62 protein-coding genes and 2 tRNA genes (1 of these 64 running past the window's edge) are annotated in these 53,642 nt (G+C 57.9%); 31 read left to right on the forward strand and 33 right to left on the reverse strand.

The window, feature by feature from the left end; all coding sequences use genetic code 11:
• Positions 1–264: 264 nt before the first annotated feature.
• The 5 genes from ACTWLJ_RS00005 to dapA form a co-directional block, all read right to left on the reverse strand.
• Positions 265–354: transfer RNA gene (locus ACTWLJ_RS00005), tRNA-Ser, on the reverse strand.
• Between the two features lie 84 nt (positions 355–438).
• A complete protein-coding gene (gene purC, locus ACTWLJ_RS00010) occupies positions 439–1,152 on the reverse strand; it encodes a phosphoribosylaminoimidazolesuccinocarboxamide synthase (protein ID WP_445179416.1) in 714 nt (237 codons plus the stop codon).
• Positions 1,153–1,180: 28 nt separating this feature from the next.
• Positions 1,181–1,939, reverse strand: a complete 759-nt coding sequence (locus ACTWLJ_RS00015; RefSeq protein WP_445179417.1) for an MBL fold metallo-hydrolase — start codon at positions 1,937–1,939, stop codon at positions 1,181–1,183.
• 4 nt (positions 1,940–1,943) lie between these two features.
• Positions 1,944–3,059 carry an outer membrane protein assembly factor BamC gene (gene bamC / locus ACTWLJ_RS00020; protein WP_445179418.1) on the reverse strand — a complete coding sequence of 372 codons (1,116 nt, stop codon included), beginning with the start codon at positions 3,057–3,059 and terminating at the stop codon, positions 1,944–1,946.
• A 17-nt stretch (positions 3,060–3,076) separates the two neighbouring features.
• Positions 3,077–3,955, reverse strand: a complete 879-nt coding sequence (gene dapA / locus ACTWLJ_RS00025) for a 4-hydroxy-tetrahydrodipicolinate synthase (protein WP_445179419.1) — start codon at positions 3,953–3,955, stop codon at positions 3,077–3,079.
• Positions 3,956–4,283: 328 nt separating this feature from the next.
• Between dapA and ACTWLJ_RS00030 the strand changes: the two genes are divergently transcribed.
• Both ACTWLJ_RS00030 and ACTWLJ_RS00035 read left to right on the forward strand, forming a co-directional pair.
• A complete protein-coding gene (locus ACTWLJ_RS00030) occupies positions 4,284–4,844 on the forward strand; it encodes a glycine cleavage system protein R (RefSeq protein WP_445179420.1) in 561 nt (186 codons plus the stop codon).
• Between the two features lie 10 nt (positions 4,845–4,854).
• The gene (locus ACTWLJ_RS00035; protein WP_445179421.1) at positions 4,855–5,328 is read left to right on the forward strand and encodes a peroxiredoxin; all 474 of its coding nucleotides are present in this window, start codon (positions 4,855–4,857) and stop codon (positions 5,326–5,328) included.
• Between the two features lie 84 nt (positions 5,329–5,412).
• Here ACTWLJ_RS00035 and ACTWLJ_RS00040 read toward each other — a convergent pair whose 3' ends face one another.
• Together ACTWLJ_RS00040 and ACTWLJ_RS00045 are read right to left on the reverse strand one after the other, a co-directional pair.
• A complete protein-coding gene (locus ACTWLJ_RS00040) occupies positions 5,413–6,483 on the reverse strand; it encodes an AI-2E family transporter (protein WP_401215668.1) in 1,071 nt (356 codons plus the stop codon).
• A gap of 32 nt (positions 6,484–6,515) precedes the next feature.
• Positions 6,516–6,755 (reverse strand): sulfurtransferase TusA family protein, encoded by a 240-nt coding sequence (locus ACTWLJ_RS00045; RefSeq protein ID WP_401215670.1) that lies wholly within the window; start codon positions 6,753–6,755, stop codon positions 6,516–6,518.
• A 98-nt stretch (positions 6,756–6,853) separates the two neighbouring features.
• Here ACTWLJ_RS00045 and ACTWLJ_RS00050 point away from each other — a divergent pair, with 98 nt between their 5' ends.
• On the forward strand, positions 6,854–8,287 hold the full coding sequence (locus ACTWLJ_RS00050; protein ID WP_445179422.1) for a M48 family metalloprotease: 1,434 nt from the start codon (positions 6,854–6,856) through the stop codon (positions 8,285–8,287).
• 78 nt (positions 8,288–8,365) lie between these two features.
• Here ACTWLJ_RS00050 and ACTWLJ_RS00055 read toward each other — a convergent pair whose 3' ends face one another.
• The 4 genes from ACTWLJ_RS00055 to rpoE form a co-directional block, all read right to left on the reverse strand.
• A complete protein-coding gene (locus tag ACTWLJ_RS00055) occupies positions 8,366–9,787 on the reverse strand; it encodes a DegQ family serine endoprotease (RefSeq protein ID WP_445181434.1) in 1,422 nt (473 codons plus the stop codon).
• A 210-nt stretch (positions 9,788–9,997) separates the two neighbouring features.
• On the reverse strand, positions 9,998–10,960 hold the full coding sequence (locus tag ACTWLJ_RS00060) for a MucB/RseB C-terminal domain-containing protein (protein WP_445179423.1): 963 nt from the start codon (positions 10,958–10,960) through the stop codon (positions 9,998–10,000).
• An 8-nt stretch (positions 10,961–10,968) separates the two neighbouring features.
• On the reverse strand, positions 10,969–11,556 hold the full coding sequence (locus ACTWLJ_RS00065) for an RseA family anti-sigma factor (RefSeq protein ID WP_401215676.1): 588 nt from the start codon (positions 11,554–11,556) through the stop codon (positions 10,969–10,971).
• Positions 11,557–11,586: 30 nt separating this feature from the next.
• On the reverse strand, positions 11,587–12,168 hold the full coding sequence (gene rpoE, locus ACTWLJ_RS00070; protein ID WP_003172477.1) for an RNA polymerase sigma factor RpoE: 582 nt from the start codon (positions 12,166–12,168) through the stop codon (positions 11,587–11,589).
• A 558-nt stretch (positions 12,169–12,726) separates the two neighbouring features.
• On the opposite strand from rpoE, the gene nadB reads away from it, so the two are divergent.
• The gene (gene nadB, locus ACTWLJ_RS00075; RefSeq protein ID WP_401215678.1) at positions 12,727–14,343 is read left to right on the forward strand and encodes an L-aspartate oxidase; all 1,617 of its coding nucleotides are present in this window, start codon (positions 12,727–12,729) and stop codon (positions 14,341–14,343) included.
• On the opposite strand, the gene ACTWLJ_RS00080 is transcribed toward nadB, so the two are convergent.
• Positions 14,312–14,764: a protein YgfX gene (locus ACTWLJ_RS00080; RefSeq protein WP_445179424.1), complete on the reverse strand. Its 453-nt coding sequence runs from the start codon at positions 14,762–14,764 to the stop codon at positions 14,312–14,314. The genes nadB and ACTWLJ_RS00080 overlap by 32 nt on opposite strands.
• On the reverse strand, positions 14,748–15,002 hold the full coding sequence (locus tag ACTWLJ_RS00085) for an FAD assembly factor SdhE (protein WP_201148613.1): 255 nt from the start codon (positions 15,000–15,002) through the stop codon (positions 14,748–14,750). The genes ACTWLJ_RS00080 and ACTWLJ_RS00085 overlap by 17 nt, the downstream gene beginning before the upstream one ends.
• A 150-nt stretch (positions 15,003–15,152) precedes the next feature.
• Here ACTWLJ_RS00085 and ygfZ point away from each other — a divergent pair, with 150 nt between their 5' ends.
• Both ygfZ and ACTWLJ_RS00095 read left to right on the forward strand, forming a co-directional pair.
• Positions 15,153–16,094, forward strand: coding sequence for a CAF17-like 4Fe-4S cluster assembly/insertion protein YgfZ (ygfZ, locus tag ACTWLJ_RS00090; RefSeq protein WP_445179425.1), 942 nt, complete (start codon positions 15,153–15,155; stop codon positions 16,092–16,094).
• A gap of 36 nt (positions 16,095–16,130) precedes the next feature.
• Positions 16,131–16,952 carry an HDOD domain-containing protein gene (locus ACTWLJ_RS00095; protein WP_401215684.1) on the forward strand — a complete coding sequence of 274 codons (822 nt, stop codon included), beginning with the start codon at positions 16,131–16,133 and terminating at the stop codon, positions 16,950–16,952.
• Between the two features lie 109 nt (positions 16,953–17,061).
• On the opposite strand, the gene ACTWLJ_RS00100 is transcribed toward ACTWLJ_RS00095, so the two are convergent.
• Both ACTWLJ_RS00100 and ACTWLJ_RS00105 read right to left on the reverse strand, forming a co-directional pair.
• Complete coding sequence (locus ACTWLJ_RS00100; protein ID WP_445179426.1) at positions 17,062–18,447, reverse strand: sensor histidine kinase; 1,386 nt, start codon at positions 18,445–18,447, stop codon at positions 17,062–17,064.
• On the reverse strand, positions 18,440–19,111 hold the full coding sequence (locus tag ACTWLJ_RS00105; RefSeq protein WP_401215688.1) for a response regulator: 672 nt from the start codon (positions 19,109–19,111) through the stop codon (positions 18,440–18,442). Before ACTWLJ_RS00105 ends, ACTWLJ_RS00100 begins: the two co-directional genes overlap by 8 nt.
• Positions 19,112–19,348: 237 nt before the next feature.
• Between ACTWLJ_RS00105 and ACTWLJ_RS00110 the strand changes: the two genes are divergently transcribed.
• From ACTWLJ_RS00110 to ACTWLJ_RS00130, 5 genes are all read left to right on the forward strand, one after another.
• The gene (locus tag ACTWLJ_RS00110; protein WP_445179427.1) at positions 19,349–20,641 is read left to right on the forward strand and encodes an OprD family porin; all 1,293 of its coding nucleotides are present in this window, start codon (positions 19,349–19,351) and stop codon (positions 20,639–20,641) included.
• A gap of 75 nt (positions 20,642–20,716) precedes the next feature.
• The gene (locus ACTWLJ_RS00115) at positions 20,717–21,694 is read left to right on the forward strand and encodes a Bug family tripartite tricarboxylate transporter substrate binding protein (RefSeq protein WP_401215692.1); all 978 of its coding nucleotides are present in this window, start codon (positions 20,717–20,719) and stop codon (positions 21,692–21,694) included.
• Between the two features lie 58 nt (positions 21,695–21,752).
• Positions 21,753–22,211, forward strand: a complete 459-nt coding sequence (locus tag ACTWLJ_RS00120; RefSeq protein ID WP_401215694.1) for a tripartite tricarboxylate transporter TctB family protein — start codon at positions 21,753–21,755, stop codon at positions 22,209–22,211.
• A 1-nt stretch (position 22,212) separates the two neighbouring features.
• A complete protein-coding gene (locus ACTWLJ_RS00125; RefSeq protein ID WP_401215696.1) occupies positions 22,213–23,727 on the forward strand; it encodes a tripartite tricarboxylate transporter permease in 1,515 nt (504 codons plus the stop codon).
• Complete coding sequence (locus ACTWLJ_RS00130) at positions 23,720–24,754, forward strand: AbrB family transcriptional regulator (RefSeq protein ID WP_445179428.1); 1,035 nt, start codon at positions 23,720–23,722, stop codon at positions 24,752–24,754. The genes ACTWLJ_RS00125 and ACTWLJ_RS00130 overlap by 8 nt, the downstream gene beginning before the upstream one ends.
• Positions 24,755–24,889: 135 nt before the next feature.
• Here the strand turns inward: ACTWLJ_RS00130 and ung are convergent, their stop codons facing one another.
• The gene (ung, locus tag ACTWLJ_RS00135; RefSeq protein WP_401215700.1) at positions 24,890–25,582 is read right to left on the reverse strand and encodes a uracil-DNA glycosylase; all 693 of its coding nucleotides are present in this window, start codon (positions 25,580–25,582) and stop codon (positions 24,890–24,892) included.
• Positions 25,583–25,714: 132 nt separating this feature from the next.
• Between ung and ACTWLJ_RS00140 the strand changes: the two genes are divergently transcribed.
• On the forward strand, positions 25,715–26,827 hold the full coding sequence (locus ACTWLJ_RS00140) for an enoyl-CoA hydratase/isomerase family protein (RefSeq protein ID WP_445179429.1): 1,113 nt from the start codon (positions 25,715–25,717) through the stop codon (positions 26,825–26,827).
• 51 nt (positions 26,828–26,878) lie between these two features.
• Here ACTWLJ_RS00140 and ACTWLJ_RS00145 read toward each other — a convergent pair whose 3' ends face one another.
• Both ACTWLJ_RS00145 and ACTWLJ_RS00150 read right to left on the reverse strand, forming a co-directional pair.
• Complete coding sequence (locus tag ACTWLJ_RS00145) at positions 26,879–27,283, reverse strand: hypothetical protein (protein ID WP_445179430.1); 405 nt, start codon at positions 27,281–27,283, stop codon at positions 26,879–26,881.
• A gap of 178 nt (positions 27,284–27,461) precedes the next feature.
• Positions 27,462–27,725 carry a hypothetical protein gene (locus ACTWLJ_RS00150; RefSeq protein WP_445179431.1) on the reverse strand — a complete coding sequence of 88 codons (264 nt, stop codon included), beginning with the start codon at positions 27,723–27,725 and terminating at the stop codon, positions 27,462–27,464.
• A 210-nt stretch (positions 27,726–27,935) separates the two neighbouring features.
• Here ACTWLJ_RS00150 and ACTWLJ_RS00155 point away from each other — a divergent pair, with 210 nt between their 5' ends.
• The 7 genes from ACTWLJ_RS00155 (at position 27,936) to ACTWLJ_RS00185 (ending at position 32,994) form a co-directional block, all read left to right on the forward strand.
• The gene (locus ACTWLJ_RS00155) at positions 27,936–28,154 is read left to right on the forward strand and encodes a cysteine-rich CWC family protein (RefSeq protein WP_445179432.1); all 219 of its coding nucleotides are present in this window, start codon (positions 27,936–27,938) and stop codon (positions 28,152–28,154) included.
• A gap of 33 nt (positions 28,155–28,187) precedes the next feature.
• On the forward strand, positions 28,188–28,880 hold the full coding sequence (locus tag ACTWLJ_RS00160; protein ID WP_445179433.1) for a pseudouridine synthase: 693 nt from the start codon (positions 28,188–28,190) through the stop codon (positions 28,878–28,880).
• A gap of 316 nt (positions 28,881–29,196) precedes the next feature.
• Entirely contained in the window at positions 29,197–30,081 is an 885-nt protein-coding gene (locus ACTWLJ_RS00165) for an alpha/beta fold hydrolase (protein WP_445179434.1), read from the forward strand.
• A gap of 157 nt (positions 30,082–30,238) precedes the next feature.
• A tRNA-Gly gene (locus ACTWLJ_RS00170) sits at positions 30,239–30,312 on the forward strand.
• 244 nt (positions 30,313–30,556) lie between these two features.
• Entirely contained in the window at positions 30,557–30,874 is a 318-nt protein-coding gene (locus ACTWLJ_RS00175; protein ID WP_445179435.1) for a helix-turn-helix domain-containing protein, read from the forward strand.
• Positions 30,867–32,126 (forward strand): type II toxin-antitoxin system HipA family toxin, encoded by a 1,260-nt coding sequence (locus ACTWLJ_RS00180; protein ID WP_445179436.1) that lies wholly within the window; start codon positions 30,867–30,869, stop codon positions 32,124–32,126. Before ACTWLJ_RS00175 ends, ACTWLJ_RS00180 begins: the two co-directional genes overlap by 8 nt.
• A gap of 139 nt (positions 32,127–32,265) precedes the next feature.
• Positions 32,266–32,994 carry a class I SAM-dependent methyltransferase gene (locus ACTWLJ_RS00185; RefSeq protein ID WP_445179437.1) on the forward strand — a complete coding sequence of 243 codons (729 nt, stop codon included), beginning with the start codon at positions 32,266–32,268 and terminating at the stop codon, positions 32,992–32,994.
• 56 nt (positions 32,995–33,050) lie between these two features.
• Here ACTWLJ_RS00185 and tam read toward each other — a convergent pair whose 3' ends face one another.
• Positions 33,051–33,821 carry a trans-aconitate 2-methyltransferase gene (gene tam / locus ACTWLJ_RS00190; RefSeq protein ID WP_445179438.1) on the reverse strand — a complete coding sequence of 257 codons (771 nt, stop codon included), beginning with the start codon at positions 33,819–33,821 and terminating at the stop codon, positions 33,051–33,053.
• A gap of 373 nt (positions 33,822–34,194) precedes the next feature.
• Between tam and ACTWLJ_RS00195 the strand changes: the two genes are divergently transcribed.
• Positions 34,195–34,698 carry an inclusion body family protein gene (locus tag ACTWLJ_RS00195; protein WP_401215719.1) on the forward strand — a complete coding sequence of 168 codons (504 nt, stop codon included), beginning with the start codon at positions 34,195–34,197 and terminating at the stop codon, positions 34,696–34,698.
• 125 nt (positions 34,699–34,823) lie between these two features.
• Complete coding sequence (locus ACTWLJ_RS00200) at positions 34,824–35,360, forward strand: AidA/PixA family protein (RefSeq protein WP_445179439.1); 537 nt, start codon at positions 34,824–34,826, stop codon at positions 35,358–35,360.
• 46 nt (positions 35,361–35,406) lie between these two features.
• Here ACTWLJ_RS00200 and ACTWLJ_RS00205 read toward each other — a convergent pair whose 3' ends face one another.
• Complete coding sequence (locus ACTWLJ_RS00205) at positions 35,407–36,492, reverse strand: type I restriction endonuclease (RefSeq protein WP_445179440.1); 1,086 nt, start codon at positions 36,490–36,492, stop codon at positions 35,407–35,409.
• A 222-nt stretch (positions 36,493–36,714) separates the two neighbouring features.
• On the opposite strand from ACTWLJ_RS00205, the gene ACTWLJ_RS00210 reads away from it, so the two are divergent.
• Complete coding sequence (locus ACTWLJ_RS00210; RefSeq protein WP_401215723.1) at positions 36,715–37,125, forward strand: low affinity iron permease family protein; 411 nt, start codon at positions 36,715–36,717, stop codon at positions 37,123–37,125.
• A 92-nt stretch (positions 37,126–37,217) separates the two neighbouring features.
• On the opposite strand, the gene ACTWLJ_RS00215 is transcribed toward ACTWLJ_RS00210, so the two are convergent.
• From ACTWLJ_RS00215 to ACTWLJ_RS00245, 7 genes are all read right to left on the reverse strand, one after another.
• A complete protein-coding gene (locus tag ACTWLJ_RS00215; RefSeq protein WP_401215725.1) occupies positions 37,218–37,721 on the reverse strand; it encodes a DUF4142 domain-containing protein in 504 nt (167 codons plus the stop codon).
• A gap of 74 nt (positions 37,722–37,795) precedes the next feature.
• A complete protein-coding gene (locus ACTWLJ_RS00220) occupies positions 37,796–37,954 on the reverse strand; it encodes a KGG domain-containing protein (protein WP_401215727.1) in 159 nt (52 codons plus the stop codon).
• A gap of 117 nt (positions 37,955–38,071) precedes the next feature.
• Positions 38,072–39,421, reverse strand: coding sequence for a diguanylate cyclase domain-containing protein (locus ACTWLJ_RS00225; RefSeq protein WP_445179441.1), 1,350 nt, complete (start codon positions 39,419–39,421; stop codon positions 38,072–38,074).
• Positions 39,422–39,500: 79 nt separating this feature from the next.
• A complete protein-coding gene (locus ACTWLJ_RS00230; protein ID WP_445179442.1) occupies positions 39,501–40,139 on the reverse strand; it encodes a LysE family translocator in 639 nt (212 codons plus the stop codon).
• 60 nt (positions 40,140–40,199) lie between these two features.
• Positions 40,200–40,616: a fosfomycin resistance glutathione transferase gene (gene fos / locus ACTWLJ_RS00235; RefSeq protein WP_445179443.1), complete on the reverse strand. Its 417-nt coding sequence runs from the start codon at positions 40,614–40,616 to the stop codon at positions 40,200–40,202.
• Positions 40,617–40,620: 4 nt separating this feature from the next.
• Entirely contained in the window at positions 40,621–41,337 is a 717-nt protein-coding gene (locus ACTWLJ_RS00240; protein ID WP_445179444.1) for a hypothetical protein, read from the reverse strand.
• A gap of 39 nt (positions 41,338–41,376) precedes the next feature.
• Complete coding sequence (locus ACTWLJ_RS00245) at positions 41,377–42,111, reverse strand: hypothetical protein (RefSeq protein WP_445179445.1); 735 nt, start codon at positions 42,109–42,111, stop codon at positions 41,377–41,379.
• Between the two features lie 180 nt (positions 42,112–42,291).
• Between ACTWLJ_RS00245 and relB the strand changes: the two genes are divergently transcribed.
• The gene (gene relB / locus ACTWLJ_RS00250; RefSeq protein ID WP_401215739.1) at positions 42,292–42,531 is read left to right on the forward strand and encodes a type II toxin-antitoxin system RelB family antitoxin; all 240 of its coding nucleotides are present in this window, start codon (positions 42,292–42,294) and stop codon (positions 42,529–42,531) included.
• Complete coding sequence (locus tag ACTWLJ_RS00255) at positions 42,521–42,805, forward strand: type II toxin-antitoxin system RelE/ParE family toxin (protein ID WP_445179446.1); 285 nt, start codon at positions 42,521–42,523, stop codon at positions 42,803–42,805. Before relB ends, ACTWLJ_RS00255 begins: the two co-directional genes overlap by 11 nt.
• A 7-nt stretch (positions 42,806–42,812) precedes the next feature.
• On the opposite strand, the gene ACTWLJ_RS00260 is transcribed toward ACTWLJ_RS00255, so the two are convergent.
• Positions 42,813–43,736 (reverse strand): LysR family transcriptional regulator, encoded by a 924-nt coding sequence (locus tag ACTWLJ_RS00260; protein ID WP_445179447.1) that lies wholly within the window; start codon positions 43,734–43,736, stop codon positions 42,813–42,815.
• Between the two features lie 77 nt (positions 43,737–43,813).
• On the opposite strand from ACTWLJ_RS00260, the gene ACTWLJ_RS00265 reads away from it, so the two are divergent.
• The 3 genes from ACTWLJ_RS00265 (at position 43,814) to ACTWLJ_RS00275 (ending at position 46,890) form a co-directional block, all read left to right on the forward strand.
• Positions 43,814–44,302 (forward strand): DMT family transporter, encoded by a 489-nt coding sequence (locus ACTWLJ_RS00265; protein ID WP_445179448.1) that lies wholly within the window; start codon positions 43,814–43,816, stop codon positions 44,300–44,302.
• Between the two features lie 170 nt (positions 44,303–44,472).
• Positions 44,473–45,708, forward strand: coding sequence for an aminotransferase class I/II-fold pyridoxal phosphate-dependent enzyme (locus ACTWLJ_RS00270; RefSeq protein WP_445179449.1), 1,236 nt, complete (start codon positions 44,473–44,475; stop codon positions 45,706–45,708).
• 15 nt (positions 45,709–45,723) lie between these two features.
• Positions 45,724–46,890 carry an MFS transporter gene (locus ACTWLJ_RS00275; protein WP_445179450.1) on the forward strand — a complete coding sequence of 389 codons (1,167 nt, stop codon included), beginning with the start codon at positions 45,724–45,726 and terminating at the stop codon, positions 46,888–46,890.
• Here the strand turns inward: ACTWLJ_RS00275 and yiaY are convergent.
• Positions 46,887–48,035 carry an L-threonine dehydrogenase gene (gene yiaY / locus ACTWLJ_RS00280; RefSeq protein ID WP_445179451.1) on the reverse strand — a complete coding sequence of 383 codons (1,149 nt, stop codon included), beginning with the start codon at positions 48,033–48,035 and terminating at the stop codon, positions 46,887–46,889. The two genes, ACTWLJ_RS00275 and yiaY, sit on opposite strands and share 4 nt — an antisense overlap.
• 154 nt (positions 48,036–48,189) lie before the next feature.
• Here yiaY and ACTWLJ_RS00285 point away from each other — a divergent pair, with 154 nt between their 5' ends.
• Entirely contained in the window at positions 48,190–49,209 is a 1,020-nt protein-coding gene (locus ACTWLJ_RS00285; RefSeq protein WP_445179452.1) for a DUF4917 family protein, read from the forward strand.
• Between the two features lie 102 nt (positions 49,210–49,311).
• Here the strand turns inward: ACTWLJ_RS00285 and ACTWLJ_RS00290 are convergent, their stop codons facing one another.
• Entirely contained in the window at positions 49,312–49,854 is a 543-nt protein-coding gene (locus ACTWLJ_RS00290) for a helix-turn-helix domain-containing protein (RefSeq protein ID WP_445179453.1), read from the reverse strand.
• Positions 49,855–49,960: 106 nt separating this feature from the next.
• Between ACTWLJ_RS00290 and ACTWLJ_RS00295 the strand changes: the two genes are divergently transcribed.
• Positions 49,961–50,743: an aldolase gene (locus tag ACTWLJ_RS00295; RefSeq protein ID WP_445179454.1), complete on the forward strand. Its 783-nt coding sequence runs from the start codon at positions 49,961–49,963 to the stop codon at positions 50,741–50,743.
• 25 nt (positions 50,744–50,768) lie between these two features.
• Positions 50,769–51,650: a dihydrodipicolinate synthase family protein gene (locus ACTWLJ_RS00300; protein WP_445179455.1), complete on the forward strand. Its 882-nt coding sequence runs from the start codon at positions 50,769–50,771 to the stop codon at positions 51,648–51,650.
• A gap of 143 nt (positions 51,651–51,793) precedes the next feature.
• Here ACTWLJ_RS00300 and ACTWLJ_RS00305 read toward each other — a convergent pair whose 3' ends face one another.
• The 3 genes from ACTWLJ_RS00305 to ACTWLJ_RS00315 all read right to left on the reverse strand — a co-directional run bounded on the left by ACTWLJ_RS00305 (position 51,794) and on the right by ACTWLJ_RS00315 (position 53,230).
• The gene (locus tag ACTWLJ_RS00305) at positions 51,794–52,138 is read right to left on the reverse strand and encodes a YegP family protein (RefSeq protein ID WP_445179456.1); all 345 of its coding nucleotides are present in this window, start codon (positions 52,136–52,138) and stop codon (positions 51,794–51,796) included.
• Positions 52,139–52,329: 191 nt separating this feature from the next.
• Positions 52,330–52,635, reverse strand: a complete 306-nt coding sequence (locus ACTWLJ_RS00310) for a ribbon-helix-helix domain-containing protein (protein WP_445179457.1) — start codon at positions 52,633–52,635, stop codon at positions 52,330–52,332.
• 13 nt (positions 52,636–52,648) lie between these two features.
• On the reverse strand, positions 52,649–53,230 hold the full coding sequence (locus ACTWLJ_RS00315; RefSeq protein ID WP_445179458.1) for a DJ-1/PfpI family protein: 582 nt from the start codon (positions 53,228–53,230) through the stop codon (positions 52,649–52,651).
• A 271-nt stretch (positions 53,231–53,501) separates the two neighbouring features.
• On the opposite strand from ACTWLJ_RS00315, the gene ACTWLJ_RS00320 reads away from it, so the two are divergent.
• Positions 53,502–53,642 carry the 5' end (the start) of a DMT family transporter gene (locus ACTWLJ_RS00320; protein WP_445179459.1) on the forward strand. 750 nt of this gene lie beyond the right edge of the window, so the window shows 141 of its 891 coding nt (coding positions 1–141); its start codon is at positions 53,502–53,504; the stop codon falls past the right edge of the window.

Below are 53,642 nucleotides of genomic sequence, written 5' to 3' on the forward strand. Positions count from 1 at the left end.
TTCACATTTCTGTCATATCGGTCAAAAAAGCCCGAAAACACGAAGACACCCCTATATAAGCAGAAAGCCAACCAACTTCGCGCCCTCTATCTATAACCTCACGCCCCAACTGACCACGAACAGCGCCAGCCGACACCCCCTCTCCCTACCTATATAGAAGAAAGCGCCGCCCTAACCGCAAGCACACCAATCACACACGCAAGCCAGAAACGAAAAAGCCCCCGTAATCACTGCTGATTACGGGGGCTTAGTCTTGTTCAATAATGGCGGAGAGATAGGGATTCGAACCCTAGGTACCGGTGAAGGTACAACGGATTTCGAATCCGTCCCATTCGGCCACTCTGGCATCTCTCCAACGGCGCGCATCATAACAACACTTTTGCCGGAAGCGAACCCCCTTTTGCAATTTTTTTCCGTGCTATCAGATGCTTGCGTCGATTAAAGCGGTACACCCAGACGTTTGGCCACTTCTTCGTAGGCTTCGATGACGTCACCGAGGCCCTGGCGGAAGCGGTCTTTGTCCATTTTCTTCTTGGTGTCCTTGTCCCAAAGACGGCAGCCGTCCGGGCTGAACTCATCGCCCAGGACGATCGAGCCGTCGCTGAACACGCCGAACTCAAGCTTGAAGTCCACCAGCAGCAGGCCGGCGTCGTCGAACAGCTTGGTCAGCACTTCGTTGACCTTGAGCGACAGTTCCTTCATGCGGACCAGTTGCTCGGCAGTACCCCAACCGAATGCCACGACGTGGGATTCGTTGATGAACGGGTCGCCCTTGGCGTCGTCCTTCAGAAACAGCTCGAAGGTGTATGGATTGAGTTTGATGCCCTCTTCCACACCCAAACGCTTGACCAGGCTACCGGCGGCGTAGTTACGCACGACGCATTCGACCGGGATCATGTCGAGCTTTTTCACCAGCACTTCGTTGTCGGCCAGCAGTTTGTCGAATTGAGTCGGCACGCCGGCTGCTTCGAGTTTCTGCATGATGAAGGCGTTGAACTTGTTGTTCACCATGCCTTTGCGGTCGAGCTGTTCGATGCGCTTGCCGTCGAACGCCGAAGTGTCGTTGCGGAACAGCAGGATCAAACGGTCAGCGTCGTCGGTCTTGTAAACCGATTTGGCTTTGCCGCGGTAGAGTTCTTCACGTTTTTCCATGATGGGCTCCGCTTGCTAAGTAGGTGGGCTAGGCGATGTGGCGCCAGTCGAGCCCTGAATCTTGATCGGCCAGTTGTAGCCAGTCCGGGTCACACCCGAGGGTGTCGACAAAACATTGCCGGGCCAGCTGCGGCAGGTTGTTCTTGCTGCTCAGGTGGGCCAGAACCAGGTGTTGCAGACCTTGCCAGCCCAACTCGGACACCAGGAATGCCGCCTGATGGTTATTCAAATGTCCCAGCTCACCGCCCACCCGCTGCTTGAGAAAGTACGGGTAATGACCACGAGCCAGCATGTCGCGACAATGGTTGGACTCGATCATCAATGCATCGAGATCCCGATAACCGTCCAGCACCCGCTCGCAGTAGGAACCCAGGTCGGTCAACAGGCCGAAGCGCCGCTCACCATCACTGAATACATACTGGGTCGGCTCTTGCGCATCATGGGCCACGGCAATGACCCCGATGTTCAGTGCGCCGATCTGCAGTTGCTCGCCGCCAGCCAGAAAGCCTGCGGGTTCAATCGGTTTGCGCATCCCGCGCAGTGTGCCGCGACTGAGGTAGACCGGTAGATTGTAGCGCCGAGACAGCAAACCCACGCCATGCACGTGATCGGCATGTTCGTGGGTCACCAGTATCGCGCTCAATTGCGCCGGATTCACACCCAGGCGCAACAAGCGTTTTTCGGTCTCTCGCAGGGAGAAACCACAATCCACCAGCACATACGTATCAGCACTGGCGATCAGCGTGCCGTTCCCTTGGCTACCGCTGCCGAGAACGGCAAAACGCATGTGATCAGCCCAGATTGTCCTGAATCACGCTCAACACTTTGCGAGCCACATCGGCTGGCGCAACGGTGTTGATGTTTTTCTCGACGGTCACTTGAACGTTGTCACCGACCTTGCTCAGGCGAACCTGATAACGCTCGGCGCGGGCTTCAACTTCTTCCTTGCTCGGCGCACTGCCGAACAGGCTGCTGAAGAAGCCAGGCTTGTCGTCTTTCTTCTCGGCTTTTTCGGCCAGGTTGATGTAGTACAGACCCAGACTGCGGTTGATGTCTTCAACGCGCCACTGACCTTGCTCAAGTGCACGACCAACGCTCGACCAGGCACGATCCAGATCAGGACCAACGTTCAGCACCGGGTTACCGCTGCCGTCTTCGTTGAGGCTGACACGGCTTGGCGTATCGAAATCACGCGAAGCCAGCATCGACACAGAACCGCCCTTCTCGGAGATCCGGCTCATGCTCGCAAGCATGTCGTCGACCAGCGCCGCGTCGAGACCCGTGTTGACCGAACGATTGGTGAAGTCCACGTCAGCAGTGCTGCCGGCAGGACGCTCAGCGCTGACCACGTAAATCTCACTAGTGTTGCGCTGCACGCCCGGCTCGATGCGTACCCGCACGCGAGATTGGCTGTCGGCTGCGACGCCCGCTGCGCTCAGGCGCTTGGCCATGGCTGCGGAGAGCTCGTCGGAATGCTGCCAGGTGGTGGTGAACTCGCCTGTTTGCGGACGCTGTTCATCCAGACGGAAACCGTTGTCCTGGAAGAACTGCACAGCCACTGGCCAGACTTCGGCCGGCGGATGTTGGGCCATTACCCAGCGCGAATCACCGCTCTTTTGCAGCGAGTAGTCCGATGCATCGGCGATGGCCGACAGCGGTTGTGGACGCGGCACGATGTATTCGCCCTTGGCGGTGTCATCAGCCACGTTACGCGGGATCGGCAACAGCGGATCAAGACGTTTGGTGGTGCTGACATCCGGTGGCAATTGCATCGGTGCAGTCTGTTGCGCTTCCAGGTAATCGCTACCGCGATCACGGAAATAACCTTCCGGGCCCCAGACCCATCCGCAGCCACTGGTGCTGGAGATAATTAAGGCAAGTGCGGAAAGTCCGGCCATTCGCTTCATGCGTTGTACTTCCTCAATTAAACCAGGACGCTGCACTGGCGCAGAGCCGTGCGAAGCGTTTCGTGACAAGGTGTGCTCAGCCAGGTAAGCGGCAAGCGGATGCCTTCGTGCATCAGGCCCATTTCAACCAAAGCCCACTTCACCGGAATCGGGTTGGCTTCGATGAACAGGTCCTTGTGCAACGGCATCAGTTTTTCGTTGATTGCACGTGCGGTGTCGGCATCGCCCTCGAGGGCCGCCTCACACAGGTCAGCCATTTCGCGCGGAGCGACGTTGGCGGTGACCGAAATATTGCCCTTGCCGCCCAGCAGGATCAGCTCGACTGCGGTCGGATCATCGCCGGACAGCACGATGAAGTCCTTGCTCACGCCATCAATGATGGTTTTGGCGCGGGCCAGGTCGCCAGTGGCTTCCTTGATACCGATGATGTTCGGCACGGTGGACAGGCGAATCACGGTCTCGGCCTGCATGTCGCAGGACGTGCGGCCAGGAACGTTGTAAAGGATCTGCGGGATGTCGACCGCTTCGGCGATGAACTTGAAGTGCTGGTACAGGCCTTCCTGAGTCGGCTTGTTGTAGTACGGAACCACCAGCAGACAGGCATCGGCGCCAGCTTCTTTGGCATTGCGGGTCAGTTCGACAGCTTCGCGAGTCGAATTGGCGCCGGTACCGGCGATAACCGGAATGCGTCCATTGACTTGCTTGACTACCGCTTTGATGACCGCGATGTGCTCATCGACATCAAGGGTTGCCGACTCGCCGGTAGTACCGACCGCGACAATGGCATGGGTGCCGTTTTCAAGGTGGAAGTCCACGAGTTTTCGGAGGCTGTCCCAGTCAAGACGCCCTTGTGCATCCATGGGTGTGACCAGTGCCACCATACTGCCCCGAATCATGAAAACGCTCCTGCCGGAAAAAGAGAGCGGTAATGGTACTGGCGCCAAGATGCTTGCACAAGCGAAGTACTGCGCTGCCGCCATTCCCCTTGGCCTCGCTTTTCGCTACCCTTCAGACTTTGATCGGTACAGATCAGCTTGTACGCCGGGTTCCAGCCTCCCTTTTCGGCCTCCCAGACCCCGTTCCTGCGTCGCCGCATCGCGCCACTGCTATTAATGGTGTCAGTTGCGAACCGCGCCCGGGGTTTTCCGAATGGGCATACTCATGCGCTTCCCGGCGGACAACGCCCATTTACCTACCGACCGCTCATCGCTTTAGGAATGCTGCATGTCCACCCCCACAGTTCGCGAACAATTCCTTGTCATCAGTGCCCTCGGCGCCAACCCCATGGAGCTGACTAACGTCCTGTGCCGCGCCAGCCATGAAAATCGCTGCGCCGTGGTCACTTCACGCCTGACTCGCCATGGCGAGTGCAGCGCGCTGATTCTTGAGATCTCTGGCAGCTGGGACGCCCTCGCGCGTCTGGAAGGCAGTCTGTCGGGTCTCGCCAAGAAGCACGCCTTTACCGTCAATGTGGTCCGCAGCGCTGCTTCGGAAAGCCGCCCGCAAGCTTTGCCTTACGTGGCTTACGTCAGCTCGGCTTATCGCCCGGACATCATCAATGAGCTGTGCCAGTTCTTCATGGATCACAACGTCGAGCTGGAAAACCTGACCTGCGATACCTATCAGGCACCACAGACCGGCGGCACCATGCTCAACGCCACGTTCACCGTGACGCTGCCGGCAGGCACCCAGATCAGTTGGCTGCGCGACCAGTTCCTGGATTTCGCCGACGCCATGAATCTGGATGCACTGATCGAACCTTGGCGCCCACAAAACCCAATGTAAGGAAGCTTTCATGGCCGTAGTCATCGACCAACCGGTTGCAGATTTCGAAGCACCTGCCACCAGCGGACAGACTGTTAGCCTCTCGGCCCTCAAGGGCAAGCAAGTGGTGATCTACTTCTATCCGAAGGACAGCACTCCGGGCTGCACCACTGAAGGCCAGGGTTTTCGTGATCAGTACGCGGCGTTTCAGGCAGCCAACACCGAAGTTTTCGGCGTTTCACGCGACAGCCTGAAGTCTCACGAGAACTTCAAGTGCAAGCAGGAGTTTCCGTTCGAGCTGATCAGCGACAAGGACGAAGCCGTCTGCCAACTGTTCGATGTGATCAAGTTGAAGAAGCTGTATGGCAAGGAATACATGGGCGTTGATCGCAGCACGTTCCTGATCGACAAGAACGGTGTGCTGCGTCAGGAATGGCGCGGCGTGAAGGTACCGGGGCATGTTGATGCGGTGCTGGCTGCTGCTGAAGCACTCAACAAAGCCTGATATCAAAAGATCGCAGCCTTCGGCAGCTCCTGCATCTGGAATTCATTTCCCTGTAGGGGCTGCCGAAGGCTGCGATCTTTTGCTTTAAAGCAGCGGCGCCACCACCGGCTCCTTGCGCGGCCACGCATCCAGCACTGCCTTGAACAGGGTCGCCAACGGGATCGCGAAGAACACTCCCCAAAAACCCCACAGCCCGCCAAACAACAGCACCGCGCAGATGATCGCCACCGGGTGCAGATTGACCGCCTCCGAAAACAGCAACGGCACCAGCACGTTGCCATCCAGTGTCTGGATGATTCCGTAGACCGCCATCAGATAGATGAACTGATCGCTCCAGCCCCACTGGAATAGCGCAATCAGCAGCACCGGCACGGTCACCACCACAGCGCCGACATACGGCACCACCACCGAAACACCGACCAGCAACGCCAGCAGCGCAGCGTAATTGAGTCCGAGTGCAACGAAAGCGATGTAAGTCACCCCGCCACAAATCACGATCTCAATGACTTTGCCGCGAATGTAGTTGGCGATCTGCCGGTTCATTTCCTGAGCGACACGGGTGATCAACGCCCGCTCACGCGGCAAATATCCGCGAACCCACTCGCCGATCATTGCCCGGTCCTTGAGGAAGAAAAACACCAGGATCGGTACCAACACCAGATAGATCATGATGTTCACCAGCAGCGGCAGACTCGACAGCGAGAACGTCAGCGCCCACTGGCCGAACTTGCCGATTTCACCGCGTGCCACCTCGATGGCCTGCAATACCTGCTCATCGGAGACCAGATGCGGATAACGCTCAGGCAACAGCAACAACAGCGATTGCCACTTGGCGAGCATCCCCGGCAGTTCATTGAACAGCGTGATCAACTGATGCCAGAGCAACGGCACCACAACCACGATGAACACCAACAACAGCCCCATGAACAGCGCAAACACCAGGCCTACCGCCGCCCCTCCTGGCACGCGCAAGCGCTCGAGAGTGACCACCAGCCCCTGCATCAGATACGCCAGCACCATGCCGGCCAAAACCGGCGCAAGCATGCCGCCGAGGGTGAGCACTGCGGTGAAGGCGAGAATCAGCAGGACTGCCAGCACCACGGCTTCTTCATCGGAGAAGTAGCGCTGAATCCAGTCGCGTAACACTTTGAACATCAATAATCCTTAGGTCTTTTACGCGGTCGGTATCAGGCTTTTTTCAGCCAGTAACGGTAAACGCCTGCTTCGTCTTCTTCACGCAGCAGCGTATGACCGGCCAATTTGGCAAAGGTGCGGAAGTCCCGCTGCGAACCGGCATCGGTGGCAATCACCTTGAGTACGGCGCCGCTGGCCATCTTATTGAGTTCCATCTTCGCCTTGAGCAACGGCAACGGGCAATTCAGGCCACTGGCGTCCAATTCACAGTCATGGGCTACAGCGTCAGTCATTGCGTCACTCCGGTTCAGGTGTTTGAGCTGCCTAGAATATCTGGTCGCAGGCCCGGTGTCCGGCTACAGTAAGGTCTTTGTCTTCTAAGGCTTTGTGCATGACTTTTCTGCGCCCTACCCTGCTGACGCTCGCTTGCCTGCTCGCCTCACCGGGCTTTGCCGACGATCTGCCGTCACTTGGCGACGCCAGTTCTGCCATTGTCTCGCCGCAACAGGAATATCAGCTCGGTCGCGCCTGGCTCGCCATGTTGCGCAGCCAGGTTTCACAGCTCAACGATCCGCAGCTCAAAGACTATGTCGAGTCCAGCGTTTATAAGCTGGTGGAAACCAGCCAGGTCACCGACCGGCGTCTGGAATTCATCCTGATCAACAGCCCACAGCTCAACGCCTTCGCGGCACCCGGCGGCGTGGTCGGGGTCAACGGCGGCCTGTTCCTCAATGCACAGACCGAAGGCGAATACGCCTCGGTACTGGCTCACGAACTGGCTCACCTGTCGCAACGCCACTTTGCTCGCGGCGTCGAAGCCTCGCAGCGGATGCAGGTGCCGATGATGGCCGCACTTCTCGCCGGTATCGTCATCGCGGCAGCCGGCGGTGGTGAAGCCGGGATTGCGACCATCGCCGGTACTCAGGCTGCGGCGATTCAGTCGCAACGGACCTTCTCCCGCCAGAATGAACAGGAGGCCGACCGCATCGGCATTCTCAATCTGGAAAAGGCCGGATACGATCCACGCTCGATGCCAACCATGTTCGAGCGCCTGATGCGTCAATATCGGTTCGACGCCAAGCCGCCGGAATTCCTGCTGACTCACCCGGTTACCGAATCGCGGATCGCCGACACCCGCAACCGTGCCGAACAAGCGCCACCGGGCGGCATCGAAGACAGCATGCGCTATCAACTGATCCGTGCACGCGTACAGTTGATCTACGAAGAAACGCCGGGGCTGGGCGCCAAGCGTTTCCGCGCTCAACTGGAAGAGAACCCGAAGAGCGACGTGGCGCGCTACGGTCTGGCAATCGCACAGATCAAGGGTGGTCAGTTGAACGAAGCGCGCGAGAACCTCAAGCAACTGCTGGCCAAGTCGCCGAACGAGATTATCTACAACCTCGCGCAGATCGATCTGGACATCACCAACAATCGCCTGCCCGATGCTCAGTCGCGGGTTGACCGAATGCTCACCCAGTATCCGGGCAACTACCCGCTCAATCAGGTTCGTGTCGACCTGCTGCTCAAGCAGAACCGTGCCGCCGATGCGGAGAAGGCGCTGGAAGGCTTGCTCAAGTCACGCCCGAACGATCCGGACGTCTGGTATCAGGTTGCGGAAACCCGTGGCTTGTCCGGGAACATCATTGGCCTGCATCAGGCACGCGCCGAATACTTTGCGCTGGTCGGCGACTATCGTCAGGCGATCCAGCAACTGGACTTCGCCAAGCGCAAGGCCGGCAGTAACTTCCCGCTGTCCTCGCGCATCGATGCTCGCCAACGTGAGTTGATGGAGCAGGAGCGCATGATCAAGGACATGATGGGTTGAAGCCCTCGCCAAGCAAAAAGCTTCAGACATAAAAAAACCGCCTCCTTCGAGGCGGTTTTTTATTTCACCACAACCGGATTATTCAGCCAGTTTGAACGTGATGAAGCTGGCACGGCCCTGACGCAGAACGCGCATGGATACCGAACGATTTTTCGGCAGTGCCTTGGCGACTTCAGCGAACTCCTTGGTGGAGCCGATGGCCTGGTTGTTCAGGTGAGTGATGACATCACCCGGCTGCAGACCGATCAACGATGCTGGACCGTCCTGAACGTCTTTGATGACCACGCCACCTTTAAGGTCGTAAGTCTTCTTCTGCTCGGCGCTCAGCTCGATGACCGAAACACCCAGACGATTGCTGCTGCTTTCCGCACCGGTTTTCGGCAGTGCATCCAGCTCTTTGTCTTCGTCCGGGATCGCGCCGACCGTCAGCTCGACATTCTTGCGTTTGCCTTCACGAATCACTTCGAGATTGGCTTTGGCACCCGCCTTCAGTGCACCGACCAGATGTGGCAGGTCAGCGGACATGACGATTGGCTGGCCGTTCATGCTCAGGATCACGTCGCCCACTTGCAGGCCGCCCTTGGCTGCCGGACCGTCGTCCTGGATCTGGGCAACCAGCGCACCGGCTGGCTTATCAAGACCGAACGACTCGGCCAGATCCTTGTTAACTTCCTGAATGACTACACCCAACCAGCCGCGACTGACTTTGCCGCCGCTCTTCAGTTGATTGGAAACGTCCATTGCCACGTCGATAGGGATCGCGAACGACACGCCCATGAAGCCACCGGAGCGAGTGTAGATCTGCGAGTTGATCCCGACCACTTCACCGTTCAGGTTGAACAGCGGGCCACCGGAGTTACCCGGGTTGATCGGCACGTCGGTCTGGATGAACGGCACATAGTTTTCATTGGGCAGGCTACGACCGACGGCGCTGACGATGCCTTGGGTCACGGTGTGGTCAAAGCCGAACGGCGAGCCGATAGCAACAACCCACTGGCCAGCCTTCAAGTCCTGGGATTTGCCGAGTTTCAGCACCGGCAGATCCTTGCCTTCGATTTTCAGCAGGGCTACGTCGGAACGTGGATCGGTGCCGACCAGCTTGGCTTTCATTTCGCTGCGATCAGCCAGGCGTACGAGGATTTCGTCGGCGTCGGCAATCACATGGTTGTTGGTCAGGATGTAGCCATCAGGAGAAATGATGAAACCCGAACCCAGCGATTGCGCTTCACGTTGGCGATCACCACGCGGCGAACGCTGCTGAGGCATGCCGCGCTCGAAGAACTCGCGCAGCATCGGCGGCAGTCCTTCCAGGTCAGGCATCTGCTGATTCACTTTGCGATCAGGCAGTTTCTGCGTGGTACTGATGTTCACCACCGCTGGCGAGGCCTGTTCCACCAATTGGGTGAAGTCCGGCAGGTCGGCCGCTTGCGCAGCAGGAACCGCCTGACCGAGCACCAGCACGGTGGCAATAATGGAAAAACAAGACTTCAAACTAGGTATCGACATACAGCTCCCGTTACGACGAGCAGGGTTTAGCGATATGGAGCCAAGAACACCGGAAACCACTGGCCGGTATTTTTGTTCCTGAAACAAACAAGGCCAGAGCCGTGAGGCTCTGACCTATAAAAAACTTTCGGGTGATTTGCAAATGAAAATGCTCAGCAAACATTTCAACGTCTCGGCGACGAAGTGGAAATGACTGAAATCAGCTCACTGCTTGCTGGTTACAGCACTGTCGTTACGCATCGACAACGCAATCCGTTCGGCAGTGCCGATAGGAATTTCGCCGACTACCGTCACCATCATTTCGCCTTCAGGCGTGGTCAGGCGGCGGGATACTGCAACTGTAGGCCCTAATTGAGTCCGGGTATCGGTGACTGTTGCACCATTGAGCGGCTCAAGGAAGACAGAAAAACGTGCAAGACCGTCGTCATACATCAGGCTGTTGACCTGAGTCTTGGTTTCCGGGTCTTTATGCGAGGTACTGCTGGTCAGTTCGAATCCTGGCGGCAGCCACTCCGAATGCCAGACCTGAGCCGTTTTCACCGCTGAAGCCTTGTCACTGTCGAGAGTGACTGCCTTGCAATCGGAACCGGCTTGAAGATCTTTATCGGAAGGAACTTCGGCGGTATTCAAACTGGTGAACTGGAAGCGCTCCAGTAGCTGGCCCTTGTCATTGAGCAACAATGACTTCAGGGGCAATCCGGTTTGCTTATCCAGATGCAGTTCAAAACCGTAGCGATGCTGGTCTCGGGGCGTGAGCGAGACAATTACTGCATCCCGCCCGGCCACGCGCGACTTGCCAATGACGGCAAGCTCATACCAACTTTTCAGCTTTTGAGGATCAAGAGAACGAGCGCTCGAGTTGGGCGAGTCTCCCAAACCCGCAATCAGAGTGCCGCTGACGCATTGAGTATGTCCATCAACACGCACGACTTCCTGAGCCGAGCCGTCGAGCTGAAGCAAACGCTCGCGGACCTGGCCATTCTGGACGCGATGCCAGATGTTGTGAGTAGAAAAACTACCATTACGCTCGTAAACGAAAGTGCCGTGAAAGCTCTGCTGCTGCTCGGCCTGGCCCAGACGGGTCAACCAGTCCTGGGCCTCGTCGGCGTGGGCTGGAACAATGAACCAGCCGCTGAGCAGAAGCGAAAGTAGAGGTATGGAGCGCATGATCCTCCTTAACGGTTTTCCAGGCTTGCTGCACGCGCATAAGGCAGGGCGCTTTCAGTGCCTTTGAGAGCTGCCTGTTGAGCGTGTTGACGCAGATAACCCGGCAGACGCTGGTCGTGCCAGCCTGGCTGACCTTGCAGTACACCGTTGGCCATAGGGCCGGTGGTTTCCGAGCTTTCTTTGTAGCCGGCCAAAACAGCCGGGCCTTTAGCCTGTGGTGCTACCAGCGATGGCTGATTGGACTGTTGCGCCAGTTCAACACCGGCGATTTCGTCCTGGTTGTACAGGCGAACACCTGCCAGCACCGCAACAGTCACCGAGGCTGCAACAGCCAGACGGCCCAGGTTGCGCCAAGGGCTGCGGGTTACTTTAGCTGGCGCCGTCTCATCTGCCAGCGCAGCAGAGACTGCCGCAGCGATATCCAGACGCGGAAGCAGCAGATCCTTGTGCATGGCTGCCCGAGCGATCTGGTAACGAGCCCAGGTGTCACGGGTTTCTACATCATCGAGCGAATTGATCACCCGACGCAGTTCCAGTTCGTCCGCTTCGTTATCCATCACTGCGGACAGCGATTCCTGCAGGGCTTCACGACTCATGGCGTTCCTCTCTTGGCTGTCGCCGCTGTCTCAGTTTTCCTGCAACAACGGCTGCAGGGCTTTATCGATGGCCTCCCGGGCGCGGAAGATCCGGGAGCGCACGGTACCCACCGGACATTGCATAACGCTCGCAATGTCCTCGTAACTCAGACCATCGAATTCACGTAAAGTTAAAGCCGTACGCAAATCCTCTGGCAGTTGCTGAATGGTTCGATGGACAGTTCCTTCGATCTCATCCCGCAGCAGTGCACGTTCAGGAGACTCAAGGTCCTTGAGGCCGTGATCGCCATCGTAGAACTCTGCGTCTTCAGAACTTACATCGCTATCCGGCGGCCGACGGCCGCGTGAAACCAGATAATTTTTCGCCGTGTTGATGGCGATGCGGTAAAGCCACGTATAAAACGCGCTGTCTCCGCGAAAGTTACCTAATGCCCTGTACGCCTTGATAAAGGCTTCCTGAGCAACGTCCTGGGCTTCATGGGTGTCGTGCACAAAACGCACGATCAACCCGAGAATTTTGTGCTGATATTTCAGCACCAGCAGATCGAAAGCTCGCTTGTCACCGCGCTGAACGCGCTCGACCAGCTGCTGATCCTCTTCCTGGGTTAGCATGAACACTCCTCGATAAGCATGGAGGAGGCTTGCATAACTAAACGACCAGACTTGCAAACATAGACTCGGGCTTTTCGCAAAAGTTCTCCCCCTCCAGGCAAGTTTCCTGCGGGCTCTGATTTGGCACGCACGAAAAACGCAGCGCGGGATAAACCGGCTGCGCGAATAATCTTTTCATCGGTTCGCCGGCAAGAACCCAACCGCAGATTCTGCATTGAAGCCGACACTGTCCCGTGTTTCAGGCAACTGTCTATTGATCTTGGGCCTTTGGCAAAAGTTCCAATTATTTATAGCGCCGCTGACTCAACATTGGGCGACCCTGAGCGGAAATAGCCTGTTTCATCATCGATACAGTCGCCTTCTCCCAAAACTCGGGAGAAAAACTCCCGACGAAGCGTCAGGTTTTTCCAGTCACAGTAGTTTCACAATGCCATACAGGCTCGGCTATTGTGCCGCCCCACCCCTCTATATACTAGTGGGCTGTGTGGCTGTCTTGACTCGCCGATCCAGGTGTCTTGCGCCAACCCCGACCCGGGTCGCTTTGAGCGGAATCCTGAAATGAGCCAACAGTTTCAACACGATGTTCTGGTCATTGGCAGCGGCGCTGCCGGTTTGAGTCTCGCCCTGACCCTTCCCGGTCATTTGCGCATTGCCGTATTGAGCAAGGGCGATCTGGCCAACGGTTCGACCTATTGGGCGCAGGGCGGTGTCGCCGCCGTGCTGGACGACACCGATACTGTCGAATCTCACGTCGATGACACCTTGAATGCCGGCGGCGGGCTGTGCCACGAAGACGCTGTGCGCTTTACTGTCGAACACAGTCGCGAAGCGATTCAATGGCTGATTGATCAAGGCGTGCCCTTCACCCGCGACGAGCAGTCCGGCACCGAAGACGGCGGTTTCGAATTCCATCTGACCCGCGAAGGTGGCCACAGCCATCGGCGCATCATCCACGCTGCTGACGCCACCGGCGCTGCGATCTTCACCACCCTGCTGGCTCAGGCCAGAAAGCGTTCGAATATCGAATTGCTCGAGCAACGGGTAGCCGTTGATCTGATCACCGAAAAACGTCTGGGAATGGACGGCGAGCGCTGTCTCGGTGCTTACGTATTGAATCGCGCCACCGGCGAAGTCGACACCTACGGCGCACGCTTCGTGATTCTCGCGTCCGGCGGCGCGGCCAAGGTTTACCTCTATACCAGCAACCCCGACGGCGCCTGCGGTGATGGCATCGCCATGGCCTGGCGCTCCGGCTGCCGGGTGGCGAACCTGGAATTCAACCAGTTCCACCCCACCTGCCTGTATCACCCGCAGGCCAAAAGCTTTTTGATCACCGAAGCATTACGCGGTGAAGGCGCACATTTGAAGCTGCCGAATGGCGAACGCTTCATGTATCGCTTCGACAAACGTCTCGAACTGGCGCCGCGCGACATCGTTGCCCGCGCCATCGACCACGAAATGAAGCGCCTGGGCGTCGATTGCGTCTATCTCGACATCAGCCACAAGCCGGAAGCGTTCATCAAGACTCACTTTCCGACGGTGTATGAGCGCTGCCTCGGATTCGGCATCGACATCACCAAACAACCGATCCCGGTTGTACCCGCCGCGCATTACACCTGCGGCGGCGTGATGGTCAACGAACAGGGGCGCACCGACGTGCCGGGCTTGTACGCTATCGGCGAAACCAGCTTCACCGGCCTGCACGGCGCCAACCGCATGGCCAGCAACTCGCTGCTGGAGTGCTTTGTCTATGCGCGCTCGGCCGCCACCGACATTATTCAGCAACTTTCAGACGTCGCCGCGCCGAGCGCCCTGCCCGTCTGGGACGCCAGCCAGGTAACCGATTCCGACGAAGATGTGATCATCGCGCACAACTGGGATGAATTGCGGCGGTTCATGTGGGACTACGTCGGTATTGTGCGCACCAACAAGCGCTTGCAGCGTGCCGAGCATCGCGTGCGACTGTTACTGGACGAGATCGACGAGTTCTACAGCAACTATAAAGTCAGTCGTGACCTTATCGAGTTGCGCAACCTTGCCCAGGTTGCCGAACTGATGATCCGCTCGGCCATGGCACGCAAGGAAAGTCGCGGCCTGCATTACACCCTCGACTACCCGGACATGCTGCCCGAAGCGCTGGACACTATTCTGGTGCCGCCCACCTACGTCGACTGAACTTGAGCCGCACTCGCAGGCGTCGGTGCAAATCCGCCGCCTGCGAATCTCGCGGCACGCAGATCGATCTCACCCGCCGCTCTCCGCGCAAACGGAACCGCAGCACCACGATCAACGGCAGCGCCAGGCTGTCGGGGCGCAGTTGCACCGCTTGCCAGCCATCCGCCTGATTCCACAATTGCCAGCCATCGGCATCACGGCGCAGACCGCGAAACGCTTTGGGATGACTCAACAGAATCTGCCGCGGCAACAGCCAAAAGCCATGAATCAGACAGCCGAAAACCCCGAGCAAGCTTGCCCAGAGGGGAATCGAAAGCAAAAACAACGAACCCAGAGCGAACGCCTGGGCCAGCAGATACGCCGCCAGCAATTGCCGAGAGGCATGCCAGCGGCATTCGAACGTATTACTTGGGCTGGACACGATCCAGAATCATCCGGACCATGCGTTGCAGCTCCGGATCTTCAGATTCGCTGCGCTCCATGAACCAGCCGAACATGTCCTGATCCTCGCACTCCAACAGGCGCACGTACAAATCGCGATCCACCTGATTCAGGCCTGCATAAACCTCTTTCACGAACGGCACCAGCAGCACGTCAAGTTCGAGCATGCCGCGACGGCTATGCCAAAAGAGGCGATTCAGTTCAACTTGTTCGACCATGGGGCCCTCCTCAAATTTGGCGGCAAGTATACAGCGCCGACGCGGGTCGAACACTCGGCTTTGGTCGGGCGCCACCGATCCTTTATCAACTACCCATTTCAACAGCGCCCCCTTATGATGTGTCCCAGACTTTTTACCCTGCGATGACCCATGGCCGATTCTGCTTTTTTCTGCACCCTGTCACATGAAGGCGTACTCGCGGTTCGCGGCGTGGATGCCGGGAAATTCCTGCAAGGCCAACTAACCTGCAACATCAATTACCTCAGCGAAACCCAGGCCAGCCTCGGTGCACGCTGCACGCAGAAAGGCCGGATGCAGTCGAGTTTCCGCATTCTGCTCGAAGGTGACGGCGTGTTGCTGGCGATGGCCAGCGAGTTGCTGGAGCCACAACTGGCGGACCTGAAAAAGTACGCGGTGTTCTCCAAATCCAAACTGACCGACGAAAGCGCCGCCTGGGTACGCTTTGGTCTGGAGCAAGGCGATGCAGCCCTGAGCAGCCTCGGCCTGGACCTGCCGGCAGAAACCGACAGCGTAGTGCGCAGCGAAGGCCTGATCGCGATTCGCGTCTCGCCGCAGCGCGCTGAACTCTGGGTGCCAGCCGCTCAGGCTGACGCGATCAAAAGCAAATTGTCCGCAACCTTGCCGGAAGGCGAGCTGAATCAATGGCTGCTGGGCCAGATCCGCGCCGGTATCGGCCAGGTCATGCCGAGCACCCGCGAGCTGTTCATCCCGCAAATGCTCAACCTGCAAGCCGTCGGCGGCGTGAGTTTCAAGAAAGGCTGCTACACCGGCCAGGAAATTGTTGCGCGCATGCAGTACCTCGGCAAGCTCAAGCGCCGTCTATATCGCTTGACCCTGCAAGCCAGTGATCTGCCGGAGCCCGGCACCCAACTGTTCGCACCAAGTCATGGCAGCTCCATCGGCGAAGTGGTACTGGCCGCCTACGCCGGACAACAGATTGAACTGTTGGCGGTGTTGCAGGCCGAAGCTGCCGAGGCCGGTGATTTGCACCTGGGCGCCCTTGAAGGCCCCGCGCTGCAACTGCTCGACTTGCCTTACGAACTGGATCGCGACCGCGAAATCCAGCGCTGATTTGCAGTACTTGTTGCTACACCCTAGAGAGTCTAAATGAGCGAGCTGGCGGAAAAGGTCCAACAGGATTTGGTTGAGGCCATCGATAACGATGACCTGGTTCTGCCAACATTACCGGAAGTGGCCCTGCAAATTCGCAAGGCCGCTGAAGATCCGGAAATCAGCGTCAGCGAACTGAGCAAGGTAATCGGCCGTGACACCGCGCTGTCGGCGCGCCTGATCAAAGTGGTCAACAGCCCCTTGCTGCGTGCCGCGCAGGAAGTCACCGATCTGCACACCGCCATCACCCGACTGGGTATCAACTACAGCAGCAACCTGGCGATCGGTCTGGTGATGGAACAGATATTCCATGCCCGCTCCGAGGTGGTCGAACAGAAGATGCGTGACGTCTGGCGCAAGAGTCTGGAGATCGCCGGGGTCAGCTATGCGCTGTGCCGTCGTTACACCCAACTCAAGCCCGATCAGGCCGCGCTTGGCGGTCTGGTACATCAGATCGGCGTGTTGCCGATCCTGACTTACGCCGAAGACCACTACGAATTGCTATCGGACCCGGTCAGCCTGAATCATGTGATCGACCACATTCACCCTCTGCTGGGCGACAAACTGCTGCGGGTCTGGGAGTTTCCGGAGCGTCTGGTAGAACTGCCGGGGCGCTATCAGGATTTCAAGCGCGACTCGAAAGACATCGACTACGTCGATCTGGTGCAAGTGGCGAGTCTGTATTGCCACAAAGGCACCGACCATCCTTTTGCGCGCATTGATCCGCTCAGTGTTCCGGCCTTCCGCAAGCTCGGGATCGACCCGGATAACGCGGTGCTGTGCGCGGATCTGGAAGAATCGCGAACGATGTTTTATTGATCCAAGACCTTGGTGCTGCCATCGCGAGCAGGCTCACTCCCACAGGAGACCGCATTCCAATGTAGGAGTGAGCCTGCTCGCGATGGGGCCAGCAAAACACACCGCAAAATCATCCAGCAATAAAACTCACCCGCACTTTCAACCCCGCCTGTTCGCCATCATGCAAAGTGATCTGCGCCAGATGCGCACGGCAAATTTCTCCGACAATCGCTAGTCCCAATCCCGAACCCGCGACTTGCTGGTTGCGCCGGTAGAAACGCTCAAACACTCGATCACGCTCTTCCAGCGGAATCCCCGGCCCGTCATCTTCAACCTCAAGCACTGCCGGCGCCGTAACTCGCAGAATCACGTTACCGCCCGACGGTGTATGCGCCAGCGCGTTATCCACCAGATTGCTCAGCAGTTCGTTGAGCAACGTCGGCTCACCACGCAGCCAGACCGGTTCGTCAGCTTCGAGCGCCAGCGCCACCCCCCGAGCGTGCGCCAGCGGCGCCATGGCCATGCCCAATTCCCGCGCCAACTGGCTGAGGTCGAGCAGTTGCGCACCGCCCTCGGCGATCGCCCGCGCACCGTTTTCAACCCGCGCCAGTGACAACAATTGATTGGCCAGATGCGTCAGGCGATCCGTGCTTTGTGCAGACGATTCAAGGGTCGAGCGCCAGACCTCCGGCTCGCTTGAGCGCAAGCCCAATTCCAGCCGCGCCTTGATCGCTGCCAGCGGCGTGCGCAATTCGTGCGCCGCATCGGCGATGAACTGCGCCTGCCGCTCAAACTGCCCGCGCAGCCGTTCGGTGAAGTGGTTGAGCGCCCGCACCAGCGGCCACAATTCATGTTGCACCTGCACCAGCGGCAAGGGCCGCAAGTCGTCGGGCTGGCGCTCTTCCACCGCCGTGCGCAGACGCTCGATGGGTCGCAACGCCGCACTGACGGCGAACCACACCAGCAGCAACGCGCCTATCGCCAACATGCCCAGCCGCAGCAGCGTATCGGCGGCCAGACTGCGTGCCATGCTGACCCGCGCCTCATCCGTTTCGGCAACGCGGATCTCCGCCATGCCGTTCATGTTCGGTTCCGATACGGCTTTCAACAGGCTGACCACGCGCACGTTCTGCCCTCGGTACGTCGCGTTGTAGAAACGCGCCAACGCCGGATAGTCGTCGGTTCTCAGCGTGCCGGGCGGCGGGCCGGGGAGGTTTTCGTAGCCGGAAATCAGCTTCTGATGGATGTCATTGACCTGGTAATAAATTCGCCCGGCGCTGTCGTAGGCGAAGGTATCGAGCGCCACGTAAGGCACGTCGGCGCTGAGGGTGCCGTCGCGCTGGGACAGACCGGCAGCGATGGTCCGCGCAGAGGCCAGCAAGGTCCGGTCATACGCGGTGTCGGCGGCTTCGCGGCCATTCCAGTAGGCACTTAATCCACTGGCCAGCATCAACACCACCAACAACAGCGCCAGGTTCCACAGCAACCGCCAGCGCAGGCTGCTGGGCTTATGCATCGCGACTTTCCAGCAGGTAGCCGAGACCACGGAAGGTCACGATGGCCACCGGTTGGCCGTCGAGCTTCTTGCGCAGGCGATGCACGTAGATTTCGATGGCATCGGGGCTGGCTTCTTCGTCGAGACCGAAGACTTGCGAGGCCAGTTGCTCCTTGCTCATCACCCGCCCCGGACGGGCGATCAGCGCTTCGAGCACTGCTTGTTCACGGGAGGTCAAGGTGAGCAATTCTTCGCCGAGAGTGAAGCGTCGAGTGTCGAGGTCATAGGTCAACACACCACAACGCTGCTGACGTTCACCGCCGAGCACACTGCGGCGCAACAGGGCTTTGACCCGCGCTTCCAGCTCCGTCAGTTCGAACGGTTTGGCGAGGTAATCGTCAGCGCCAAGATTGAGGCCGTGCACGCGATCCTTCACATCGCTACGCGCCGTCAGCATCAACACCGGCAGGTTCTTGCCCCGCGCACGCAGACGCGCGAGCACTTCGAAACCGTCCATGCGCGGCAAGCCGACATCGAGGATCGCCACGGCGTATTCCTCGCTGGTCAAGGCCAGATCGGCGGCCACGCCATCGTGCAACACATCCACGGTCAGACCGGTGCTCTTGAGCGCCTGGGCAACACTTTCGGCCAGTTGCAGATGGTCTTCGACGAGCAGAACACGCATGGATCTTTACCTCATTCACGGATGGCCGACGCCACTCTTTGCGGCGGAGTTTACAGCCGCAATCGCTGCTGTGAAGCCCGAAAACCGCGAAAGCCAGCTGAAAGGTTAGCGAAAGGTTAGCTGGTTACAGTCGGCCCACGGACAGTTCCGACTGCCGTCGCTGATGCCACACAGCGTAAAGAAAAACGCCTCGAAGCGTTTTCGACCAATAAGAACAATAAACGGAGTACACCTCGCATGCCGTCCTTGCAGACCAAGGCTCTTACGCCTGTTCGTCCTTCCCGTTTCAGCCACACCGCCCTCGCCAGTGCCGCCGCTCTCGCCGGATTCTCTCCTGTGAGTTTTGCCGACTTTATCGAAGACAGTTCCGCGACTTTCGAAACCCGCAACATGTACTTCAACCGCGATTTCCGCGACGGCACCAGTGCTCAGCAATCGAAGCGCGATGAGTGGGCTCAAGGCTTCATGCTCAATCTGCAGTCGGGTTACACCGACGGCACCGTGGGGTTCGGTGTCGATGCGCTGGGCATGCTCGGGGTCAAACTCGATTCGAGTCCGGACCGCACCGGCACCGGTCTGCTGCCGACTGACAGCGATGGGCGCGCGGTAGACGAGTACTCCAAACTCGGCCTGACCGGCAAAGTGAAAATCTCCGCGACTGAATTGAAAATCGGCAGCCTGATCCCCGAACTGCCGATCCTCAAACCCAACGACGGACGCATCCTGCCGCAGACCTTCGAAGGTGGCTTGCTGACCTCCAAAGAGATCAAGAACCTGACCTTCACTGGCGGTCGTCTGGAGAAAGCCAAGGATCGCGACAGTACCGATTTCGAGGACATCGCCCTCAACAACAAGAACGGCCGCTTTGCAGGCGCTGTAGCCGGTAAACACTTCGACTTCGGCGGCGTGGATTACAAGTTCACCGACAAGATCACCGGCAGCTACCACTTCGCGCAACTCGACGAAGTCTATAACCAGCACTTCTTCGGACTGGTTGCTTCGCGTCCGATGGGCCCCGGTACTTTCGCCACTGACCTGCGATTCGCCGTCAGTGATGATCAGGGCGCGGCTCGTGGCGGCGAGATCGACAACCGATCCCTCAACGGTCTGGTCAGCTATGCGTTAAGCGGCCACAAGTTCACCGCTGGCTATCAGCACATGTCCGGCGACAGTGCCTTCCCGTATGTCGATGGCAGTGACCCGTATCTGGTCAATTTCGTGCAGATCAACGACTTCGCCGGCGCGGAAGAACGCTCGTGGCAGGCACGTTACGACTTCGACTTCGCCAAACTGGGCATTCCCGGCCTGAGCTTCATGAGCCGCTACTTGAGCGGTGACAACATCAAGCTCAAGAACGGCGAAGAAGGCAAAGAATGGGAACGCAACTCCGAGATCAAATATGTAGTACAAAGCGGCGCTCTGAAGGATGTCGCCGTGCGTCTGCGTAATGCCACCTACCGTTCCAACTACTCCGCTCGCGACGCTGATGAAGTGCGTCTGCTGGTGAGCTATAGCGTTGCCCTTTGGTAAGAAATCGAACTACCGAAGCAAAAGCATCGGTAGCTCCAACATATCCATACAACAAAAAAATCCGTGGAGACTTGAATGAACTTATCACTGCGTAAAGTGGCTCTGGCCGCCAGTTGCATGCTGTTCGCCGGCCAATTGATGGCCGAACCGAAACGTCCGGAATGCATCGCACCGGCCTCCCCGGGCGGTGGTTTCGACCTGACCTGCAAACTGGCGCAAAGCGCGCTGGTCAACGAAAAACTGCTGACCAAACCGATGCGTGTGACCTACATGCCCGGTGGCGTTGGCGCGGTGGCCTACAACGCAGTGGTCGCGCAACGCCCGGCCGATGCCGGCACGCTGGTGGCATGGTCGAGCGGTTCGCTGTTGAACCTGGCGCAGGGCAAGTTCGGTCGTTTCGACGAAACCAACGTGCGCTGGCTGGCAGCGGTCGGCACCAGCTACGGCGCCATCGCAGTGAAAAGCGATTCGCCCTACAAGACCCTCGACGATCTGGTACAGGCGCTGAAGAAAGATCCGAGCAAAGTGGTGATCGGTTCCGGCGGCACCGTCGGCAGCCAGGACTGGATGCAGACCGCGCTGATCGCCAAGGCTGCCGGGATCAACCCGCGTGACCTGCGTTACGTGGCTCTCGAAGGTGGCGGCGAAATCGCCACTGCCCTGCTCGGCGGCCACATTCAGGTCGGCAGCACCGACATCTCCGACTCCATGCCGCACATCCAGAGCGGCGACATGCGCCTGCTGGCGGTGTTCGCCGACAAGCGTCTCGACGAGCCGGAAATGAAAGACATCCCGACCGCCAAGGAACAGGGCTACGACATCGTCTGGCCAGTGGTGCGCGGTTTCTACCTCGGGCCAAAAGTCAGCGATGAAGACTACGCCTGGTGGAAAGCCGCCTTCGACAAACTGCTGGCCTCGGAAGACTTCGCCAAGCTGCGCGATCAGCGTGAACTGTTCCCGTTCGCCATGACCGGCCCGGAACTGGACACCTACGTGAAGAAGCAGGTTGCGGACTACAAAGTGCTGGCCAAAGAGTTCGGCCTGATTCAGTGATCGTCTCTGTCTAGCGGCCGTGACCTCGCGCATCGAGGTCACGGCCCAGGAGTTCCCCATGCTCTTACAACGCATTTTCGCCTCGCTGCTGCTGCTGGTCTGTGTCGGCCTGGCACTGATGGCGTGGCCGTACCAAGCGGCTTTTTCCTACGAACCGGTCGGCCCCCGCGCCTTCCCACTGCTGATGCTTGCCTTGATGGGCACCGCGCTGCTGTACATGGCATTTCGTCCAGCGCCGATTAAACACAGCGATGACGAACCGCCACTGGATCGCCCGACCCTGACCAAGATCGCCATCTGCGTCGTGCTGTTGCTGGTGTTCGCCGGCACGTTCGAACCCCTTGGTTTCATCGTCGCCAGCATCATCACCGGCATTCCCATGGCACGCCTGTATGGCGGCCGCTGGCTGCCGAGCGCCGTGATCATCAGCCTGATGGCCGTCGGTCTTTACCTGCTGTTCGACCGTTTGATGGACGTTCCGCTGCCGCTCGGCCTGCTCAGCGTTCTGGAGAACTGATATGGATACTCTTGGCTATTTGGGTCAGGGTTTCGGCGTCGCGCTGAGCCCGTACAACCTGGTGACTGCACTCTGCGGCACCCTGATCGGCACCGTCGTCGGCCTGCTTCCGGGCCTCGGCCCGATCAACGGCGTGGCGCTGCTGATCCCGATTGCATTCGCTCTGGGCCTGCCACCGGAATCGGCATTGATTCTGCTGGCAGCCGTTTATCTGGGCTGCGAATACGGCGGCCGCATCAGCTCGATCCTGTTGAACATCCCGGGCGAAGCCTCCACCGTGATGACCACCCTCGACGGCTACCCGATGGCCCGCAAAGGCCTGGCCGGTGTTGCTCTGTCGCTGTCGGCGTGGAGTTCGTTCATCGGCGCATTCATCGCCACTTGCGGCATGGTGCTGTTCGCCCCGCTGCTGGCGAAATGGGCGATTGCTTTCGGACCGGCGGAATACTTCGTGCTGATGGTGTTCGCGATTGTCTGTCTCGGCGGCATGGCCGGTGACCGTCCGTTGAAAACGTTTATTGCGGCGTTGATCGGTCTGTTCCTCTCGACCGTGGGTATTGATGCCAACAGCGGCGTGTATCGCTTCACTGGCGACAACATCCACCTGACCGACGGCATCCAGTTTGTGGTGCTGGTACTGGGCCTGTTCTCCATCAGCGAAATCCTCCTGCTGCTGGAAAAAACCCACCATGGCCAGGAAGCGGTGAAAGCCACCGGGCGCATGATGTTCAACTTCAAGGAAGCGGCGTCGGTATTCACCGTGAACCTGCGTTGCGGCGTGCTCGGCTTCATCATGGGCGTGCTGCCGGGAGCTGGCGCGACATTGGCCAGCGCCGTGGCCTACATGACCGAAAAACGTATCGCTGGTGCCAGTGGCAAATTCGGCCAGGGCGACGCTCGCGGTCTGGCAGCGCCGGAAACCGCCATCGGCGGCGCGGCGTGCGGCGCACTTGTGCCGATGCTGACCCTCGGCGTTCCAGGTTCGGGCACCACGGCGGTGATGATCGGTGCGTTGTCGCTGTACAACATCACGCCGGGGCCGTTGCTGTTCCAGCAACAACCGGACATCGTCTGGGGCCTGATCGCTTCGCTGTTTATCGCCAACGTCATGTTGATCGTCCTCAACATCCCGATGATCCGCGTGTTTACCCGCATCCTCGCCGTGCCGAACTGGGCACTGGTGCCGGTCATCGCGATCATCACCGGGATCGGCGTCTACGCGGTGCACGCCACCACCTTCGACCTGTTCCTGATGATCGGTATCGGCATCTTCGGTTACATCCTGCGCAAGCTGGACTTCCCGTTGTCACCGCTGCTGCTGGGTTTCATCCTCGGCGGTCTGATGGAGCAAAACCTGCGTCGCGCCCTGTCGATCTCCAACGGTGCACTCGAAATCCTCTGGTCGAGCCCGATCACGGTCGGTTGCTGGGTGTTGACGGTGATCATGCTGGCAATGCCGATCATCCGTATCTGGCGCAAACGTTCGGCAGCGCAACGCGCCATCGCCGATGTTTGATCGCTCGTCCCTGCGCGGTTGGTGGGCGACCCCGCTGGTCGGTCTGCTTGGCGGTTACCTCGCCAGCCAGATCGGCTGGCCGCTACCGTGGATGGTCGGCTCGTTGCTGGCGATCATCCTCGTGCGCTGCCTCACTCCATGGCAATTGACCGAAATCCCTGGCGGCCGCAAGTGCGGCCAGTGGATCGTCGGTATCGGCATCGGCCTGCACTTCACTCCGGTGGTGATGGAGCAGGTGCTGAGTCACTTCGGTCTGATCTTCTTCGGTGCGCTGGTCACCAGCCTGTCTGCGGTTGTTGGCGTGTGGTTGATGCGCCGTACCGGTGAAGATCGCGCCACGGCATTCTTCTCCAGCATGCCCGGCGGCTCCGGCGAGATGGTCAACCTTGGCGCCCGCAACGGCGCCAAGCTCAGCCATGTCGCTGCGGGTCAGAGTTTGCGGGTGCTGGTGGTGGTGCTCTGCGTGCCGGCAGCCTTCAAGTATCTGCTGGGCGACGGTACGCCGATCTCCCACGCCGGCAATGTCGATTGGCGTTGGCTGGCGATTCTGTTTCCAGCGGGCGCCCTGCTCGCCTGGCTTTGGCAACGTTTGCGTCAACCCAATCCATGGCTGTTCGGGCCGTTGCTGGTGAGTGCCACGGTGAGCATCGCCTGGGATCTGCACATTGGTCTGCCGGATGGCGGCAGTCAGATCGGTCAATGGCTGATTGGCAGTGGATTGGGTTGTCACTTCAACCGGCAGTTCTTTCGGCGGGCGCCATCGTTCATGGGGCGCACATTGATTGGTACGGCGCTGACCATGTTGATCGCAACAATGGCGGCGTTGGGGTTGAGTGCATTGACTCAGCTGGATCTGCGTTCACTGACGCTGGGCATGATGCCCGGAGGGATTGCGGAGATGAGTCTTACGGCGGAGACCCTGCAACTGTCGGTGCCACTGGTGACGGCGATGCAGGTGATGCGGCTGTTGTTTGTGCTGTTTCTGGCGGAGCCGTTGTTCAAGTACTGGAATCGTAATCCCGAGTAATACTGATTGACCGAGTTGTTCCCTTCGCGAGCAAGCTCGCTCCCACAGGGTTTTGTAGTGGACACAAATCATGTGCTCAACCCAAAAACCTGTGGGAGCGAGCTTGCTCGCGAAGGGGCCGGCCCGATCAACACATCAAACCGGCGGCAACCGCCACTCGATCGGCGCTTCGCCATTCTGCTCAAGAAACTTGTTGGTCCGGCTGAAATGCCCGCAACCCAAGAATCCACGATAAGCCGATAGCGGCGACGGATGCACCGAGGTCAGCACCAGATGCTTGGTCGCATCGATCAGCTTCTGCTTGCTCTGCGCATGCGCGCCCCACAGCATGAACACCAGATGCGGCTGCCGCTCGCTGACCAGCTCGATGATCCGGTCAGTGAAAAACTGCCAGCCCTTGTCCTTGTGCGCATTGGCGTTGGCGCGTTCGACGGTCATGGTGGTGTTGATCATCAACACACCCTGATCGGCCCAGCTTTGCAAGTAACCATGGCTCGGAATGTCGATATTCAGATCGCGTTTCAACTCTTTATAGATGTTGACCAGCGACGGTGGCGCCGGCACGCCCGGCTGCACCGAAAAGCACAAACCATGGGCCTGGCCCGGGCCGTGGTAAGGATCCTGACCGAGGATCACCACTTTGACTTTATCCAGCGGCGTTGAATTCAGCGCATTGAAAATCATCGGGCCCGGCGGGTAGATTTCCTTGCCGGCAGCCCGCTCCTGCTGCAGAAAATTGCGCAACTCTGCCATGTAAGGCTGGTCGAACTCAGCACGCAGTGCCTCCTTCCAGCTTGGTTCGAGTTTGATACGGTCGTCAGCAGTCATGGTCATATCCGGCAAAAACAATGGGGCGAACCCTAGGAAAGCCGACCACGCTTGTCAATTGATCTGACGCAGATCCGGCACTTTCCCACACAGCGATCATACTGAACGCTCAATTTCCCGATCGAGGTCACGATGAATCTGCACTTCGAAGAACGCACCGGCACCGACGGCGCCCGCCTCGGCATCGCCAGCCTGGACGCTGAAAAGTCGCTGAATGCGCTGTCCCTGCCGATGATCAATGCCCTCAGCGACAAACTGAACGCCTGGGCCAAAGACCCGCAAATCGTCTGCGTACTGCTGCGCGGCAACGGCGCCAAGGCTTTCTGCGCTGGCGGCGAAGTCCGCAGCCTGGTGGAAGCCTGTCGCGCCCATCCCGGCGAAGTCCCACCGCTGGCAGCGCAGTTTTTCAGCGCGGAATACCGTTTGGACTACAGCCTGCATACCTACCCGAAGCCGCTGATCTGCTGGGGCCATGGCTACGTGCTCGGCGGCGGCATGGGTCTGTTGCAAGGCGCGAGCACACGCATCGTCACCCCGAGCAGCCGACTGGCGATGCCGGAAATCACCATCGGTCTGTACCCGGATGTCGGCGCCAGTTGGTTTCTGTCGCGACTGCCGGGCAAGCTCGGTTTGTTTCTTGGTTTGACCGGCGCACACATGAACGGTCGGGATGCGATTGATCTGGATCTCGCCGACCGTTTCCTGCTCGACGAACAGCAGCCAGAACTGATCGAAGGCCTGCTGCAACTGAACTGGCAGGAACAGACCCCGATGCAACTCAACAGTCTGCTCAAGGCGCTGCAACAGGAAGCCGTGGCGCAAATGCCAGAAGCTCAGTGGTTGCCACGCAGACAGCAAATCGACGAACTGCTGGATGTCAGCGACGTCACCTGCGCCTGGAAAGCCATCAGCCTGCAACGCGACAGTCGCGACCCATTGCTTGCCCGCGCCGCCAAGACCATGAGCGAAGGCTCGCCGCTGACTGCGCATCTGGTCTGGGAACAAATCATTCGCGCGCGACATATGTCGCTGGCCGAAGTTTTTCAGATGGAATACACCCTGAGCCTCAACTGCTGCCGCCATCCGGAATTCAGCGAAGGGGTTCGGGCGCGATTGATCGACAAGGATCAGAAACCGCATTGGCACTGGCCGGACATTCACAATGTGCCGGAGGCGGTGGTCGAGGCGCATTTTCACAAGGTTTGGGAGGGGCGGCATCCGTTGGCGGATTTATCGTCCTACTAAAATTCGGACACAAAAAAGCGGCGCTTTATGCGCCGCTTTTCATTGCAGGTGTTACCAGCGGTTGCCGCGACCGTTGTGGTCACCTCGGTCGCTGTGTCGATCGTAATTGCCGCGACCGCGATGGTCATCCCAACCGCCGCGACGGTGGTCGTTCCAGTTACCGCGATCATTACCGCGCCAGCCACGGTTGTCGTAATGGCGCGGCGCCGGTTGGTAATAGCGCGGCTGCGAGTAATAACGCGGGGGCGGCTGGTAGTAACGTGGTGCTGGTTGGTAGTAGCGCGGGGCCGAGTAATACGTGCTGCCACCGCTGTAATAATTGCCGCCACCGCTGTAGTACGCCGGTGCGGGTGATGTGTAGACCTCCGACCTGTAATAGGTGTCTGCGTAGGAGTAAGGGGCACAACCGGCCACGGAAAACATCAACACGGCAAGCAGTAGGATTCGGCGATACATGGCGGCCTCCTGGACCGCGGATTGCCCACACCAGCGACGCTGGCAGGCATCAGTCGTTTATTCGGTGACTGACGAATGATCTGACAGCGTTTTCCGAATCTGGTGCGTTTCTGCAACAAGTTGAAACAAGTGATTGATGAAAGCTTGTTCATCCGCCACGCCACCATTCAGCCGCTGATTAGTGGTGGCCACCATGATATCCGCCGCCGTGATAACCCCGCCCGTAGCCGCCGCGATAGCCGTAACCACCGTAGTAATACCGGGCGCCGCCGTAGTAGCGCGGGCCGTAATATCCGCCGTAGTAATAGGGAGAGTAATAACCGGGATAGTAATAGGGCGTTGCGTACACATTGGGCGGAGCGTCGTAGTAGTAACAACCGGACAACCCCAGACCGAGCACTGCACCGAGCAGCGTTTGACGTAACAGCTTTCGAACACGCATGACGGCCTCCTGAAAGACCTGCGACAGCAGTCGGCACGGACCGGCTGACATCAGATTTGACTGAGCAATTCATGCCAAGTGCCCTGCCGCGCCGGCCTTCAGATCAATGGCACCGCTTGCGCAGCCGTGCCCCTCAGGCCGATCATGCGCAATACACGCAACCCTGCCGCAATGGCACCTGCGTCACATCGTGTTTATGGCTGACCCTTGATGAATCAACCCGACCTCTGCCCCGCCTGTGGCGCACGCAACGACTGCTCACTGGCCGATCCGCGAACCGCCGACCGCGCCTGCTGGTGCTACGGCGTGAGTATCGATCCGGCAATCCTCGAAGCGCTGCCGCCAGAACTGCGCGACAAATCGTGCCTGTGCCCGCGCTGCGCTCAGGTCGAGGCGCAACTGCAAGCGTCTGCCCGGCAGATCCCGTAAGATGCCCGCCCCTTTGCTTGCCGATTTCTGACCATGCGCGTCGACCGCTTCCTCAGCAACCTGCCCCGCTTCAACCGTCAGCAGGTTCGCTTGTTGCTGGTGGAAAAGCGCGTGCGCGTTGACGGAAAAGTCGTCGGCGATCCGCATAGCGAGGTATTGGAATTCAGCCGCGTCGAAGTCGATGACGAGGTGTTGCAACTCGGCAAACCGGCACGCTATTTCATGCTGCACAAACCGCCAGGCTGCGTCAGCGCCACCCGTGATCCGCAACACCCGACTGTGCTCGACCTGATCCATGAACCGGACAAGGACGACCTGCACATCGCCGGGCGCTTGGACTTCAACACCACCGGGCTGATGCTGATCACCAACGATGGCAGTTGGTCACGCCGCCTCACTCAGCCGCAAACCAAATCGCCAAAGGTCTACTACGTCGAGACCGAGCAAGACATAAGCGCGGAATATGCGATCAAGTTTGCCGAAGGCATCTACTTCGCCTTCGAAGACCTGACCACGCAACCGGCGCAGCTCGAACTGCTTGGGCCGAGGTCTGCGCGCTTGAGCATCGTCGAGGGGCGCTACCATCAGGTGAAGCGCATGTTCGGCCACTTCGACAACAAAGTGTTGCGCCTGCACCGTGAATCGATGGGCCCGCTGCTGCTGGATGACGCGCTAAAACCGGGCGAGTACCGCGCTTTGCGCACCGAAGAGATTCATTTGTTCTAAGCCGCCGACCGCTCAGCAGAACTTGTCGAACAATTCACCAACGGCACTTGCGCGATCCCCATGCCCCTGCTTGAATCAGGACGTCGGCCAAATTGTGACCGATGAGTCACACCATACCTCTAAGAAACTTTTTGCCGGGCGGAGAGCCACCAGCCTTCACCTCCGCCGACAAACTGCCCGCCAATAACAATACCCGTCGACCTGCCGTTCCGGATCGACATGGGCCCCAAAATTCCAGGCGTATGCCTACCTGTCACAAAGCTCGTGCAATCTCTATTTGCGCGCATACCCGCTTGCTTGCCAGGAGTCTTATGACATGAGGCCAGAAATCGCTGTGCTGGATATACAGGGTCAGTATCGGGTTTACACGGAGTTCTATCGCGCAGACGCCGCAGAAAAGACCATTATTCTGGTCAACGGCTCGATGGCCACGACTGCGTCGTTTGCACAAACCGTGAAAAATCTGCACCCGCAATTCAACGTTGTCTGCTATGACCAGCCCTACGCGGGCAAGTCAAAAGCCCACAACCGTCACGAGAAAATGCTCACCAAGGAAGTCGAAGGCCAGATCCTTCTGGAACTGATCGATCACTTTGGCGCCGAGCACGTGTTGTCGTTTTCCTGGGGCGGCGCCGCCACTCTGGTGGCGCTTGCGCAACGGCCACGACGTATAGAGAAAGCCGTGATCAGCTCGTTCTCGCCGGTGATCAACGCCCATATGCTCGACTACCTCGAACGCGGCATCGACTACCTCGGCAGTCGGGATGGTGATCGTGTCGGGAACCTGGTCAACAGCACCATCGGCAAACACCTGCCGTCGCTGTTCAAGCGTTTCAATTATCGTCACGTCAGCAGCCTTGCCGAACACGAATATGGCCAGATGCACTTCCACATCAGCGATGTACTGCACAGTGATCGTCAGTGCTATTTGAATGCGGCGAAGAAAATCGATGTGCCGGTGCTGTTCGTCAATGGCGAGTGGGATGAATACACCGCCGCCGACGATGCGCGTCTGTTCGGCAACCATGTGGCGCACAGCACCTTCATGACGCTGCAGGCCACCGGGCACTTCCTCGACATGGAACACAAAGCTGCATGCCGCGACAGCCAGAACGCCCTGCTCGACTTCCTCAAACCAGCGGCGCAGACAAACCGAACGCATTACCGGTTTGTGCAGGATCAACATGCATTGGCCATTTGAAAGCGTCAGCGCGAGCAAGTCTGCGGGCCTGAGGTATCAGCGCCTCCTCACCTGCCAGGCTTGCCCGCGATTGACCGATTTCAGCGCTGTAACGTCATGCGAGCAAAAGAAAACTTCAAATCCGTGGCCGAGTCTGGTACAAAGTCAGCCGCTCTGAGCGGGTATAGTTTAATGGTAGAACAGTAGCTTCCCAAGCTTCCGACGAGGGTTCGATTCCCTCTACCCGCTCCAATCGAATTTCAGTCTCACGTTAGATTCTTGACGGGGGATGCAGGTAACGAAAAACCGGCATCGATGGCCGGTTTTTTTGTGCCCGGAATTTATGAACCGTCAAATCATAACTCCATAAAATTGTGAGTTAACCTCGATAAAGGTTAATAAACACTTTTTTAAGGGATTTATGTTCTTGGACGCATTGCTACCTTAATTCTATAATTTTGTGAGTTAAGCCACCTTCAGTCGCGGTAATCACAGTATGTTGGAATTAACTCTCAGCAAGCCCAGCGAAGTCGTCAAACGGCTCTGCGAGCGTTTGCGCACAGAACGGCTTGCCCAGCAGATGACACAGGCCGATGTGGCCGCACGCGCAGGTATCGGGACCAACACCGTCTCTAACCTGGAAGCCGGGCGTAACGTCGGTTTCGAAAATGTTATCCGCGTAGCCATGACACTTGGTCGCGGCAAGGAACTCGAAAACCTGTTCCTGCCCAAACTGGATAGCCTGGATGACATCGTCCGCTACGAAACCACTGCCAAGCGTCATCGTGCCAGAAGGAAATCAGACAATGCTTAAGCAGGTCGATGTCTTCTACAACGGCTGGGGCGAGCATTGGCGTTGGGGCTCGCTGGTATCCACGACGGCGATCTCGGGTCGGCCAATGATCGTATTCGAATACAGCGACGAGGCGAAAAAAAGAGGGCTGGAACTCTCGTCATTCAGACTTCCACTGGAAGGTCCCCGGTTACGCCGAGACTTCCCGTCCCATCAGTTGGCATTACCAGGCCCAGTGTATGACTCGCTACCAGACGGTTGGGGAATGCTACTGATGGATCGCTTATTCAGGCGCCGCAACCTCAATCCGGCGCGCATTGGTCCGCTTGAACGACTTGCCTACATAGGCAATAACGCCATGGGCGCCATGTCATTTGAACCTGTTGCTCCCGAGGCGCTGGAGCCACACAAACATATACCCATCGAACTGCTCGCGAGCGAAGTTCAGCAAGTGCTCAATGGCGACGGCGGAGCCTTCCTACAGGAACTGCTGCTGGTGGGGGGATCTCCGCAAGGTGCCAGGCCAAAGGCGCTGATCTATCGCGATCCAGCGACAGAAGCTTTTACTACTGCTGCTACCGAAGGTTTCGAAGCGTGGTTGGTCAAGTTCCCGGCCAGACAAGAACACCCCGAAGTGTGTGCCATTGAGATGGTCTACGCCCACTGCTTGCGCTTGTGCGGCATAGATACTCCAGACACCCGATATTTTCGCCTGCCTGACGGGCTGGCAGCTTTCGCCACCAAACGCTTTGACAGGCAGGATGGACTGCGCGTGCCCATGCAAAGTCTCGCAGCCTTTACCGGAGCAGATTTCCAGACAGCGGGCGTGTTGGACTACGTCAATTTCTTGCGGGCGACTCAAATGTGCACTAACGACGTCCGTGAAAAAGCGGTGGCTTTCGAGCGCGCTGTCTTCAATGTCGCGTTCAACAATCGTGATGATCACCCCAAGAACTTCGCCTACCTGATGTCGTCGTCCGGCGAATGGAAATTGGCTCCTGCCTACGACGTGACGTTCTGTGAAGGACCGGGCGGGTATCACCAGATGGACGTGATGGGGGAAGCGCTGGAGATAGACCGCAGAGCCATGCTCAGACTGGCAGAAGAAGCAGAGATAAAGGCTGATAAAGCGGGAGATATCATCAACAGGATTTGCGACGTGGCAAGCCAGTTCGGGGCTTTTACCGAGAGTCTCTATTCGGGCATGATCACCCCGGAAACCTTGCACATTATCCAGAATCGAATCGACGAAAATATCGCGTTACTTCGCTGAAGCGAAAACCGCCAAATATATTGGCATCTCCCCCCTCCCCCTGCGCGGCCAACAACGAGCACGCGTCTGCACTTTTCGAGGGATTCCACATGGCGGCGAGCATGCCGCTGATGACAGAACTCAGAAGAGCACTTCACTCATGACTCAAAACATTTACGACGATCCTGAATTTTTCCAAGGCTACAGCCAGATGAACCGCTCCATCGGCGGTCTCGACGCGGCGCCGGAGTGGCCGGCACTTCAAGCGTTATTGCCACCGATGCACGGTTTGTACGTGGTAGATCTAGGCTGCGGCTACGGCTGGTTCAGTCGTTGGGCCAGCGAGCACGGCGCCGCGAACGTGTTGGGGCTGGATGTTTCGGAAAAGATGCTGGAACGCGCCGCCGAAACCACTTCAGCGGCGAATATTCGCTACGACCGTGCCGATCTGGAACAGCTGGACCTGCCTGCTTGCACCTTCGATCTGGCTTACAGCTCGCTGGCGTTGCACTACATCAAAGATCTGTCCGGGCTGTTCGCCAATGTCTACGCAGCGCTGAAACCGGGCTCACACTTTGTTTTTTCCATCGAACACCCGATCTTCATGGCGCCGCGCAATCCCGGTTGGCTGATCGACAATGAAGGACGCAAACGCTGGCCGCTGGACAGTTATCAGATGGAGGGCGAGCGCGTGACTAACTGGCTGGCCGAAGGTGTGATCAAGCAGCACCGTACGGTCGGCACCTTGCTCAATACGTTGATCGCGGCCGGCTTCAACATTCGGCATGTCAATGAATGGGGGCCGAGTGATGCAGACGTGGCCGCACAACCGGCACTGGCGGAAGAACGCGAGCGGCCGATGATGATGCTGGTGGCGGTACAGCGCTAACGCATCAATCAATTGTGCAGAGGGAGCATGTTCCCTCTGCACAGGCTTGTTCCATGTCAGCGCGTCGCGACGATGAACAATCGCGGAAACGGCAGCAGAACCGAACCATCCTCAAGCGTCGGATAAGCCTTCTCTACCGCCGCCAGATACTGCTCCAGGTACTGCGCCCGCTCCGTCTCGGTCAACGGATTGAGAAACGGGATCAGCCCACTGCCCTTGAACCACTCGACGACGCCTGAAGCGCCACCCGCCAACTGGTGGTGATACGTGGTGCGCCACACATCGACCCGCGTGCAGTGCGCACGCAGCATCGAGAAGTAAGTGCTGGCAGTCGCCATCTCGGTACGCTGCCCGGCGGCGCCGGCAAGTTTGCTCGCCCACGGGCCATCGGCCGCGACTTCACGCATCAACCGGTGGGAAGGTTCGTTGAGGTTGTCGGGCATCTGGATCGCCAGACTGCCGCCGGGTGCGAGCTTGCTGGCCAATGCCGGCAGTAACGAGGCGTGGTCCGGTAGCCACTGCAACACCGCATTGGCAAAGATCACATCGAACGGACCTTCATCCGCCCAGCGATCAATCTGCGCCACTTCGAATTGCAGCTGCGGTAAACGCTTGCGTGCCGCCTCGATCATGTCCGGCGAACTGTCCAGCCCACTGACTTTTGCCCCCTGAAAACGCTGCACCAGCAACTCGGTCGAGTTCCCGGGGCCGCAACCGATATCGACCACCGACCGCGCGTCGGTCGTGGGAATCGCCGCCAGCAGATCGCGGGCCGGGCGGGTGCGTTCATCTTCAAAAGCGACGTACTGTTTGGCGGACCAACTCATTGCGTTTCTCCTGTCGGGGCATTTCAGCGGTTCGTCACGATACAGGCTGCGATGCGAGCTGATCCAGAGCGACTCATTGCAAACGGTGTCAGCAGATTCATGGCTTATCGCCAATTCATCGGCTCCTATGCTTTTGACGACCGTCCGTCGAACCGAATCAAAGCGATTTTGACAGCTAAAAAATCGTACCTATAGTCAAGGTGCGGCAGTCGGAAGGAACCCGACGCATCAATTTTCGTGCTGGGAGCACGGCCAGCTCATACCTCATGACCGGTGGGTTCCGCCAGTAGTGTGCTCGCAACAGCCAAGTGGCAAGCAAGCGTCGTCGCGTCTCGATCGAGTCCGACGATCACTATGAAAAAGGAGCTTAACCATGTCTCGAGTCACGGATATTCTGGTTTCCATCGACACCGAAACCATCCTGAAAAACTATCCGAACATCAGCAAGAATCCTGCTTCGCCCACCATGATCGATGTCAATCATGTGTACATGGTCACCAATCAGAACAACGTGGTCAGCGGCCAGGCCGGGGGTGAACTGAACCTCAAGGCGCAGGTCGGTGATCTGATTCGCTGGCGTGAAACCAGTCTGTCGCAGAGCTTCGAAACGGCAGTCATTTTCTACAAATTCATTGGCAACAAAGGCAGCGAGCTGATCTCGACACCTACGCCGCGCAAGGCTACAGCCTGCGTCGCGGTGCCAAACACCAGCAACCCTTCAGTGCCAAGCTGCCAGAAAGTCGATAACCATTACTGGTCATCCGAAACCCTGGAATGCGGCAGCGTGACCTATCACTTCCACTTCCTGATCGTCGATCGCGACTGCAAGATTGTCGGCTGCTGCTCGTGGGACCCGTTCATCACTATCCGCAACTGATACGGCGCGAGGCCTCTTGATAGCGAGAGGCCTCGTCCTTCAATTGTCGCCCCGGCCGGAACAGGATGTCTTGCCTGGACCAATGCGTTTGCCGTTTTGCACCACCATCATGAAAGGAATCCATGATGACTTCCGAACCGATCCCGTCGCCGTCTTCCGGCGACACCAGCGCACACAATATATTGCTGATCATTGATGCCGAATCGCTGCTTACGCACTATCCGAGCCCAAGCCAGGATGCCGCGAAGCCAACTGGCATCAGCAATGGATTCATCTTTTTCGCAGCCGGTAACACTTCGAAAGAAATAGTTATAAATGACAGTAAAATCACGCTTCCTGTTGATATCGGCCAGGTTATCCGCTTTCGTGGCAGAACCGTGAGCCTGATTACCGATCACAGCGCGGTGATTTACAGCATGACTGTCGACAACAGCGGCATCCTTTCCAATCCAGCGCTTGAAGTTCACACCGGCCTCACCGTCCCCGCCCCCAACCCGCAATCTCCTACGGAGCCAAGCAGTCATAAAGCTGACGATCACTTCTGGGCTTGCACGCCGAAGAAACCGGGCAGCGTTAAGTGCGAGCTGAGTTTCATGCTGGTCAATCAGCAGTGTGAGGCGCAGGGATATTTCATATGGACGTTTAGCTTCGAAATTAACTGATTAAATCGGCAGCAAAAAAACCGGCCTTCAAGACCGGTTTTCAGCATCAGTCGTAGTACCCGACTGTTTTTTTCAAATGATCTGAATACTCATATATGTCATCGACTGAGTTAATGGGGTGGCGCGTCTCATTTTTTTCCTCATCAAAAATACCGAGGTACTTTTGTGAACGATTGAAATGGAGTCGACAGATCGGTTTACGATTGTTGTCATCCAGCAGGATGCCGAAATAACTCTGCGTATCACGCTGAACTATCCGCTTGGCATCGACCACCGATCGAACTAACGCCCGGACAATGTGATAACCCTCTAGCTCCTCCAGAGTGGTCAAGACTTTGTCATCTGACTCGTCACGCGGATCGACCGGATCTGTTCCCGCCGTTACCGATGGCAGTGCAGCCAAGGCTGGTTGAATAGTCCCACTCATTGCGGATTTGAGCCGTTCATTGATTTGATCGTTGAGAAACTGCGCGACAGCCTTTCTCGTCAGTTCATGAAACTGCTCACGAACCTTCTGCGTGATCACTCCGTCGTATACACGAGAAGCGAATACCTTGACGAAGTCGTCATCCGGCTTGCTGACCTGAGATGCGATTACTTTCTTGATCTGGCTGACGTACTTCAATTCGCCAGCGGCACTGATGATCGAGTCAACATCGAATGCTGACTTGGTCAGTTTGATTAATTCGGGAACCGAGTATTCATCGATATCCAGAAGATCCAGTTCCAGAAACGGCTTTTCATCCATCTTGTTCGCTGCGTCCAGATCGGTAAAAAACTTATAGACCTGACCATTTGTGAGAATGGAGATTCGGGCGCTGGTCACGTGAAAGTAGCGAAATAATTGAGAGGCATGATTGATGTGCAGCGACTCACCAATTTTTTTGCACTCGATGAGAATTTGCACCTCGCCATCCTTCATGATGGCGTAATCAATTTTCTCACCCTTCTTCGTGCCAATATCGCAGACAAACTCCGGCGTCACCTCCGTCGGATCGAAAACGTCATAGCCCAGCACAGTGCTGATAAACGGCATGACGAATGCATTTTTTGTTGCTTCCTCTGTTTGGATTGCAGCGCTCTGCAACCGAACTTTCGCGGCTAGACTGGCTAACTTTTCGAAAAACTCCATGAGTGGCCTCTGCTTGATTTCGATCCATGTGCTGACTTAGTGGCAATTTGATTGCCCCTTGATACTAGACACAAACCCGTACAAAGAAAGGGCCGCCCCAAATTTGCGCTCTCACCACCGCAAATCAGCTCGAGCTTTTATCGAGCGAAAATATTTATAAGTAGAATTTTCGCAAAGCCCCGAGTGTCAGAACTTCAACACCCCCCAATAAGGAACACGGTCATGAAGTTCGCAAAAATCTCCCAGAAGCTCGCCCTCTGGGCCGGTAGCCCCAAGACATTTATGGGTGCACTGATTCTGATTGCACTCTGGGGGATGAGTGGGCCGATTTTCCATTTCAACGACACCTGGCAACTGATCATCAATACTTCGACGACGATCATCACCTTCCTCATGGTGTTTCTGATTCAAAACACGCAGAACCGTGATACCGACATCCTGCATCTGAAGATCGACGAGTTGCTGCTGGTGACCAAGGAAGCGCAAAACGCGATGCTCGGGCTGGAGGCGCTTGATCTCAAGCAATTGGAGGCGTTGCGCCGGCACTATCGCAGTTTGGGTGAAGGCGAGGTTTTCAATCTTGATGGGCTGGGAGAGAAGAGCAAGCCGAAGCAGGATTTGAATGACTGCTGAAACAGATTCAAAAGATCGCAGCCTTCGTTAGCCCCTACATAAATCCCTGTAGGAGCTGCCGAAGGCTGCGATCTTTTGATCTACAGCTCAAATCAACGGCTGGCTTGCAGCGCCCGGGCCATTTCCAGATGGCTTTGCAGTTTTGGCAGGGTTTCGTCAGCGAAGGCTTTGATCTCTGGCACGTCGGTAGTCTGCGCTTCCTGCTGAATTTGCTGAATGGCTTCTTCGGTAGCCTTGACCTGGCTCGCAGCGTAAGCCTGATCGAAGGTCGCGCCGTCTTTGACTTCGGGCATCAACGCCTTGGCCTTGTCGGCAAGTTCTTCGCGCGGTTCGATGGGTATATCGAGCTTCTTGGCGATCTTCGCCAGATGCTGATTAGCGGTCGTGCGGTCATTGATCACGACAATGGTGTAATCCTTGACCTCTTTGGATTCGGATTTCTGGTGCGCCAATCGGCTGGCTTCAATGTCAGCCATGCCTTTGGCCGAGGCATCGTTGATGAATTCGGCAGGCGACTGGGCAAAGGCACTGCTGGCACACAGGCCCAACAGGGTGGCAAAACTTAAACGACGTACTCGGGTGGCCATCCGGCTCATGGTCGCGCCCTCCTTCTTTCGAAATTCAAGCGGGAGCTTGCGCCCCCGCCTCTCAATCAAAACTACCTCACCGACTACTTCGATTTCTGAGCGGGCTTGCGGCCCATTTCGGTTTTCGAAGAATCTTTGTCGACAGTCGTGGTGGTAGTTTTCCCACCTTTGCGACCGGCTTCAGACGCTTTCGTTCGATCGTTGGCGAAGTTTCCCGAGTTCGAGTTTCTTGAGTTAGGCATGATTCTCTTCCTCTTGGTGTTGATCGTCGCGAGCAGGTGCCCGCCTAGATTGAGAATGGCCTGACCGGCAAAGGTTTAGAAAAGTTGCCGACACTGCGACGAACGGTGAGCGCTGATTCAGACGTCAAGCGCCTGATGATTCAGGCGCTTGGCTGCATACATCGCCTGATCGGCGTGGCGGAACAGTTGCGGCTCTTCATGGCCATGATCCGGGTAAAGAGCAACACCAATGCTCGATTCGATGTGCAGGCTGTGGCCATCAAGGCGCATTGGCTGCGTCAGCACCTGACGGATTTTTCCGACGACGTTATCGGCATCTTCGACCGCGTGAATGCTGTGCAGCAACACCACGAACTCGTCGCCACCAATGCGCGCCACGGTATCGGTTTCACGCACACACCCCTTGAGCCGATTGGCCACTGTTTGCAGGAGCATGTCGCCGATGGCATGTCCGAAGGTGTCATTGACCTGTTTGAAGCGATCCAGATCAACGTACAACAGCGCCATATGCCCAGACGCTTCCCGGGCACAGGCCAGCGCTGCCTTGAGCCGATCACGCAGCAGTTCGCGATTGGGCAATTGGGTCAACTGGTCGTATTGCGCCATGCGCCGCAGCCGTGCGTGCAATTGCTGGCGCTCGATGGCCGTAGCGACCTGGGCGCAGACGTATTGCAGCAGTTCTTTGTCCTGCTCGGTGTAACGCTCACCGCCGGGCAGGCTTTTGACGATCAGGGCGCCGATGGTGCCGTTTTTCGAGTTCAGCGGCACGCCTAGCCAGCACGCGGCATTCTGGCCTGTCACCAGTGCGGCGAAATCGGCTGGCGAATCGGGACCGTCAGGCGTCAGAAGAATCGGCTGGCCGCTGCGAATCACCTCGGCGCAAAGGCGCGCGGTGGTTGCACCCGGTTGCTCTGGCTGCAACTGGTGATCGTCGACGTGGTAAGGGAAGTTCAACTGCCCGCAGTGCTCGTCATACAGCGCCACGGAAAAATTCATCGCCGGCAGCCATTCACCGATGATCAGGTGCACGCGTTTGAACAATGCCAGCAAGTCCTCAGCCGCATGTGCAGCCTCGGAAATCGCGTAAAGCGCCGCTTGCCGTGATTCGGCCTGCTTGCGTTCGGTGATGTCGCGGGCCACGGCAATGCGCAGTTGATCGACTTCCGACCAGCGCGCCGACCACAAAATGTTAGCGACGCTGCCGTCCTTGCGCACGTAGCGGTTTTCAAAATTGTGTTTCGGCTCGCCGCCCATGATGTCGTGGGCGGCAGCGAGGGTGCGCTGACGGTCAGCGGGGTGTACGAGCTCGATCATCGGCCGGCCGATCAGCTCATCCGGTGTGTAGCCGAAAATACGTTCGCAGGCGGCGCTGACAAAAACGAAGCGGCCTTGCTTATCGACGGCACAAACGGCGTCCAGCAATAGATCGATGAAGCTCGCCAGCGGCGCGGAGTTTCGGCTTTCCATGGTTCAGCGTGGATGTCCGGGCAATGCAGCACTCATCAACCATCCCTGCCCCAAAAACGTTGTTTCCATTCAAAAAATCTCAAGCCTTGTTCGGCATCAGTCCCGGCAAGGCATGGACCAGCGCATTCACCGCAAAACCGATGAACATCACCCCGCACAAGCGGGTGATCAACAGTTCGTGGCGCTGATATACCGTGCGCACGCGCTGCGCGCCGACAACGCCGATCAGAATAGCGTAGGCCAGCAAGCCGCCGAGAAAACTCAGGGCGATCAGCATTGGCAACATCGACCAATTGAGCAGTTCGGCGCGGCTCGACAGCAGCGCGGTGAACGTCGCCACCGCCACCGGATACGCCTTGGGGTTGGTCAGGCCGAACAGAATCCCGTGCCAGAACGGGTTGCGCGCCGCGCCCTGCGGGGCGTCATCGCTACGGCGTTGGGCGCGAACTGCACGCCAGCCGAGCCAGAACAGATACAGACCGCTGAGCACCCCAAGCACATCGAACGCGGTGCTGCCGATCTCGCGAGCGCCGACAATCGCGATCAGTGCGGTGCTACACCAGACCACATCACCGAGCAGATGCCCGCAGAGAAACCCGGCCCCGGCCCGTCGCCCATGAGCCGCGCCGATGCCAAACACCGCCAGCACTCCCGGACCCGGCGTGATGCCATAGATGAAACCCGAGGCCAGAACGGCCAATAGCAACGATAGAGTCATGGAAAACCTGTCAGCGCCCGTACACGTAGTGGCCAGTCTATATCAGCCGATTGCGCCTGATCACTGCCCGTCGTAAAAACGCATGCCCGAGTACGGTTTCTGCCGACACGCTGTCAGTCGGGAAGCAAGATCGCCGACATGCAGTTCGAGCTTGTGCCCGTCAGGGTCGAGGAAGTAGAACGACGCACCTTCGCTGCCGTTGTCCCGCCACTCCTGCACGTTGGCAGCTTTTAGCTGCTGGACAAGTAGCGGGAAACTCTCCGCGCTCAAGTTGAAAGCGTAATGGGTGTAATCCGCGCCGGGTTCGGCTTTGCGCAACGGATCGAGCGACAGACACAGCCATAAACCGGGCAACGACAGATAGGCGCCTGCGTCCCACGTGGCCTCGACGCGCAAACCGAGCAGATCGCGATAGAACGCGAGACTGCGAGGCAAATCGCTGACGGCGAGGGTCAGGTGGTTGAGGCCGGTGAGCATCGGATCAGTAACCTCTGAAGTCTTCGGGGACGTTGTATTGTTTGCCGTCGTAACTAAGGGTGATTTGAGTTTTACCCAGATCAGTGGTCTTCGACACGCACTCTTTACCGGACTTGTAGGTTTTCAGCGCCGAACGGTTGGAGGTGATGATCAGGTCGGCGAAACCGTTGTGGCTGGTTTTACCGATTTCGAGAGTTCTGCGCACTTTCTGGCCTTCACCTTCGCAATCACTCATCCATTCGCCGTTGTCTTTATAGATCACTAAACCTTCAAGTACCGGACGCAACTGGCTGCCTTCACGCACATACAACGCCAGGTCGGTCTTCTCGTACGGGATGGCATGCGAGCTGTGGCCAAACATCGATCGCAGCCCAAACGCACGCAACCCCGGCGCCACGTTGTAGCGTGCCGTATCGATCTTCAAGTCGCGTAGGTTGACGGCATCGGAGTTGTAGGCGCCGGGCTTGTGATAACTGGCGATGGTTTTGGCGCTTGAGTTCACGATCGACAAGTCCAGGTCGAAGGTTCCGACATCTTTATCGTCTGCCGAGTCAGGCAGGAATGTGGACTTCACGGATATCGCCTGATCATTGAAGGCCGGCCAGACTTTGCAGCGTGAGAGTGATTTACCGTCGAACTCTTTGACGATGCAGGCAGCCTGGGCTTGAGCAGAGAGGGCCAGAAAACCGAGGGCGATTAGAAGTCTGATTGGGGTGAGCATTGTTCTTCCTTGATAAGTGTCGTGTTTGGCAGGCATCAATCAGAAGCCTTTGAAGCCTTCTGGCAAAACGTAGGCCTTGCCGTCATAACGAAGTGTGGTCAGCACTGGTTTGTCGGTGGTGGATTTTACATCGCAGGACTGCGGCTCGCCCTCGCCAACAAGGCTGGTAGAGACTGACTTGACGATCAGGTCGGCGTAACCGTGAGAGCGGGTCTTGGCCAGTTCCACGGTTCGAATCGTCTCATAGCGTTCACCAGCGCAACCGCCATCCCACTCTCCACCAAACTGATAAACCACAAACCGATCCATGACCGGGCGCAAGGTACTGCCCTCTTTTACGTAGAGCGACAACAAGGTTTCATCTACGGGATTAACCCGAGAGGAGCCTCTAAATCTCACCCGAACACCAAAGGCTTGTAGCTCTGGGGTGAGTTTGTAGCGTGCGGTATCCAGTTGCAGATCATCCACGGCAATGGCATCGGACATGTATGCCGAAGGCAGTCGATAGGTCGCAAGTGGCTCAGGACTGTCAGTCGACAACACCGACAAGCCAAGATCGTAGGTCCCCACCCGGTCTGATTCGCCATACATAGGATCAGGCGAAAAATTAGCGACTGCGGTTAGCGTAAGACCAGGAAAAGCCGGCCAGTCTTTGCAGACGGAAAAGTCCATCACCTTCACCACCGCTGGGCGCTCACAAGCGGCCAATACCTGACCCGCCATCAGCACACCCAACAGTGCAGCACACCCCATCACCCCAGACTTCACTGTCACTTCCCACTCCCTTGATAACTTTTTCAGCCGCGCACTATCCCCTGCGCTATCGGCCGTTTCAACCGAATCTATATCTGGCCGCCAATCTGCTCGGTGCTGGCAAGGCTGACGAGTGGAAGTGGTCTATCACCGCATGACACTGTAGTGTTGTGTATTACAAGCCACTACATCGAGATCGCCATGTCTGTCATGTCTTTGCGTCTTCCAGACGAAATTGCCGACACACTCTCCAACCTCGCCAAAGCGACCGGTCGCAGCAAGTCTTATCTGGCAGTCGATGCGTTGCGTGAATACCTCGCCCGAGAGGCCTGGCAAATCGCAGAGATCCAACAGGCTTTGACGGAAGCCGATGCTGGCGACTTCGCCTCAGCCGAAGAAGTCAGGTCCATTGCCGACAAATGGAAAGCCAATGCGAGTTGAGTGGCTACGTACCGCGCTAAAGAATCTCGATGACGAAGCCGCCTACATCGCGATTGAAAATCCAAAAGCGGCTTCGCAGTTTGTTCAGGCGATTGTCGATAGTGTCGATCACCTCTGCCGCTTTCCGGCCTCCGGGCGCGAAGGACGATTACCCGGTACCCGAGAATGGATTCTGCCCGACCGCCCTTATCTGATTCCTTATCGGGTTCGCCACGGTAGCGTGCAGATTCTGCGTATCTTTCACACCCGCCGGCTTCCACCCAATAGGTGGTAGACGCAATTCAATCGACGGCCTCACTTTGGCCAATCCCCTCCTCAATCCGCCGATTCAACCAGTTCAACGCCTGATCCCCGCCCCGCCGCTTGTGCCACGCCAGCACAAACGTGAACGGCGGTATCTCGAACGGTGGCGGCACGACAACCAATGCCTGCTGATCGATATCGCGTAAGCCTCGCGATGCCACGGTGAGAATCAGATCCGTATCACGGATGAACTGCGGTGCAACGCTCCAGTGCGGCAGGCTGATGGCCACACGTCGGCGTTCGCGTAACGCGGTCAGAGTGCGTTCGATTTCCGGTGTTCCGCTGCCACGCATCTCCAGCAAAACGTGTGGGCGCGAGAGATAAGTTGGCAGGTCGAGTTGGCCATTGGCGGGCATGCTCTGGCGATCCAGCAAACACACGTAGTGTTCTTCAAACAGCGGCGTGCTGCGCAATTCATTCGGCAGTTCGGGAAAGACTCCGGCAGCGACGTCGATATCGCCGTTGAGCACGCCATCGAGCATGCCTTCGCGGCTGGCATGGCTGATTTGCAGGTCGATACCCGGAGCTTCGCGACGCAGGGTGCGGATCAGTCCCGGCAGAATGATGGCCGCGCCGTAGTCGGACATTGCCAGACGAAATGTACGCCGCGCGAGGGCCGGATCGAATGTGTTCGGCGCCAGCAGCGATTGCACCTGGGCCAAGGCTTCAGCCAGTGGTGCAACCAGTTCCAGCGCCCGAGCGGTGGGCACCAACGTCGACCCGGCGCGCACCAGCAATGGATCGCCGAGCAAATCTCGCAGTCGTGCCAGCGCATGGCTGACGGCCGGTTGACTCAGGTGCAAACGCTCGGCGGCGCGAGTGACATGCTGCTCGCTGAGCAAGGCGTCGAGGATCACCAACAAGTTAAGATCGATACGGCGCAGATCATTCATCTGATGCATGTTCTGGATGACAAAACGGAATTTAAATCTGCGCGACGAATACTCTAGAGTCCAGCAAAACCTGTTGGAGAGTGAACATGAGTACGTTGCATTGGGCTGGCCTGTTATTGCTTGCGGCGTTTGCCGGAGCAGTGGTGCCGTTTCAGAGTGCGATCAACAGCAATCTGGCCCGAGGCCTTGGGCATCCGTTGTGGGCGACGCTGGCCTCGTTATTGGTCAGTGTGTTGGTGCTTTTGCCGGTAATTATCGCCTTGCGTTTGCCACTGCCGAGCCTGGCGTTTATCAGTAAGGCACCCTTGTGGATGTGGGCTGGCGGCGCGTTCGGTGTGTGTTTTGTGGCGCTGGCTGTGATGCTGCTGCCCAAGCTCGGCGCATCGGGTTTTGTCGCTCTGGCGCTGGCGGGCCAGGTGCTCGCCTCGATGCTGCTCGATCATTTCGGGCTGTTCGGTCTGCTGGAAAAACAACTCACTCTGCCACGGGTGTTCGGCGCGTTAATGCTGATTGGCGGCGTGGTGTTGATTCAGTTTGGTGAAGCCGCAGGCAGGAATCTGGCAACTGCCGGGTAGGACATCGGAGCAATCGACGACTCACAAAGGCATCGTCCTACAGCGAAGTATCCATACCCCTTCAACATCGCAAGAAGCATCTGATTCTCCCCCGACGCAGCTCTCCGTAAAGTCTGGCAACACACACAAATTGCAACAAACCACGGAAGCTTCATTCAAGGGATGTCCAGATGAATCAGATGCAGCAAGCACCGAATACCTTTTCCAACTATCGAAAAATAATCGCGCTGGCCAACCAAGATTGGGATATCGCCCAGCAGGGCAAAGTCGCCGGGCTTAACGTTGAGGTCAAAGGCGCCAATCGCCTGCTTGACCAATACGGACGCGAATTCCATCACTTCTGTACAACGTCTTATCTCGGACTGGACCACCATCCTGCCATTCTCGAAGGCGCCATCGCCGCCCTGCTGGATACCGGCACTCTGCGGGTGGCCAACTCAAAAAACCGCTGCAAACTGGCAATTCTTGAGCAATACGAAACCGAGCTGTCAGAGCTGTTCGGCGCCGTTTGCCTGAGCGCCTTGTCGTGCAGTGCCGCCAGCGCCGGCATCCTGCCATTGCTGGCCAGCGGCGTGTTCACCGAGAACCGGCCGCCGGTGATGGTGTTTGATCGTCATGCGCATTACTCGATGAATCACTTGAAAGCCGCCTGCGCCGATGAAACGCAGGTGCTGACCTGCCCGCACAACGACATGGATTTTCTTGAGCGCGCCTGCCAGCAATATGGCCGCGTAGCGTACGTCGCCGACGGTGCCTACAGCATGGGCGGCGTGGCCAACATGGAAAGCCTGTTGTACTTGAAAGACCGGTACGGGATGTTTCTGTATCTGGACGATTCCCACGCGTTGTCCGCCGTGGGCAAGCACGGTGCCGGACTGGCACGTCCGCGGATTGATGCATTGGAGGATGACTGTCTGATCGTCGCTTCGCTGGCCAAATCATTCGGCGCCAGTGGCGGGCTGGTGATGCTTGGCAACGAGCGGCAGAAACAACTGATCCAGCGTTATGGCGGGCCTGCCAACTGGTCGCAAAGCCTGAACTGCGCAGCAATCGGTGCCGGTCGAGCGTCGATCCGACTGCATCGCACGCCTGAATTCGCCCCATTGCAGGTCCGGCTTCAGGCTAATATCCGCCTGTTTGACAGCCTGATCAGCACCGAGCAATGCCACAGCAACATGGCCATCCGGCTGATCAGTTGCGGCAAGGCAGATCTGGCCAACCGCGTCGCCAGCGAGTTGGCCGAGCGTGGCTTTTTCACCAGTGCGGTGTTTTTTCCGGTGGTCGCTCAAGGTAAAGCGGCCATCAGGATTACGTTGCGGGCAGATATGGAGCCGCCGTTGATCGAGCAGTTCTGTGAATTGATCACCGAACTGTTGCGTACTCACAGCGCCGACCTCGAACGCTGAAACCAAGGACGATTCATGAAACCCGGCGCCACCCTGCTCATCACTTGTTCCACGGTTTTTCTCGCGCAGTTGGGCATGAGTATTTACTTGCCGGCGCTGCCCGCGATTGCCGAATACTTGAATGCACAACCCTCGCAGGTGTCTTGGGGGCTGTCGCTGTACCTGATCGGCATGGCATTGCCCATGCTGTTCTGGGGCAGTCTGGCACAGCGCATCGGACGCAAACCGGTGTTGCTGGCGGCGCTGGGTGTTTGTGGCCTGGCTAATCTGGCGTTGCCGCTGGGTTCGACGCTGGAATCGTTTTTGTTGCTGCGGCTGATTCAAGGCATTGGTGCCAGCGGCATTTCAGTGATGGCGCGGGTGCTGATTCGCGACAGCTTCCAAGGCGATCTGTTGGCCAAGGCGTTGTCGTGGATTTCGATTTCGTTCGTGGTGGCGCTGGGCATCGGCCAGTACCTGGGATCAATCATCGAGGTGACGCTCGGTTGGCAGGCGATTTTCTATCTGCTGGGTTTGAGTTGCCTGGCGATGGCGCTGATCGTCTCGCAGGTAACTTTCCCGGCGCTGATCGATGAGCCGGCGACTGCCTCATCGTGGACGGTTTACCGACTCATCGTGATTGATCGGGCCTTTCTGCTGCCGGCGCTGGCCGGTGGTCTGGGTTACGGCGTGATCATCGCGTTTAACACTGCTGCGCCGCTGATTCTGCAAGGGCCATTCAACTGGTCGAGTGTGGATTACGGGCTGCTCGGGTGGCCGATCAGCGCGGCGTATTTTCTCGGTGCGCTGGCGGTTAATCGTTTCGTTGTGCGCACTGGCCAACGGTGGCTGATGACGATGGGAGTGGGTTTGGTCATGGTCGGTAGCGCGGTGATGTTGCTGGGGAGTCTGGCGGCAAGTTCCATCGCGTTATTGCTGTGGTTGCCCTACTGTTTGGCGGTGTTCGGGCAGTCGCTGAACTACCCGATCAGCCTGTCGCAGGCCAACGACGGCGCACCGATTGCCGGTGCCTACGCGATGGCTTTGAGCGGTTTCATTCATCAGTTGATGGCGGCGATCATCGGCGCGATTGCCAGTCTGATCGCCGGTCCTCAGGCGTGGCCGCTATCCGTGCTGTGCACGTTGCTGGCAGTCGGAGCGCTGCTCTGCGTGAGCTTCGCACCGACACGCATGAAGAGTTAAAACGCGTTGCGGAAAATCTCTTCGATCTGCCGCTGATCCGCCGCACGCGGGTTGGTCAGGCCGCAAGCGTCTTTCAGGGCATTGGTGGCGAGCACCGGAATGTCAGAGAGCTTGGCGCCGAGTTCACGCAAACCGCCGGGGATTTCCACGTCGCGGGCCAGACAACGAATCGCGTTGATCGCCGCCTGCGCGCCCTCCTCCGCACTGAAACCACGAATGTCCGCGCCCATGGCGTGGGCGACATCGGTTAGTCGATCGGCGCACACCAATGCGTTGAACGTCTGTACATGCGGCAGCAACACGGCATTGCACACGCCATGGGGCAAATCGTAGAAACCACCCAACTGGTGCGCCATCGCATGCACGTAACCGAGCGAGGCATTGTTGAACGCCATCCCCGCGAGAAACTGCGCATAGGCCATGTTCTCGCGGGCAGCGAGATCGGTGCCGTCGCGCACTGCCAGCCGTAGATTGTTGCTGATCAGGGTCATGGCTTTCAGCGCACAAGCGTCGGTGATCGGGTTGGCGGCGGTGGACACGTAGGCTTCGATGGCGTGAGTCAGCGCGTCCATGCCGGTGGCGGCGGTCAGGCCTTTCGGCATTGCGACCATCAGTTCCGGATCATTGACCGATAGCAGCGGCGTGACGTTGCGGTCGACGATGGCCATTTTCACGTGGCGCGATTCGTCGGTGATGATGCAGAACCGGGTCATCTCGCTGGCGGTGCCGGCAGTGGTGTTGATCGCGATCAGCGGCAACTGCGGTTTGCTCGACTGATCGACGCCTTCGTAGTCGCGGATCTGCCCGCCGTTGGTCGCACAAAGGGCAATGCCTTTGGCACAGTCGTGCGGTGAACCGCCGCCCAACGACACGACAAAATCACAACGACTTTCCTTGAGAATCTCCAGCCCGGATTCGACATTGGCAATGCTCGGATTCGGTTTGGCGCCGTCGAAAATCACCGAATCGATGTCCTGCATCGCCAGCTTCTCGGCGATCATGCTGGCCACGCCGGCCTTGGCCAGCCCCGCATCAGTGACGATCAGCGCTTTGCGAAAACCGTAGTTGCGGATCGCAACCATGGCTTCGTCGAGGCATCCATTGCCCATGATGTTTACGGCCGGAATGAAAAAGGTGCTGCTCATGCGCGTCTCCTGACTGGGGCCGAATCGACTGCTCCGATGCGGCGGATACACACAGCATCGACCGATCAGTCACGACCGATGTTGATCTGGCTCAATGCCCGCTCGTGATAAAGTCGCCGCCCATCAGCCCCTACGTTTTGAGACCTCCTTCGCAATGACCGATTTTCTGGATGTCGACGCCACCCTCGAAGACTGGAACGCCTTGCGCGCCGCCATTACCTTCAACGGCCTGCTGCTGGGCAACGGCGCCAGCCGCGTGGTGTGGGATGACTTCGGCTACGACTCGCTGTTCGAAAACGCCCGCACGGTGGAAGAAAAACCGCTGAGTGCATCGGAACTGAGTGTGTTCGATGCGATGCAGACACGCAGTTTCGAACAGGTGCTCGGCGCGCTGAAAACCACCAGCCGGGTCAACAAGGCCCTGGCCGTCAGCTCGGCGGCACCGCGCAATCGCTACTACGCGATCAAGGAAGCGCTGATCAACAGCGTGCACGCGGTACACATTCCATGGCGGCTGGTCGAGGCTTCGACCCTGACCACGCTGAATGAAGAACTGGCGCGTTATCGCACGGTGTTCACCAGCAATTACGACTTGCTCAATTACTGGGCGATCCAGCACCGCAGCGAAGCCATTGACGATTTGTTCAACGGCCCCGATGCCAGCTTCGACCTGAGCGCCAGTGCCACGCAAAAACCGCGCCTGTTGTACCTGCATGGCGGGCTGCATCTGGTGCGCAATAAGGACGGCACCGCACGCAAACTGACATCGACCGAGGGCACGTTGCTTGGCAGCTTTGCGATCAACAACACGATCAAGACGCTGGATGACGTGCCGCTGTTCGTCAACGAAGGGCCGAGCGCGGACAAGCTCAAGACCATTCGCAGCTCGGATTATCTGTCGTTCTGTTACGAGCAGTTATTGGCGCACGGCGACGCGTTGTGCATCTTCGGCCATGCCTTGGGCGAGCAGGACAGCCATATCGTGCGCGCTCTGCAGTTGGCAAAACCGAAGACCGTGGCGATCTCGATTTATCCGCGCAGTTCGGCGTTCATTCAGCATCAGAAGCGGCATTACGCGAAGCTGTTTGAAGGGACCGGGGTTGAGTTGCGGTTCTTTGATTCGAAGACGCATGCGTTGGGCAATTCGAAGCTGTCAGTGCCTGTCGAGGTTTAGCGGCGAATCGTCCAATGCCATCGCCAGCAGGCTAGCTCCCACAGGGGAACGCATTCCAACTGTGGGAGCTAGCCTGCTAGCGATGGCACTAGTCTTGTCAGCTCACTCTTCTGCGCTATGCACCACCACCAGCAACTGCGCCTGCACCTCGCCTACCGATCTGATCCGGTGTGGCTTCTGCGCATTGAAATGCAGCGCATCCCCGCGTTCCAGCAACACCCGCTCACTCATGAAATCCACTTCGACCTGCCCTTCGTGGACGAACAAAAACTCTTCGCCCAAGTGTTCCTTGAAGGTCTTGTCAGTGAATTCCCGCGGCGGGTAGATGATGAACGGCAACAGGTTACGCTCGCTGACCTGATGTGCCAGCACCGCATAACCCGGGCTCTGGTCATTGGCCGCCAGTGACTGACGTTCGTGGCTGCGCACCAGGCTGTAGCTGTCGAGGCTGACGTTGTCTTCGGAGAACAATTCTTCGACCTTCACGTTCAGCGCTTTCGCCAGTTTCAACGCAGCGGCAATCGACGGGGTGTTCAGCCCGCGCTCGACTTTCGACAGATAACTCTTGGTCATGCCGGATTTTTCGGCCAATGCCTCAAGGGTTACGCCAAGTTTTTTTCTTAACAATTTCAAACGGATAGACATGCGCAGCGGTTATTCCATCAAGGAAGCGACGATTTGTGCTTGCCAATGACACTTTGTGTCATATAGCCTCTTTAGTGTCATTTGCAACCACCCAAAGGACACAGACATGGCCAAGACATTAGCACTACCTAAAGAACAACTGGTCAAGCAAGCGCTGACCCAGATGCAAAAAAGCCTGGCGGATAATACGTGGACAGACCGGCAAAAGCTGGCTTTGACCTGTCGGATTCTGTTCGAGAGCGGTCATGACTCCGGTCTGGCCGGACAAATCACCGCCCGTGGCCCGCAGCCCGGCACCTATTACACTCAGCAACTGGGGCTGGGTTTCGATGAAATCACCGCGAGCAATCTGCTGCTGGTCAACGAAGACCTGGAAGTGCTCGAAGGTCACGGCATGGCCAACCCGGCCAACCGTTTCCACAGTTGGGTATACCGCGCCCGACCGGACGTGAACTGCATCATCCACACGCACCCGACACACGTTGCCGCACTGTCGATGCTGGAAGTGCCGTTGCAGATTTCCCACATGGACCTGTGCCCGCTGTACGACGATTGCGCGTTTCTCGAAGGCTGGCCGGGCGTGCCGGTAGGTAACGAAGAAGGCGAACTGATTGCTGGCGCACTGGGTGACAAGCGGGCGATTCTGCTTTCGCACCATGGCCAACTGTCGAGCGGCAGCACGATTGAGGAAGCCTGTGTCATCGCGCAACTGATCGAACGCGCCGCCAAACTGCAACTACTGGCGATGGCGGCAGGCACGATCAAACCGATCATCCCGGAGCTGGGCCGCGAAGCCCATGCCTGGATTTCGAAGCCGAAACGACACGCCGCCGCGTTCAACTATTACGCCCGGCAGAACCTGCGCCAACACGCCGATTGCCTGAACTGAAACCCCTTCTGACGGAGACACTGTTATGTCCAATATTCACGGCATCATCGGCTACACCATCACCCCGTTCGGCGCCAATGGCGAAGGCCTGGATCTGCCTGCACTCGGCCGTTCGATTGATCGGCTGATTGACGGCGGCGTCCATGCCATCGCCCCGCTCGGCAGCACCGGCGAAGGCGCCTACCTGAGCGATTCAGAGTGGGATCAGGTTGCAGAGTTCAGCATCAGGCACGTGGCCAAACGTGTGCCGACCATCGTCAGCGTCTCCGACCTGACCACCGCCAAAGCGGTACGCCGCGCGCGCTTCGCCGAAAGTCACGGCGCCGATGTGGTGATGGTCTTGCCGGCGTCTTACTGGAAGCTGACCGAAGCGGAAATCCTCGCCCATTACCGGGCTATCGGCGACAGCATCGGCGTGCCGATCATGCTCTACAACAACCCGGCCACCAGCGGCACCGACATGTCGGTCGAGCTGATCCTGCGCATTTTCAATGCCGTGGAAAACGTGACCATGGTCAAGGAGAGCACCGGCGATATTCAGCGCATGCACAAGCTGCAACTGTTCGGTGAAGGCCAGGTGCCGTTCTACAACGGCTGCAATCCGCTGGCACTGGAAGCCTTCGCCGCCGGAGCGAAAGGCTGGTGCACGGCAGCGCCGAATCTGATCCCGCAGCTCAATCTGGATCTGTACGCGGCGACATTGGCAGGCGATCTGGCCAAGGCACGCGAGTTGTTCTACCGCCAGTTGCCGCTGCTGGACTTCATCCTCAAGGGCGGACTGCCGGCGACGATCAAGGCTGGTTTGCGCCAAACCGGGCTGGAGGTGGGTGATCCGCGTTTGCCGGTGTTCCCGCTGAGCGAGACTGGCCAGACGCAGCTGCAAACGATCCTCAAGACCCTGCGCTGATCTCTCTACCGGCACATAACAACTGTGGGAGCTGGCCTGCCAGCGATGAGGAAATAACATTCAACAGTTAATGTTGACTGATATACCGCTATCGCCAGCAGGCTAGCTCCCACAGGGATTTGTAGTGGATTTGAGAGGCGTATTCAAAGGACCGGAAGGGTCTTGTCCTTGATCGATTTCGTCGGCCCGTTGGCCTTGACGCTGGCGATGCCTTTATCGCAAGCGGCGTCGGACGAGTAGGATTCACTGCCGCCGATGATCTGATGATTGGCAGCCTTGAGATTGAAGTATGGATGCCCGTCCTTGGTGGTTTTCTTCTCGTAGCGTTCATCCAGCGGACTGTTGACCTGCACCGAGGCGATACCGTTTTCGGCGGCGTCGCGGGTGGTGTACAACTCGCTGGTCAGAATGGTTTCGGCATTCGCCGCCTTCAGCACAAACCTGAACTGACCGTTGCTGCTTTTGCTCAACTCATACCATCCGGACATGCTCATTCTCCCTGGCAATTGAAAGGTTTCGCGCCTGAGAGTAAAGACCAGTCCAGAATATCTGTCGCCTTTACTGACCCCATCGCTGGCAAGCCAGCTCCCACAGGTTTCGTGATGAGGCTCAGAGAGTGAGCACACTACAGATCCTTGTGGGAGCTGGCCTGCCAGCGATGGGGTCAACCCTGTTTGGGCTATTTCACCACCGCCCGCACCACCGATAATTCCGGCGCAGTCACCCGGCGCTGCGACAGATACCGCGTACAGCTCACCCGCAAGAACGACGCAAAATTCACCACCTCCCCGCGATAATCCATCACTTCTTCATACAGCTTGGTGATCAACTGATTGGTGGTCATGCCATCGACTTCGGCAATCTCGCTGAGGATGTCCCAGAACTGATTCTCCAGGCGCACCGTCGTCACCACGCCACAGATGCGCAATGAACGAGAGCGTGATTCGTAGAGAATCGGGTCGGCCTTGACGTAGAGCTCGCACATGGGCGAATCCTCGTTACAGGGTGATTTTGGTGCCGAGCAGACCGAGAAAACCGGCCAGCCAATTGGGATGCGCCGGCCATGCCGGAGCTGTCGCCAGATTGCCTTGAACGTGGCCATCGGTCACTGGAATATCGATGTACGTGCCGCCTGCCAGACGTACTTCCGGGGCGCAGGCCGGATAGGCGCTGCATTCACGCCCTTCGAGAATCCCCGCTGCCGCCAGCAGTTGCGCACCGTGGCACACCGCAGCAATCGGCTTGCCGGCCTGGTCGAAGGCGCGTACCAGTTCCAGCACTTTTTCGTTCAGGCGCAGGTATTCCGGTGCTCGACCGCCGGGCACCAGCAACGCGTCGTAGTCAGCCGCATTGACCTTGGCGAAGTCAAAGTTGAGGGCGAACAGGTGGCCGGGTTTTTCGCTGTAAGTCTGATCGCCTTCGAAGTCATGAATCGCGGTGCGTACGGTATTGCCTGCTGCTTTGTCCGGGCAGACCGCGTGGACGGTATGACCAACCATTTGCAGCGCTTGAAACGGCACCATCACTTCGTAATCTTCGACGTAATCGCCGACCAGCATCAGGATCTTTTTCTCAGCCATGGGGAGGACTCCTCTGGAAGGGAACGGCAGGAGTATTCAAGGTAGACCTTATCTGCCCTGCCAGGTAATAACCGCCTACTACCGCGTTATCGTTCTTCGCGAGCAGGCTCGCTCCCACATTGGAATGCATTTCAACTGTAGGAGTGAGCCTGCTCGCGATGGCGTCCTTAAACTGTATGGATAACTCTGTGCTTATCTGTAACAGCCCGATTTGCCCGGTTTGTGGCTAGATGGGGCACGTATCTGCCACCTCCAATTCTGGTTCGCCATCATGTCCTCCCGCGAAAACACCGGCATGGCCCTCGGCCTGCTCGGGGTTGTGATTTTCAGCCTGACCCTGCCCTTCACCCGCATCGTGGTGCAGGAACTCCATCCTCTGCTTAACGGCTTGGGCCGCGCATTGTTCGCGGCG

It is taken from the genome of Pseudomonas sp. McL0111 (assembly GCF_052567255.1).

Bases quoted from the DNA above. Each gene is read 5' to 3' on its own strand.
- ACTWLJ_RS00200 (WP_445179439.1), top strand. From the start codon at position 34,824: ATGACTTCCGAACCGATCCCGTCGCCGTCTTCCGGCGACACCAGCGCA.
- rpoE (WP_003172477.1), bottom strand. From the start codon at position 12,168: ATGCTAACCCAGGAAGAGGATCAGCAGCTGGTCGAGCGCGTTCAGCGC.
- ACTWLJ_RS00140 (WP_445179429.1), top strand. From the start codon at position 25,715: ATGAATCTGCACTTCGAAGAACGCACCGGCACCGACGGCGCCCGCCTC.
- ACTWLJ_RS00085 (WP_201148613.1), bottom strand. From the start codon at position 15,002: ATGGTCGAACAAGTTGAACTGAATCGCCTCTTTTGGCATAGCCGTCGC.
- ACTWLJ_RS00115 (WP_401215692.1), top strand. From the start codon at position 20,717: ATGAACTTATCACTGCGTAAAGTGGCTCTGGCCGCCAGTTGCATGCTG.
- ACTWLJ_RS00255 (WP_445179446.1), top strand. From the start codon at position 42,521: ATGCGAGTTGAGTGGCTACGTACCGCGCTAAAGAATCTCGATGACGAA.
- yiaY (WP_445179451.1), bottom strand. From the start codon at position 48,035: ATGAGCAGCACCTTTTTCATTCCGGCCGTAAACATCATGGGCAATGGA.
- ACTWLJ_RS00220 (WP_401215727.1), bottom strand. From the start codon at position 37,954: ATGCCTAACTCAAGAAACTCGAACTCGGGAAACTTCGCCAACGATCGA.
- ACTWLJ_RS00180 (WP_445179436.1), top strand. From the start codon at position 30,867: ATGCTTAAGCAGGTCGATGTCTTCTACAACGGCTGGGGCGAGCATTGG.
- relB (WP_401215739.1), top strand. From the start codon at position 42,292: ATGTCTGTCATGTCTTTGCGTCTTCCAGACGAAATTGCCGACACACTC.
- ACTWLJ_RS00125 (WP_401215696.1), top strand. From the start codon at position 22,213: ATGGATACTCTTGGCTATTTGGGTCAGGGTTTCGGCGTCGCGCTGAGC.
- ACTWLJ_RS00040 (WP_401215668.1), bottom strand. From the start codon at position 6,483: ATGTTCAAAGTGTTACGCGACTGGATTCAGCGCTACTTCTCCGATGAA.
- ACTWLJ_RS00155 (WP_445179432.1), top strand. From the start codon at position 27,936: ATGAATCAACCCGACCTCTGCCCCGCCTGTGGCGCACGCAACGACTGC.
- ACTWLJ_RS00015 (WP_445179417.1), bottom strand. From the start codon at position 1,939: ATGCGTTTTGCCGTTCTCGGCAGCGGTAGCCAAGGGAACGGCACGCTG.
- ACTWLJ_RS00240 (WP_445179444.1), bottom strand. From the start codon at position 41,337: ATGCTCACCCCAATCAGACTTCTAATCGCCCTCGGTTTTCTGGCCCTC.
- ACTWLJ_RS00300 (WP_445179455.1), top strand. From the start codon at position 50,769: ATGTCCAATATTCACGGCATCATCGGCTACACCATCACCCCGTTCGGC.
- ACTWLJ_RS00030 (WP_445179420.1), top strand. From the start codon at position 4,284: ATGTCCACCCCCACAGTTCGCGAACAATTCCTTGTCATCAGTGCCCTC.
- ACTWLJ_RS00295 (WP_445179454.1), top strand. From the start codon at position 49,961: ATGGCCAAGACATTAGCACTACCTAAAGAACAACTGGTCAAGCAAGCG.
- fos (WP_445179443.1), bottom strand. From the start codon at position 40,616: ATGCTCACCGGCCTCAACCACCTGACCCTCGCCGTCAGCGATTTGCCT.
- ACTWLJ_RS00205 (WP_445179440.1), bottom strand. From the start codon at position 36,492: ATGGAGTTTTTCGAAAAGTTAGCCAGTCTAGCCGCGAAAGTTCGGTTG.
- ACTWLJ_RS00275 (WP_445179450.1), top strand. From the start codon at position 45,724: ATGAAACCCGGCGCCACCCTGCTCATCACTTGTTCCACGGTTTTTCTC.
- ACTWLJ_RS00310 (WP_445179457.1), bottom strand. From the start codon at position 52,635: ATGTGCGAGCTCTACGTCAAGGCCGACCCGATTCTCTACGAATCACGC.
- ACTWLJ_RS00050 (WP_445179422.1), top strand. From the start codon at position 6,854: ATGACTTTTCTGCGCCCTACCCTGCTGACGCTCGCTTGCCTGCTCGCC.
- ACTWLJ_RS00110 (WP_445179427.1), top strand. From the start codon at position 19,349: ATGCCGTCCTTGCAGACCAAGGCTCTTACGCCTGTTCGTCCTTCCCGT.
- ACTWLJ_RS00270 (WP_445179449.1), top strand. From the start codon at position 44,473: ATGAATCAGATGCAGCAAGCACCGAATACCTTTTCCAACTATCGAAAA.
- nadB (WP_401215678.1), top strand. From the start codon at position 12,727: ATGAGCCAACAGTTTCAACACGATGTTCTGGTCATTGGCAGCGGCGCT.
- ACTWLJ_RS00175 (WP_445179435.1), top strand. From the start codon at position 30,557: ATGTTGGAATTAACTCTCAGCAAGCCCAGCGAAGTCGTCAAACGGCTC.
- ACTWLJ_RS00290 (WP_445179453.1), bottom strand. From the start codon at position 49,854: ATGTCTATCCGTTTGAAATTGTTAAGAAAAAAACTTGGCGTAACCCTT.
- ACTWLJ_RS00145 (WP_445179430.1), bottom strand. From the start codon at position 27,283: ATGTATCGCCGAATCCTACTGCTTGCCGTGTTGATGTTTTCCGTGGCC.
- ACTWLJ_RS00120 (WP_401215694.1), top strand. From the start codon at position 21,753: ATGCTCTTACAACGCATTTTCGCCTCGCTGCTGCTGCTGGTCTGTGTC.
- ACTWLJ_RS00105 (WP_401215688.1), bottom strand. From the start codon at position 19,111: ATGCGTGTTCTGCTCGTCGAAGACCATCTGCAACTGGCCGAAAGTGTT.
- ACTWLJ_RS00285 (WP_445179452.1), top strand. From the start codon at position 48,190: ATGACCGATTTTCTGGATGTCGACGCCACCCTCGAAGACTGGAACGCC.
- ACTWLJ_RS00165 (WP_445179434.1), top strand. From the start codon at position 29,197: ATGAGGCCAGAAATCGCTGTGCTGGATATACAGGGTCAGTATCGGGTT.
- bamC (WP_445179418.1), bottom strand. From the start codon at position 3,059: ATGAAGCGAATGGCCGGACTTTCCGCACTTGCCTTAATTATCTCCAGC.
- ACTWLJ_RS00315 (WP_445179458.1), bottom strand. From the start codon at position 53,230: ATGGCTGAGAAAAAGATCCTGATGCTGGTCGGCGATTACGTCGAAGAT.
- ACTWLJ_RS00305 (WP_445179456.1), bottom strand. From the start codon at position 52,138: ATGTCCGGATGGTATGAGTTGAGCAAAAGCAGCAACGGTCAGTTCAGG.
- ACTWLJ_RS00045 (WP_401215670.1), bottom strand. From the start codon at position 6,755: ATGACTGACGCTGTAGCCCATGACTGTGAATTGGACGCCAGTGGCCTG.
- ACTWLJ_RS00130 (WP_445179428.1), top strand. From the start codon at position 23,720: ATGTTTGATCGCTCGTCCCTGCGCGGTTGGTGGGCGACCCCGCTGGTC.
- ACTWLJ_RS00260 (WP_445179447.1), bottom strand. From the start codon at position 43,736: ATGCATCAGATGAATGATCTGCGCCGTATCGATCTTAACTTGTTGGTG.
- ung (WP_401215700.1), bottom strand. From the start codon at position 25,582: ATGACTGCTGACGACCGTATCAAACTCGAACCAAGCTGGAAGGAGGCA.
- ACTWLJ_RS00215 (WP_401215725.1), bottom strand. From the start codon at position 37,721: ATGAGCCGGATGGCCACCCGAGTACGTCGTTTAAGTTTTGCCACCCTG.
- ACTWLJ_RS00265 (WP_445179448.1), top strand. From the start codon at position 43,814: ATGAGTACGTTGCATTGGGCTGGCCTGTTATTGCTTGCGGCGTTTGCC.
- ACTWLJ_RS00035 (WP_445179421.1), top strand. From the start codon at position 4,855: ATGGCCGTAGTCATCGACCAACCGGTTGCAGATTTCGAAGCACCTGCC.
- ACTWLJ_RS00195 (WP_401215719.1), top strand. From the start codon at position 34,195: ATGTCTCGAGTCACGGATATTCTGGTTTCCATCGACACCGAAACCATC.
- ACTWLJ_RS00065 (WP_401215676.1), bottom strand. From the start codon at position 11,556: ATGAGTCGTGAAGCCCTGCAGGAATCGCTGTCCGCAGTGATGGATAAC.
- ACTWLJ_RS00095 (WP_401215684.1), top strand. From the start codon at position 16,131: ATGAGCGAGCTGGCGGAAAAGGTCCAACAGGATTTGGTTGAGGCCATC.
- ACTWLJ_RS00150 (WP_445179431.1), bottom strand. From the start codon at position 27,725: ATGCGTGTTCGAAAGCTGTTACGTCAAACGCTGCTCGGTGCAGTGCTC.
- ACTWLJ_RS00160 (WP_445179433.1), top strand. From the start codon at position 28,188: ATGCGCGTCGACCGCTTCCTCAGCAACCTGCCCCGCTTCAACCGTCAG.
- purC (WP_445179416.1), bottom strand. From the start codon at position 1,152: ATGGAAAAACGTGAAGAACTCTACCGCGGCAAAGCCAAATCGGTTTAC.
- ACTWLJ_RS00185 (WP_445179437.1), top strand. From the start codon at position 32,266: ATGACTCAAAACATTTACGACGATCCTGAATTTTTCCAAGGCTACAGC.
- ygfZ (WP_445179425.1), top strand. From the start codon at position 15,153: ATGGCCGATTCTGCTTTTTTCTGCACCCTGTCACATGAAGGCGTACTC.
- ACTWLJ_RS00100 (WP_445179426.1), bottom strand. From the start codon at position 18,447: ATGCATAAGCCCAGCAGCCTGCGCTGGCGGTTGCTGTGGAACCTGGCG.
- dapA (WP_445179419.1), bottom strand. From the start codon at position 3,955: ATGATTCGGGGCAGTATGGTGGCACTGGTCACACCCATGGATGCACAA.
- ACTWLJ_RS00230 (WP_445179442.1), bottom strand. From the start codon at position 40,139: ATGACTCTATCGTTGCTATTGGCCGTTCTGGCCTCGGGTTTCATCTAT.
- ACTWLJ_RS00210 (WP_401215723.1), top strand. From the start codon at position 36,715: ATGAAGTTCGCAAAAATCTCCCAGAAGCTCGCCCTCTGGGCCGGTAGC.
- ACTWLJ_RS00060 (WP_445179423.1), bottom strand. From the start codon at position 10,960: ATGCGCTCCATACCTCTACTTTCGCTTCTGCTCAGCGGCTGGTTCATT.
- tam (WP_445179438.1), bottom strand. From the start codon at position 33,821: ATGAGTTGGTCCGCCAAACAGTACGTCGCTTTTGAAGATGAACGCACC.
- ACTWLJ_RS00225 (WP_445179441.1), bottom strand. From the start codon at position 39,421: ATGGAAAGCCGAAACTCCGCGCCGCTGGCGAGCTTCATCGATCTATTG.